This is a genomic window from Streptomyces sp. NPDC001606, from assembly GCF_053596835.1.
Genome location: NZ_JBSFHC010000014.1, coordinates 1 through 57,034 on the forward strand (window position 1 = coordinate 1; position 57,034 = coordinate 57,034).

Annotated in this window: 46 protein-coding genes and 1 pseudogene (1 of these 47 cut by a window edge); 18 read left to right on the top strand and 29 right to left on the bottom strand. The window is 72.5% G+C overall.

Features of this window, described 5'->3' with window-relative positions; all coding sequences use genetic code 11:
• The coding region (locus tag ACWCV9_RS24120; RefSeq protein ID WP_450789430.1) for a putative Ig domain-containing protein at positions 1-1,745 on the bottom strand (1,745 nt) is incomplete at its 3' end.
• Positions 1,746-2,099: 354 nt separating this feature from the next.
• Here ACWCV9_RS24120 and ACWCV9_RS24125 point away from each other — a divergent pair.
• Positions 2,100-3,047, top strand: a complete 948-nt coding sequence (locus ACWCV9_RS24125; RefSeq protein ID WP_450789431.1) for a hypothetical protein — start codon at positions 2,100-2,102, stop codon at positions 3,045-3,047.
• A 121-nt stretch (positions 3,048-3,168) separates the two neighbouring features.
• Here ACWCV9_RS24125 and ACWCV9_RS24130 read toward each other — a convergent pair whose 3' ends face one another.
• The 4 genes from ACWCV9_RS24130 to ACWCV9_RS24145 all read right to left on the bottom strand — a co-directional run bounded on the left by ACWCV9_RS24130 (position 3,169) and on the right by ACWCV9_RS24145 (position 7,877).
• Positions 3,169-4,683, bottom strand: a complete 1,515-nt coding sequence (locus ACWCV9_RS24130) for a glycoside hydrolase family 3 protein (protein WP_450789433.1) — start codon at positions 4,681-4,683, stop codon at positions 3,169-3,171.
• An 8-nt stretch (positions 4,684-4,691) separates the two neighbouring features.
• Positions 4,692-5,522, bottom strand: coding sequence for a carbohydrate ABC transporter permease (locus ACWCV9_RS24135; protein ID WP_450789435.1), 831 nt, complete (start codon positions 5,520-5,522; stop codon positions 4,692-4,694).
• Entirely contained in the window at positions 5,519-6,517 is a 999-nt protein-coding gene (locus ACWCV9_RS24140) for a carbohydrate ABC transporter permease (protein ID WP_450789437.1), read from the bottom strand. Before ACWCV9_RS24140 ends, ACWCV9_RS24135 begins: the two co-directional genes overlap by 4 nt.
• A gap of 79 nt (positions 6,518-6,596) precedes the next feature.
• Positions 6,597-7,877 carry an extracellular solute-binding protein gene (locus ACWCV9_RS24145; protein WP_450789439.1) on the bottom strand — a complete coding sequence of 427 codons (1,281 nt, stop codon included), beginning with the start codon at positions 7,875-7,877 and terminating at the stop codon, positions 6,597-6,599.
• 293 nt (positions 7,878-8,170) lie between these two features.
• Between ACWCV9_RS24145 and ACWCV9_RS24150 the strand changes: the two genes are divergently transcribed.
• On the top strand, positions 8,171-8,938 hold the full coding sequence (locus tag ACWCV9_RS24150; RefSeq protein ID WP_450789441.1) for a GntR family transcriptional regulator: 768 nt from the start codon (positions 8,171-8,173) through the stop codon (positions 8,936-8,938).
• Between the two features lie 11 nt (positions 8,939-8,949).
• Here ACWCV9_RS24150 and ACWCV9_RS24155 read toward each other — a convergent pair whose 3' ends face one another.
• Both ACWCV9_RS24155 and ACWCV9_RS24160 read right to left on the bottom strand, forming a co-directional pair.
• On the bottom strand, positions 8,950-11,241 hold the full coding sequence (locus ACWCV9_RS24155) for a Dyp-type peroxidase (RefSeq protein WP_450789443.1): 2,292 nt from the start codon (positions 11,239-11,241) through the stop codon (positions 8,950-8,952).
• 112 nt (positions 11,242-11,353) lie between these two features.
• Positions 11,354-13,249 (bottom strand): galactose oxidase-like domain-containing protein, encoded by a 1,896-nt coding sequence (locus ACWCV9_RS24160; protein WP_450789445.1) that lies wholly within the window; start codon positions 13,247-13,249, stop codon positions 11,354-11,356.
• A 233-nt stretch (positions 13,250-13,482) separates the two neighbouring features.
• Here ACWCV9_RS24160 and ACWCV9_RS24165 point away from each other — a divergent pair, with 233 nt between their 5' ends.
• Positions 13,483-13,893 (top strand): hypothetical protein, encoded by a 411-nt coding sequence (locus ACWCV9_RS24165; RefSeq protein ID WP_450789446.1) that lies wholly within the window; start codon positions 13,483-13,485, stop codon positions 13,891-13,893.
• A gap of 90 nt (positions 13,894-13,983) precedes the next feature.
• Here ACWCV9_RS24165 and ACWCV9_RS24170 read toward each other — a convergent pair whose 3' ends face one another.
• The 3 genes from ACWCV9_RS24170 to ACWCV9_RS24180 form a co-directional block, all read right to left on the bottom strand.
• Positions 13,984-14,409, bottom strand: a complete 426-nt coding sequence (locus tag ACWCV9_RS24170) for a DUF6299 family protein (protein WP_450789447.1) — start codon at positions 14,407-14,409, stop codon at positions 13,984-13,986.
• A 109-nt stretch (positions 14,410-14,518) separates the two neighbouring features.
• Positions 14,519-14,917 carry a RidA family protein gene (locus ACWCV9_RS24175; protein WP_450789449.1) on the bottom strand — a complete coding sequence of 133 codons (399 nt, stop codon included), beginning with the start codon at positions 14,915-14,917 and terminating at the stop codon, positions 14,519-14,521.
• Positions 14,914-16,044, bottom strand: a complete 1,131-nt coding sequence (locus ACWCV9_RS24180) for an acyl-CoA dehydrogenase family protein (protein ID WP_385840543.1) — start codon at positions 16,042-16,044, stop codon at positions 14,914-14,916. Before ACWCV9_RS24180 ends, ACWCV9_RS24175 begins: the two co-directional genes overlap by 4 nt.
• A 65-nt stretch (positions 16,045-16,109) precedes the next feature.
• Here ACWCV9_RS24180 and ACWCV9_RS24185 point away from each other — a divergent pair, with 65 nt between their 5' ends.
• Both ACWCV9_RS24185 and ACWCV9_RS24190 read left to right on the top strand, forming a co-directional pair.
• The gene (locus ACWCV9_RS24185; RefSeq protein WP_450789713.1) at positions 16,110-17,801 is read left to right on the top strand and encodes an AMP-binding protein; all 1,692 of its coding nucleotides are present in this window, start codon (positions 16,110-16,112) and stop codon (positions 17,799-17,801) included.
• Positions 17,802-17,816: 15 nt separating this feature from the next.
• On the top strand, positions 17,817-18,629 hold the full coding sequence (locus ACWCV9_RS24190; RefSeq protein ID WP_450789450.1) for a PaaX family transcriptional regulator: 813 nt from the start codon (positions 17,817-17,819) through the stop codon (positions 18,627-18,629).
• A 22-nt stretch (positions 18,630-18,651) separates the two neighbouring features.
• Here ACWCV9_RS24190 and ACWCV9_RS24195 read toward each other — a convergent pair.
• The 3 genes and pseudogenes from ACWCV9_RS24195 to ACWCV9_RS24205 all read right to left on the bottom strand — a co-directional run.
• A pseudogene (locus ACWCV9_RS24195) lies at positions 18,652-18,864 on the bottom strand (bifunctional salicylyl-CoA 5-hydroxylase/oxidoreductase); the annotation flags it as partial.
• A 16-nt stretch (positions 18,865-18,880) separates the two neighbouring features.
• Positions 18,881-21,151: a bifunctional salicylyl-CoA 5-hydroxylase/oxidoreductase gene (locus ACWCV9_RS24200; RefSeq protein WP_450789452.1), complete on the bottom strand. Its 2,271-nt coding sequence runs from the start codon at positions 21,149-21,151 to the stop codon at positions 18,881-18,883.
• Between the two features lie 6 nt (positions 21,152-21,157).
• Positions 21,158-21,985, bottom strand: coding sequence for an enoyl-CoA hydratase family protein (locus ACWCV9_RS24205; protein WP_450789454.1), 828 nt, complete (start codon positions 21,983-21,985; stop codon positions 21,158-21,160).
• A gap of 295 nt (positions 21,986-22,280) precedes the next feature.
• On the opposite strand from ACWCV9_RS24205, the gene ACWCV9_RS24210 reads away from it, so the two are divergent.
• Entirely contained in the window at positions 22,281-22,733 is a 453-nt protein-coding gene (locus ACWCV9_RS24210; RefSeq protein WP_450789456.1) for an ATP-binding protein, read from the top strand.
• Here the strand turns inward: ACWCV9_RS24210 and ACWCV9_RS24215 are convergent.
• The 3 genes from ACWCV9_RS24215 to ACWCV9_RS24225 form a co-directional block, all read right to left on the bottom strand.
• Positions 22,693-24,141, bottom strand: coding sequence for an amino acid permease (locus ACWCV9_RS24215; RefSeq protein ID WP_450789458.1), 1,449 nt, complete (start codon positions 24,139-24,141; stop codon positions 22,693-22,695). The genes ACWCV9_RS24210 and ACWCV9_RS24215 overlap by 41 nt on opposite strands.
• Before the next feature lie 103 nt (positions 24,142-24,244).
• Positions 24,245-25,252 carry an ornithine carbamoyltransferase gene (argF, locus tag ACWCV9_RS24220; RefSeq protein WP_450789459.1) on the bottom strand — a complete coding sequence of 336 codons (1,008 nt, stop codon included), beginning with the start codon at positions 25,250-25,252 and terminating at the stop codon, positions 24,245-24,247.
• A gap of 121 nt (positions 25,253-25,373) precedes the next feature.
• Positions 25,374-26,597 carry an arginine deiminase gene (locus tag ACWCV9_RS24225; protein ID WP_450789461.1) on the bottom strand — a complete coding sequence of 408 codons (1,224 nt, stop codon included), beginning with the start codon at positions 26,595-26,597 and terminating at the stop codon, positions 25,374-25,376.
• Positions 26,598-26,736: 139 nt separating this feature from the next.
• Here ACWCV9_RS24225 and ACWCV9_RS24230 point away from each other — a divergent pair, with 139 nt between their 5' ends.
• Entirely contained in the window at positions 26,737-27,846 is a 1,110-nt protein-coding gene (locus tag ACWCV9_RS24230) for an SPFH domain-containing protein (RefSeq protein WP_450789462.1), read from the top strand.
• On the top strand, positions 27,843-28,736 hold the full coding sequence (locus ACWCV9_RS24235) for a hypothetical protein (RefSeq protein WP_450789464.1): 894 nt from the start codon (positions 27,843-27,845) through the stop codon (positions 28,734-28,736). Before ACWCV9_RS24230 ends, ACWCV9_RS24235 begins: the two co-directional genes overlap by 4 nt.
• Positions 28,737-28,757: 21 nt before the next feature.
• On the opposite strand, the gene ACWCV9_RS24240 is transcribed toward ACWCV9_RS24235, so the two are convergent.
• The 4 genes from ACWCV9_RS24240 to ACWCV9_RS24255 form a co-directional block, all read right to left on the bottom strand.
• The gene (locus ACWCV9_RS24240) at positions 28,758-31,364 is read right to left on the bottom strand and encodes a polynucleotide kinase-phosphatase (protein ID WP_450789466.1); all 2,607 of its coding nucleotides are present in this window, start codon (positions 31,362-31,364) and stop codon (positions 28,758-28,760) included.
• Positions 31,361-32,824 (bottom strand): 3' terminal RNA ribose 2'-O-methyltransferase Hen1, encoded by a 1,464-nt coding sequence (locus tag ACWCV9_RS24245; protein WP_450789468.1) that lies wholly within the window; start codon positions 32,822-32,824, stop codon positions 31,361-31,363. Before ACWCV9_RS24245 ends, ACWCV9_RS24240 begins: the two co-directional genes overlap by 4 nt.
• Positions 32,825-32,878: 54 nt before the next feature.
• Positions 32,879-33,778, bottom strand: a complete 900-nt coding sequence (locus ACWCV9_RS24250) for a DUF4232 domain-containing protein (RefSeq protein ID WP_450789469.1) — start codon at positions 33,776-33,778, stop codon at positions 32,879-32,881.
• Between the two features lie 100 nt (positions 33,779-33,878).
• Positions 33,879-34,820 carry a hypothetical protein gene (locus ACWCV9_RS24255; protein WP_450789471.1) on the bottom strand — a complete coding sequence of 314 codons (942 nt, stop codon included), beginning with the start codon at positions 34,818-34,820 and terminating at the stop codon, positions 33,879-33,881.
• Positions 34,821-35,008: 188 nt separating this feature from the next.
• On the opposite strand from ACWCV9_RS24255, the gene ACWCV9_RS24260 reads away from it, so the two are divergent.
• Positions 35,009-35,977, top strand: a complete 969-nt coding sequence (locus tag ACWCV9_RS24260; protein WP_450789472.1) for a D-alanyl-D-alanine carboxypeptidase family protein — start codon at positions 35,009-35,011, stop codon at positions 35,975-35,977.
• Between the two features lie 60 nt (positions 35,978-36,037).
• On the opposite strand, the gene ACWCV9_RS24265 is transcribed toward ACWCV9_RS24260, so the two are convergent.
• Complete coding sequence (locus ACWCV9_RS24265; RefSeq protein ID WP_450789474.1) at positions 36,038-36,961, bottom strand: LLM class F420-dependent oxidoreductase; 924 nt, start codon at positions 36,959-36,961, stop codon at positions 36,038-36,040.
• A gap of 237 nt (positions 36,962-37,198) precedes the next feature.
• Here ACWCV9_RS24265 and ACWCV9_RS24270 point away from each other — a divergent pair, with 237 nt between their 5' ends.
• Positions 37,199-37,396, top strand: coding sequence for a hypothetical protein (locus ACWCV9_RS24270; RefSeq protein WP_450789475.1), 198 nt, complete (start codon positions 37,199-37,201; stop codon positions 37,394-37,396).
• 83 nt (positions 37,397-37,479) lie between these two features.
• On the opposite strand, the gene ACWCV9_RS24275 is transcribed toward ACWCV9_RS24270, so the two are convergent.
• From ACWCV9_RS24275 to ACWCV9_RS24290, 4 genes are all read right to left on the bottom strand, one after another.
• Positions 37,480-37,950 (bottom strand): DUF6099 family protein, encoded by a 471-nt coding sequence (locus tag ACWCV9_RS24275; protein WP_385840520.1) that lies wholly within the window; start codon positions 37,948-37,950, stop codon positions 37,480-37,482.
• Positions 37,951-38,151: 201 nt separating this feature from the next.
• Positions 38,152-38,484 carry a nucleotide pyrophosphohydrolase gene (locus ACWCV9_RS24280; RefSeq protein WP_450789478.1) on the bottom strand — a complete coding sequence of 111 codons (333 nt, stop codon included), beginning with the start codon at positions 38,482-38,484 and terminating at the stop codon, positions 38,152-38,154.
• Positions 38,468-39,658, bottom strand: a complete 1,191-nt coding sequence (locus tag ACWCV9_RS24285) for an AAA family ATPase (protein WP_450789479.1) — start codon at positions 39,656-39,658, stop codon at positions 38,468-38,470. The genes ACWCV9_RS24280 and ACWCV9_RS24285 overlap by 17 nt, the downstream gene beginning before the upstream one ends.
• Positions 39,659-39,791: 133 nt before the next feature.
• Positions 39,792-40,172, bottom strand: a complete 381-nt coding sequence (locus ACWCV9_RS24290; RefSeq protein ID WP_385840517.1) for a cell division protein SepF — start codon at positions 40,170-40,172, stop codon at positions 39,792-39,794.
• Positions 40,173-40,448: 276 nt separating this feature from the next.
• On the opposite strand from ACWCV9_RS24290, the gene ACWCV9_RS24295 reads away from it, so the two are divergent.
• Entirely contained in the window at positions 40,449-42,158 is a 1,710-nt protein-coding gene (locus ACWCV9_RS24295; RefSeq protein WP_450789481.1) for a hypothetical protein, read from the top strand.
• An 18-nt stretch (positions 42,159-42,176) separates the two neighbouring features.
• Here ACWCV9_RS24295 and ACWCV9_RS24300 read toward each other — a convergent pair whose 3' ends face one another.
• On the bottom strand, positions 42,177-42,692 hold the full coding sequence (locus ACWCV9_RS24300) for a YceI family protein (RefSeq protein WP_450789483.1): 516 nt from the start codon (positions 42,690-42,692) through the stop codon (positions 42,177-42,179).
• Positions 42,693-42,847: 155 nt separating this feature from the next.
• Between ACWCV9_RS24300 and ACWCV9_RS24305 the strand changes: the two genes are divergently transcribed.
• From ACWCV9_RS24305 to ACWCV9_RS24335, 7 genes are all read left to right on the top strand, one after another.
• Positions 42,848-43,345 (top strand): MarR family winged helix-turn-helix transcriptional regulator, encoded by a 498-nt coding sequence (locus ACWCV9_RS24305; protein WP_450789484.1) that lies wholly within the window; start codon positions 42,848-42,850, stop codon positions 43,343-43,345.
• Between the two features lie 75 nt (positions 43,346-43,420).
• Positions 43,421-44,938, top strand: coding sequence for a hypothetical protein (locus tag ACWCV9_RS24310; RefSeq protein ID WP_450789486.1), 1,518 nt, complete (start codon positions 43,421-43,423; stop codon positions 44,936-44,938).
• Between the two features lie 16 nt (positions 44,939-44,954).
• Positions 44,955-47,774, top strand: coding sequence for a hypothetical protein (locus tag ACWCV9_RS24315; RefSeq protein WP_450789488.1), 2,820 nt, complete (start codon positions 44,955-44,957; stop codon positions 47,772-47,774).
• A 23-nt stretch (positions 47,775-47,797) separates the two neighbouring features.
• Entirely contained in the window at positions 47,798-49,606 is a 1,809-nt protein-coding gene (locus tag ACWCV9_RS24320; protein WP_450789490.1) for a methylmalonyl-CoA mutase family protein, read from the top strand.
• A complete protein-coding gene (scpA, locus tag ACWCV9_RS24325; protein ID WP_450789492.1) occupies positions 49,606-51,768 on the top strand; it encodes a methylmalonyl-CoA mutase in 2,163 nt (720 codons plus the stop codon). The genes ACWCV9_RS24320 and scpA overlap by 1 nt, the downstream gene beginning before the upstream one ends.
• 7 nt (positions 51,769-51,775) lie before the next feature.
• Complete coding sequence (meaB, locus tag ACWCV9_RS24330) at positions 51,776-52,771, top strand: methylmalonyl Co-A mutase-associated GTPase MeaB (protein WP_450789494.1); 996 nt, start codon at positions 51,776-51,778, stop codon at positions 52,769-52,771.
• Between the two features lie 103 nt (positions 52,772-52,874).
• Entirely contained in the window at positions 52,875-53,705 is an 831-nt protein-coding gene (locus ACWCV9_RS24335) for an SDR family NAD(P)-dependent oxidoreductase (RefSeq protein ID WP_450789496.1), read from the top strand.
• A 14-nt stretch (positions 53,706-53,719) separates the two neighbouring features.
• Here ACWCV9_RS24335 and ACWCV9_RS24340 read toward each other — a convergent pair whose 3' ends face one another.
• From ACWCV9_RS24340 to ACWCV9_RS24350, 3 genes are all read right to left on the bottom strand, one after another.
• The gene (locus ACWCV9_RS24340; RefSeq protein WP_450789498.1) at positions 53,720-54,484 is read right to left on the bottom strand and encodes a class I SAM-dependent methyltransferase; all 765 of its coding nucleotides are present in this window, start codon (positions 54,482-54,484) and stop codon (positions 53,720-53,722) included.
• Positions 54,485-54,587: 103 nt separating this feature from the next.
• Positions 54,588-55,793 (bottom strand): aminotransferase class V-fold PLP-dependent enzyme, encoded by a 1,206-nt coding sequence (locus ACWCV9_RS24345; RefSeq protein WP_450789500.1) that lies wholly within the window; start codon positions 55,791-55,793, stop codon positions 54,588-54,590.
• Positions 55,794-55,798: 5 nt separating this feature from the next.
• Positions 55,799-57,034, bottom strand: the 3' portion of a protein-coding gene (locus tag ACWCV9_RS24350) for a pyridoxal-phosphate dependent enzyme (RefSeq protein ID WP_450789502.1). 84 nt of this gene lie beyond the right edge of the window; 1,236 of the gene's 1,320 nt are visible here — the last part of the coding sequence; the start codon falls outside the window, past its right edge — the gene reads right to left on this strand; the stop codon is at positions 55,799-55,801.

Consider the following 57,034-nt stretch of genomic DNA (forward strand, 5'->3'; position numbering starts at 1 on the left):
CAGGCCTTGTAGGAGCCGCCGTGGGCCGCCTCACCGGTGTCGTTGGTGATGACCCCGCTGGTGGCGGTCCAGCCGGTGCTGCCCGACTCGAAGCCCGGGTTGGCCAGCAGCTGGGTGGAGGTGCAGCCGCCGCCACCGCCGGAGCCGACGGTCCAGGTGAAGGAGGTCGAACCGGTCGCGCCGGTGGAGTCCTTCGCGGTGACCGTGACCTGGTAGGTGCCCGCGGTGGAGGCGGTGCCGGAGATCAGACCGGTGGAGCTGTTGATGGACAGCCCGGTCGGCAGGCCGGTGGCACTGTAGGTCAGGGCCGCGCCCGCGCTGTCGGTGGCCTTGATCTGGAGGCTGACCGAGCCGCCGGTCGTGGTGGACTGGCTGCCGGGGTTGGTGACCGTCACCGTGTTGCCGCCGGTGGAGCCGGAGGTGAAGGCGGCGGTGCCGTTCGGGGTGCCCCAGCCGGTCGGACCGTCATAGCCGGTGCCCGCGGTGCAGAAGTACGACGGGGAGCAGCTGCCGTTGTTGCCGCTGGTGACGTCGTACAGGTTGCCGGTGTGCTGGTACGGGTACTTCGCCGGGTAGTCGGTCGAGCCCGGGGTCCCCGCCAGGGCGTAGACGCCGGCGACGATCGGGGCGGAGGCGCTGGTGCCGCCGTAGACCGCCCAGCCGGAGCCACCGTAGGTGTCGTAGACCGCCACACCGGTGGCCGGGTCGGCGACCGCGGAGACGTCGGCCTCCATGCGCTTGGAGCAGCCGGTGTCGGTCTGCCAGCTCGGCTTGGCGTCGTAGGCGGAGCAGCCGGAGCCGGTGCCCTCGGTGGAGCTGGTCTTCCAGACGGACTCGCTCCAGCCACGGGAGTTGGACGAGGTGGTGAGGGCGGTGCCGCCCACGGCGGTCACGTACTGCGAGGTCGCCGGGTACTCGGCGCCGTAGGCAGAGTCACCAGAGGAGACGGTGATGGCCACGCCCGGGTGCTTGAAGTACTGGGTGTCCGACGTCGTCTGGGAGGCGTCCTCGGAGCCGCCCCAGCTGTTGGAGACGACCTTTGCGCCCAGCGCGACGGCCTCGTTCTCGGCGATGCCGAGGTCGGCGTCGGTGGCGGAGTTGGCCTCGACCAGGATGATGTTGCAGTTCGGGCAGACGGCGCTGACCATGTCGATGTCCAGCGCTTCCTCGCCGGCCCAGCCGCTGTCGTTGGTCGGCAGCGAGGTGGTGGAACCGGTCTGGCTGACCTGCTTGAAGCAGCCGTTGGCCTTGGTGCAGGCGGACAGGCCGTAGGTGGAACGGTAAGTGGCGAGGTCCGACTCGGCGTTCGGGTCGTTGTACGCGTCCACGATGGCGACCGTCATGCCCGAGCCGCCCGTGGTGGGCAGGTTGTAGGCGCTGTGCAGGTTGGCCGGGGAGAGGCCGGAGGGCGTGGCGGCCGCGACGGCGTTGGCCAGGCGCTGCTTGATGTCGGTGCGGCGCTGCGCGAAGCAGGACGCGTGACCCGGCTCGGCGGTGGCACACAGGTGCTGGGTGGGCACCTTCTGGCCGGCCCTGCCGGTCGAGTGGTAGGTCTGCCGCTCGGGTGCGGTCAACGCCTTGCTGTTCTGCGTGACCTTGGAGGTGTGCGGGTGGGCCGCGGTGGGCTGGGCGCCGGCGGTCGGCGCCGCGACGAGCCCGGCGACGGTGAGGGCGAGCGCGGGGAAGGAGACGGCGAGGAGCCTTCGCAGACTCCGTCTCCGCTTGCTCAGGCGTGACTCACGCATGGGGTGCTGCCTCCGGTTGACGTGGGGATTCGCACTGGATGGGCAGGCCCGTGACGCGCGTAGCGGCGGTGGAACCGCGCAGTCAAGAGCGTCGTACGCGACCCCGGATGGCGATGAACATGACATGGCGGGGCGCGAGAGGACCATAGTTCCGTGCCGCGCCAACCGGCAGTGCCGGAGGGATTTCTTTGCGGCTCCATAGGAGGGGGTTGGCTACTCCATTGGAGTGACTTCACCCTCCGCGGCACGGGTCGTGCGCGCAACTCGCCCTGCTTTCACGGCGATTCATCGTCGTATGACGCGAATCGGTCTGCTGCGGCACTAAGATCTGCGCACCGAGGACAGGGGGGCAGTGTGATCACCGAGGTAGTCGACACCGTCAGGCTCGTGGGCACGAACCGGCAACGGCACAAGCGTCTGCTCGCGTGCGAGGAGGAACTCGACCGGCGCGCCGCCGAGCAGAACGCCGCCCTGCTGGAGGCGCGGCAGGCGCTCCACGACGAGGCCCTCGCGCCGTTCCGGGCCCTCTATCGGCGTCTCCAACACGCCGATCCGGCCGAACTCGCCCCGGTCGAGGAGCCGGCCCTCGGCGACCCGGCGGGCAGCGCATCTTCCCAGCCGCGCGGGTTCACCGTGCCACCCGCCGTCCGGGTGCTGGCAGGCACCGCGATGCTGGTCGTCGTCCCGGTGGTCGTCGGTCACGCCGCCAAGGCAGGCCCCTATCGCGCGGTGCAGGCATTCGGCTCCGCCTCCACCGGCAAGGCGATCAGGTCACTGCGCGGGGCAGCGGCCCGCAACGCCACGGAAGCGTGGTTCGGCCTCGGATCCGTCGCCTCGGGCGGAGGTGGGAGGGAGGCCGGGAAAAGGGTGCTGGCCGGGATCCAGGCGACGTCGGCCGACCTCACGCGGGGAGCCATCGCGGCATGGCAGGTCCATACGCTCGGGGACAGCCAGCAGAAGAAGGCGCGAGACCTGGAGCGGCGCGAGGCGAGGACGCAGGAGCGGCAGGACGAGGCGCCCGCGCTGCTGGAGCGCAGCAAGGACATGCAGCGCCTCCTGGAGGAACTCAGGTCCGAGCTGGTGAGTCGGCTGCCGTCCGTCACCGCGCTGGTGGATGCGTGCGACGACTTCACCCGATACGACTCCCGGGGGCGTGCGGAGGTGGCGGCGATGGTCGCCCTCGACGGCCTCGCCGTCCGGGTCATGACGTGCCCGGTCACCGACGCGGACGGACGGCTGACCGAGGACTCGGAGCGGGCCGTCGCCGAGGCAGAGGCACTGCTCCGGGCGCAGCAGGCCTGAGCTGCGCGCCCGGACTGCCGTACCGCTTCAGGAGTCGAGCGTTCAGATCCCCCTGGGGAACGGGAATGCGGGGCCGCCCGCGCCGGTGTTCGGCCGGGACGCGGGCGGGTCGGGGTGCGGGTCAGCCCGCGAGGACGGCCTCCGCCGCCGCCACTCCGCAGACGCGGGCCGCGCCGTATGTCGCGATGTGCAGGGCGCCGCGGGGCGGGGCCTGGGGCAGGCCCATCTCGACCACGATGGTGTCGGGGCGGGCGGTGAGCAGGGTGTCGAGGGCGGCGCCCATCCAGGGGTGCCGGTGCTCGTCGCGGACCACGGCGACGATCCGGCGGCCGGCGGCCGCGGCGAGCGCGGCGCTGCCCGCGCCGTCGCCCGTGAAGGAGCCGGCGGTGGTGCCCGGCAGCAGCCGGCGCAGTTCGGCGGCCGGGCCCCACGGGGTCTCGTCGCCGACGGCGATGTTGGGCTCCGGGTCGAACCGGGCGACGTACACCGGTTCGGTCAGCGGGGCGGGGACGCCGGACCCGGCCCGGGTGACGGTCAGGGCGCGGCGGGCGGCGATGAGGCCGACCGCGGGGTCGGGGGCGGCCTCGGCGGCGGCGCCGCGCGCCCCGGCGGTCCAGCGCGCCAGGTCGCGGACCCGGGCGGCGGCGTCGGCCAGCCGTTCCTCGGGGAGTTCGCCGGAGCGTACGGCGGCCACGAGCGCGTCGCGCAGCTTCAGCACGGTGCCCTCGTCGCAGAGTCCGCCGCCGACGCAGATGGCGTCGGCGCCGGCGGCGAGGGCGAGGACGACGCCGTTCTCCAGCCCGTAGGTGCCGGAGATGGCGCGCATCTCCATGCCGTCGGTGACGATCAGGCCCTGGTAGCCGAGTTCGCCGCGCAGCAGCTCGGTGAGGATGCGGGCGGAGAGGGTGCCGGGCCGGTCCGGGTCGAGGGCCGGGACGAGGATGTGCGCGCTCATGATCGCCCGGGTGCCGGCCGCGATGGCCGCGCGGAACGGGGGCAGTTCGCGGGCGAGGAGGGTGTCGGCGTCGGCGTCGATGCGGGGCACGGCGTGGTGGGAGTCGACGTTGGTGTCGCCGTGGCCGGGGAAGTGCTTGGTGCAGGCGGCGACGCCGGTGGACTGGAGGCCCTCGACCCAGGCGGCGGTGTGCCGGGCGGCCAGGTCCGGGGAGGCGCCGAAGGAGCGTACGCCGATGACGGGGTTGTCGGGGTTGGCGTTGACGTCGGCGGAGGGCGCCCAGTCGAAGTTGACGCCGCAGGCGGCCAGGCGGCGGCCGAGTTCGCGGGAGACGGCGCGGGTGAGGGCGGGGTCGTCGACGGCGCCGAGGGCGTGGTTGCCGGGGAAGGCGGAGCCGGTGCGGACGTCGAGGCGGGTGACGTCGCCGCTCTCCTCGTCGATGGCGACCAGCAGGTCGTTCCGTTCGGCGCGCAACTGGGCGGTGAGCGCGGTGACTTGGGCCTCGCTGTGGACGTTGCGGCCGAACAGGGCGACGGAGGCGAGGCCCTCGCCGATGCGGCGGCGCACCCAGTCGGGCGCGGTGGTGCCGTCGAACCCGGGCTGGAGCACCGCGAGGGCGTCCCGGGCGAGGGTGTCGCCCGCGGCGGAGCCGCTGCCGGACGCGGTGGCGAGTGTGGTCATCGGCGGTGTCATCCCTTCACGGCGCCGTCGGTCAGACCGCTGACAGCCTTGCGTTGCAGGAAGATGAAGAGGATCAGGATGGGCAGCGCGAACAGGGACGAGGCGGCCATGGTGGCACCCCAGTCGTCGCCGAAGGCGGTCTGGAACTGGGACAGCCACAGCGGCAGGGTCTGCTTCTCGATGTCCTTGTTGAGGATCAGGACCAGCGGGAACTCGTTCCAGGCGGTGATGAAGCCGAACAGCGAGGTGGCCATCAGGCCGGGCGCGAGCAGCGGGAAGATCACCTTGGCGAAGGCCTGGACGCGGGTGCAGCCGTCGACCATCGCGGACTCCTCCAGCTCCTTGGGCACGGCGGCGACATAGCCGCGGAGCGTCAGGATGGTCAGCGGGAGCACCATCATCGTGTAGAAGACGGTGAGCGGGATCAGGCTGTCCAGCATGTCGTCGTCGCGGACGATCATGTAGATGGCGATGATCATGACTTCCCAGGGGGCCATCTGCGCCAGCATGAAGGTCACGATGAGCCCGCGCCGCCCCCGGAACCGCATGCGGGCCAGGGCGAAGGCCGCGAACAGGGCGATGACGAGCGAGAACAGCACCGAACAGAGCGTCACGGTGACGGAGTTGGCGACCAGGGTCCAGAAGTGGTCGGCGTGCACGGCCTTCTTGAAGTGGCCGAGGGTGACGTCGGTCGGGAACCACACCGGGTTCTCGGCGATGATGTCGCCGGTCGGTTTGAAGGCCGTGGCGAACATCCAGTACACGGGGAACACGAAGCCGGCGAAGAGGACGACGGCGGTCGCGTTGGGCCAGATCCGGCCGAAGAGCGAGCGCTTCACAGCTCGTCCTCCTCTTGCTTGAGCACCATACGCAGGTAGTACGAGGTGAGGACGAGCAGCACCAGGATGGTCAGGAAGGAGATCGCCGCGCCGACCCCGAAGTGCTGGTTGCCGACGCCCTCGACGTAGGCGTAGATCGGCAGGGTCTCGGTGAGGCGGTCCGGGCCGCCCTCGTTCATCGCGAAGAGCTGCGGGAACGCCTTGAAGATCCAGATGACCTCGAGGAAGGTCGTGGAGTACAGGAACGGCCTGAGGAAGGGCAGGGTCACGGAGGTGAAGCTCTGCCAGCCGCCGGCGCCGTCGAGGGCGGCCGCCTCGTACAGCTCCTTGGGGATGGTGGTGGTCGCCGCGTACAGGTTGATCGCGACGAACGGGACCGAGCCCCAGACGAGGAGCAGGGTGATCACGGAGAAGGTGGAGAACTGGGTGCCGAGCCAGTTGTAGTCGGCCATGGAGTGCCAGCCCAGCTTGTCCAGCACCCAGTTGACGACGCCGAAGCGCTGGGCGAACAGCCACTGGTAGACGGTGGTGGCCGCGATGACGGGCATCGCCCAGGCGAGGACCAGGGCCGCCATGAGGGTGAGGCGCATCCTCTTGCCGAGGCGGGTGAGGAGCAGCCCGATCAGGGTGCCGGCCAGCATGATCAGGGCGACGTTGACGGCGGTGAAGAGCACCGAGCGCTCGACGACCTTCCAGAAGTCCCCTCCGGTCAGGACCTCCGTGTAGTTGTCGACGCCGTTCCACTCGGTGAGGTGCTGGATGAGCTGCCGCGGGTTGAGGTTCTGGAACGACAGCATGCCGTTCTTGACCAGGGGCCAGCCGAGCAGCACCAGGGTGGCCAGCAGGGCGGGCAGCAGGAGGAGGTAGGGGGCGGTGGCACCGCGACGGGACAGGGGCCCGGTCGCGCGGTCCGCACCCCGCGGCGGCCCGGGTATCCGGGGCTTGCGGACAGCGGGCTCCCCGGCCGTGTCCGTGCCTTGGGTCTGCACTGACATGAGTTGCCATCTCTTCCGTGGCCGTACGAACGACACATCGGCACCGGGGGCGTGCACACGGCACGCCCCCGGCATGGGTCTAGTTCTTCTGGGCCAGGCGCTTGTCGATCTCGCCCTGGACGTCCTTGGCGGCGGCCGCCGGGGACTTACCGTTCAGGACGGCCGTCATGTACGACTTGATCGGGTTCGGGGTGTTCTCCACCGCGGCCCACTCGGGGATCAGCGGGGTGGTGCCGCCGACCGCGGCGCCGGGCGCGGCCGCCTCGGCGGCGCCGTTGCCCTTGAGGTTGCTCTCCAGGGACTGCTTGTTCGGGATGACGCCGTTGAGCTTGGCCAGTTCGCCCTCGTACTGGTCGGACAGGGCGATCTTCAGGAACTCCTTGGCCAGCGACTGCTTCTGGCTGTTCTGGGCGACGGCCAGGTTGGAGCCGCCGAGGAAGACGCCCTCGGGCTTGTCGGCGGTGGCGCCGGGGATGGTGAAGTAGCCGAGGTCCTTCTCGATGGCCTTGTTGGCCTGGATCGCGGTGCCGGCCTCCCAGCCCATGCCGATGAACGCGCCGGTCTTGCCCTTGGCGAAGATGGTCGCCTGCTGCGGGGTGGCCTCGTCCTTGTCCTTGGGGGCCTTGGAGTAGGAGGCGTACTTCTTGTACAGCTCCATGGCGGCGGAGACCTTGGGGTCGGCCAGGTTGGAGACGTATGTGTCGCCCTGCTTCTTCACCAGGTCACCGCCCTGGCCGATGATCAGGCCGTCCAGGAAGTACCAGTTCTGGCCGGGCAGGTAGAGCGGCTCGGCGTCGGTCTTCTTGCCGATGGTGTCGAGGTCCTTGAAGAACTCGTCCCGGGTCTTCGGGGTGTTCTTGATGCCGGCCTGCGCCCAGATCTTCTTGTTGTAGATGACCACGCGGTTGGCGAAGTACCAGGGGGCGCCGTACTGCTTGCCGTCGTAGACGGAGGACTGGGAGACCGAGGGCGACCAGTCGGCGCCGATCGCCTTCTTCACGTCGCCCAGGTCGGCGAGGCCGCCGGTGGCCGCGTAGGCGGGGGTCTGGGTGTTGCCGACCTCGAGGACGTCCGGCGGGTTGGACTCGGAGAGGGCGGTGGTGATCTTCTGCTGGATCCCGTCCCACTTCTGGATCTCGAACTTCAGCTTGGCGCCGGTCTTCTTCTCGAAGGCGGCCTGGACGTCCTTGGACCACTGCGGCGGCGCCGAGCCGTCCATGGTCCAGACCGTCAGGGTCTGCCCCTTCCAGCTGTCCGGTCCCGCGTCCTTGCCGCTGTCGCCGCTCTTGCCCCCGCCACACGCCGCAACGGAGACCATCATGCCCGCGATCACGATCGCGGCCGCAAGCTTGCGCTTCACGCCACCCTCCTCAGGGATGCCACTAACCCCCCACGCCCTCGGCGGTGACCTGCGTACGACGCTGTTGCACGTAGGGCTCGGGACCTGGCCACTAATGGTGTAGACCAGTACGGTGGAGCTTGGCCTAGACCTTTCGGGGTGTCAAGGGTCGTTCCGCAAGCCGGGGATGGCCGTTACGAGATAGACACCGGAAGGCGTCCATCCCCTTTTGCCGGGCTTCTCCCGTTGGACTAGACCAATACGCGGGAGATCGCTATAACGGGAGACCACCCACACAGCCGGGAAGGCAGGGCATGACCACCGACGTCAGCGGCGCCCAGCAGCTCAGCGGGTCGTCCGGCCGCACCGCGCGCGTGCCGAAGTACTACCGGATCAAACAGCAGGTGCTGGCCATGGCCGACGTACTGGAGCCCGGCTCGGCCATGCCGGCGGAGCGGCTGCTGGCGGTGCGCTTCAACACCTCCCGGACCACCGTGCGGCAGGCGCTCCAGGAGCTGGTCGGCGAGGGCCGGCTGGACCGGATCCAGGGCAAGGGCACCTTCGTCGCCCAGCCCAAGCTGTACCGCACGCTCCAGCTGACCTCGCACACCGAGGACATGCGCGCCCAGGGCCTCACCCCCGCCTCGCAGACGCTGGACATCGGCGAGATCCCGGCGGACCAGCGGCTGGCGGGCCTGCTCGGCATCGCGATCGGCGAGCGGGTGCTGCGCATCGAGCGGCTGCGGCTGGCCAGCGGCGCCCCCATGGCGATCGAGACGACGCATCTGTCCGTACGGCGCTTCCCCGGCCTGCGCGAGTCGCTGGCCGGCCGCCCCTCGCTGTACACGGCGCTCGCCGAGGTGTACGGCGTCCGGCTGGCGGAGGCCGACGAGACGATCGAGACCTCGCTGTCCACCCCGCGCGAGGCGCAGTTGCTCGGCACCGACGTGGGGCTGCCGATGCTGCTGCTGTCCCGGCACTCGCGGGACGCGGCGGGCTCCCCGGTGGAGTGGGTGCGCTCGGTGTACCGGGGTTCCCGGTACAAGTTCGTGGCCGCCCTGCGCCGGCCGGCGCAGGGCTGACCACCCACGTCTCAGCCCCGGCGGTGCCAGGGCGAGTTCGGCCGGGAGTCCCGGACGAGGTCGTCCTGGTGGCCGGAGCCGTCGGCGATGGAGATGGTGCGGTACTTTCCGCCGTCGTGCTGGACCCAGCACAGGGTCCTGCCGCCGGACCGCTCACGGCCGGGAACGAACCGGAACGCGTCCACCGCCGTGACGCCGTTCAGCGACCTCCAGCGGCCCAGGTCGCGGTCGCTGCGGTCGAGGCTGTCCGGGTGGCCCGGCGCCTCGGCGACCGAGACCAGCCGGTACCGCTGGCCCTGCGCGGTGGTGTGGAACAGCCAGTACTGTGACTTGCCACTGACGTGCTGCATGTCCGGGACGGGCAGCACCGCGTCGACCCGGGTGACGTCGCCGAGGGTGTTCCAGTTGCCGGCCAGGGGCCTGTCGCCGCCGCTGATGCGGCTGGTGTTGCGGCTGTTGTGGGCGATGTGGATGGACCGGTAGACCTGGCTGCCGTCCTTCCTCGTGTGGAAGAGCCAGTAGCGGCTCTCGCCGTTCAGGTCCTGCTCGTCCGGCACCGGCCAGATGGCGTCGACCCGCTCCACGCCCTGGAGCGCGGGCCAGGTGTCCAGGCCGACGGCGTCGCCGAGGCCGATGCCCAGGCCGTCGTCGGGGCCGGTGGTCAGCGGCTCCACCTCCGACTCGCCGATGCTGACGACGCGGACCGTGCGGCCGGAGAAGACCCAGTGCTGGCCGGGCACGCCGGGCCGCGGCAGGATCTCGTCGACGGGGCCGGGCTGCACCGCCGGCTGCCGCTGTCCGCCCGAGGTGGTCTGCTGGGCGGTGCTCTGACCGGTGCCGCCGGCCACCGCCGCGCCGTCCAGCCGACCCTCGCCGAGCTTGCGCAGGGTGGACAGCGAGGGGGTGAAGGCGTAGACCGAGCCCTCGGTGTTCACGAAGGGCTGGAAGTTCAGCGTGGTGGTCTTGCGCCCCAGTGCGTTGTCCGTCTCGAAGGTGACGTCACCGTCCCCGATCCTGCTCAGCTTGCCGGCGACCATCGGGTCCGGGCCGGGCATCGGGTCGCGGTTGGGCGGGAAGTCGGGGGTGTTGACCCAGTTGCGCTGCATGAACTCGAACTGCCGGACCAGGTCGGCCTGGTAGCAGACGAAGACCAGGCCGCGGGACTCGTCGGGGCCGCCCTGCGGGGAGGTGGGATCGAACGGGGCGCCGTAGGGGATGCCCCGGCGGATGATGCGCCGCGGGTCGAGCTGCTCCTCCTTGATCGGCACCTCGTCGATGAGCCCGTCGCGCGGATTGGTCTTGCGCAGATGGGAGAAGAGCGGGGTGATCACCCCGTCGGGGTCGTTCTTGTAGCTGATGACGTTGTCCGGCTCGATGTTCGGGTCTTCCCTCAGCTCCGGGTGGTTGGCGACCGAGGCACCGCACCGCCACCGCCCGACCAGGCGGGAGGCGAGCCACTCGCTCTTGGTGTCGGCCGGCACCGCCTTCGCGTCCTTCAGCCGCCGCAGCTCGGCGCCGACCTGCGCCCACCAGCCGGGCACGTCCTGGCCGAGCCGCCGTACCACCTGGAAGGAGCCGTTGCGCATCCACTCGGGTACGCCCTCCGGCAGCGGCCCGCCGCTCGCGCCGAGGACGAACAGGTCGGCGGGGATGAGCCGGGCGCCCTCCTCCGGGTGCTCGTCGAAGTCGGCCACGGACGGTTCGCTGACGCCGTCCTTGAAGCCGAAGTGCTCCCGGCCGCGGCGCGGGCGGGGCAGCGTGTTCCCGGGCTGGGCGTGGGAGATGCTGATCCCGGCCTGGGAGGCGGCGTCCAGCTGGCGGTTCAGCTCCTGGCTCAGGTCGCTCTCCCGGTCGGCGGCGACGGTGAGCACCGCGTGCGTGACCTGGTTGTGGTCGGCGCCGAACAGCCAGCGGTCGGGGGCGTTGTCGTCGACGTCGCCGAGGACGTCCGCGCGGAAGGCGGCGCCCTGGACATAGGCGCCGATGGTGCCGCGGCCCCTGTTCTCGGGCAGCAGGTCCTGCTTGCCGGTGAGGACCGTCAGCCCCGGGTAGGTGAGGCTGAGGCCCAGCCAGGTGGCGGTGAGGTTCGCGGGGTCGTCGCCCATGGAGTTCTGGCGGGCCGCGCTGAACCTGGCGTTGAAGGCGGCGACCTCCTGGGTGGTGGCCAGGTTCGGGACCAGGTTCGCCAGCCAGCTCCGGGCGGCGGCGGGATCGCCGAACCGGAGGAACAGCAGGGTCATGTGGTCCTTCTTGAAGCCGGCGAGGATGTCGCCCTGGATCTCGGTGCTGTCGCGTAGCGACACGAGGGTCTCCCTTGGGATGTGCGGGGACGGGACGGGGATGACCGGACGGGTCCCGGGCGGCCCGTGGGCGGGGCCGCCCGGAGACCCGGCGGCAGGGGACGGCCTTGGGGGGTCAGGCTCCGGGGCGCAGCTGCACCCACTTGGCGATGCTGGGCACGCCCCGGTCGTCGAGGAGGAAGAGCAGGTAGTACCCGGGCGGGGCGTCCTTGGCGGACTGCGGAGACCGCAGCCGCAGGGTGTTGCCGGCCCGCTTGGTGATCTCCAGCTCGATGCGGCGCTGGCTGGTGTCCACCGAGTGGGTGGAGGTGATGGGCGCCATCAGCACGGCCTTGTCGATCCGGTCCGGCGTGAAGGAGTCGACGTCGAAGGTGTCGTCGTAGCCCACCGCGCCGCGCGGCACATGGGCCAGGTCGGGCCGGGTGCCGCCCTGGTGCAGATAGGGCGGCTCGTAGATCTCGATGGTGCCGTTCTGCCCGGACTTGATGTCGGGGTTGTTGGCGATCTCCTGGAGCTCGTCGCCGGTGATCATGATGCGGCCGTCGGGCAGGATCACCGCGTTGGAGTGGTAGCCGCGCGGCAGCCGCTGCTGCGGGCCGAGCCGCCAGGAGCCGTCGGCGCCGCGGATCTCGGTGTCCCGCCACGTGTCGTCGGCGTTGGGGTTGTACTGGCCGTTGCCGTAGTCGCGGATGTCGAAGCCGCCGTTGACGGTGAAGAGCCGTCCGTCGGGGAAGATCAGGGTGTCGTCCTGGGTGCGGCCCATGTGGCGTGCACTCTGCTCGGTCCACTGGCCGCCGGAGAACTTGTACGTCTTGGGGTTGTTGCGGTCGCCGCCGAGGATCAGCACCGAGTCGGGGCCCTGGCCGGGGGTGGGGTTGGGCAGGGCCACCGCGGAGCCGTAGTTGCGCATGCCGCCGTCGGGGCGGCTGCGCAGCGGCTGGCTGGTCTCGTTCACCGGGTCGAAGGAGAACTGCTCGTCGTAGTTGCGCCCGAAGCCGTAGATCCTGCCGTCCCGCAGCGAGAACAGATGCGGGTAGTCCGTCGAGTAGTCGGCGTTGATCGGCCACTTGTCGAGCGAGCGGTGGTCCGGGGCATCGCTCTTGTCGTAGGACACCGTGGAGTTCTTGGCGGGGAAGCGCTCGATGGACTTGGACAGCTTGCCCCAGCCGAGGTCGCCGTGGCCGGAGGTGATGAACTGCCGGCCGTCGGCGCCGGTCACCACGGAGGGGTACCAGCGGCCCTCGGCCATGTCCTGCTGGCTGTGCCAGGTCTCGGTCCAGGGGTCGAAGACGAGCGCGAGATGGGCGCCGGTGCCGTGGTTGCCGCCGAGGTTGCCGCCGAAGATGCCGACCATGCCGTTGGGCAGATAGGCGTGGCCCGCGCAGAAGATCGGCGCGGGCCGGGGCTCGTCCAGACCGTCGTCCATGGTGACCACGGGCGGCGGTACGGCCTTGAAGGTGCCGGTGCCCTTGTCGTCGGTGGGCGGGGTCCAGACGTAGGCGCGGCCCGCATTGTCCCGGCCGATGACCTCGGTGGGCGCGGTCTCCTTGTTCGGGCTGTCCTCGACGGACTCGAAGGAGAAGAGCAGCACCTTGCCGGTGGGCAGCAGGGCGACGTGGTCGCCGAAGTCGGGGCTGGAGATGTACTGGGCGAACTTGCCCGACTGGCTGGCCGCGAAGGCCGCGTTGTGCGCGGCCTGCGAGTCGGTGTGCTCCTTCAGGCTGCGGTTGCGCAGCGGCTGGGGGTAGCCGCGGTCGACGGCGGCCAGGCCGATGCGGTCCCGGGCCAGCTGCTCGGCGCGGGCCCGGCCGAAGGCCCTCACCTCGTCCGGGCGCACCTCCTTGGCGAGCTGGGCGCGGCTGATGGGCACCCCGCCGGGGTAGGGGTCGAAGCCGCGGTTCCCGTGCGGTGTGGAGCCGAGTGCGGCGGGCGCGGTGACGGACAGGACGAGCGCGGCGCAGCCGGCCGCGAACGTCCATCTTCTGCTGCGGGGGATCCCTCTGCGGGACATGGGACTCCTCGGGGGAACACGGGGCGCCGGGCGGCACGGAGCAGCGAGGGGCGACCACGTAGAGTGACGGAATAGCCGCAGTTAATCACACACCGTAGCGAACAGCATTCATCATCTCGAAAGATTGACCGTTTTACCCCGATAGGCCGTAACGCTGCGTGTCCGGCGTGGCGGGCGTCGGAACACGCGGATCCAATGGTCGGGCCCTGTCCCTTCCTTCGAGGAGTCCCCGCATGACCGCACCACGCGCCTCACTCGCCGCCGCGGCGGCGCTCGCCCTGCTCGGCTGTGCCGCCGCCCCGGCCCTGGCCGCGGACCCGCCGCAGCCGCCGCGGGAGATCACCGGCCCGGTCCTGCGTGGCGGCGCCGACGGCACCCGGCACGAGCTGTTCTGCCCCGCCATGCAGCACGTCTACGGCGGCGGCTACTCGCTCAGCGCGTCCAAGCCGGACACCACGCTGTCCGACGAGCCCGCCGACGTGCTGGAGAACCGGCCGAACGACACCGCCACCGGCTGGATCGTCGCCGTGCACAAGACGACCTGGTGGCACCCGCGGCGCGCCGGCGCGAAGCACGAGGCGGGCCCGGCCGACCTGACGCTCCACATCACCTGCTCGGACGATGTGATGACCCACGGCGCCTGACGGCCGCGCCCCGCGCGCAGCTCCCCCGTGTTCACGCCGAGCGGCCACGCCCGGGCCGCTCGGCCGCAGTCCGTCCGGCGCCGGCGCGCCTCACGCCTGGGTGAGGGTGATGTCCTGGTCCTGGACCGCGTGGAAGGCCGGCAGCACCACGATGCCCGAGGGGCGCAGCTCCATCAGGGTGGCCTGGACATGGGCGGCGCCCGCCTTGAGCGCCTCGGAGGTGACCTTGCCGCTGTTCTCCCAGCGGTGCTCGGCGCCGTCGCACTGGGCGGTGCTGCCGCCGACGCCGTGCTTGACGCGCGAGTCGCCCTGGCTGACCGAGGAGCTGACGAACACCACGGAGGTGCCGGGCAGACAGCGGTAGCTGCCGGACAGGGTGACCGTGCCGTCGGCGGCGATCCGGCCGGTGGGGTCGACGGTGATCGTCTCGCCGGTGTCGGCGGCGGCCGGGCCGACGGCGGCGCACAGCAGGGCGGCCGCGCCGAGGGCCGAGGCGAGAGCGGGGCGAACGGACATGGGATACCTCCCGGTTCCAGGGGATCGAGTGCTCCACTGGTACCGGGCGTCCGGTCCGCCGGGCGTGACCGTCACCCCTTCGGTGGCGCGTCACGCGGCCGCGGCCGGCTCACGGCAGCACGGCGAACCCGTCCAGCTCCACGAACGCCTGCTCGTCCCACAGTCGTACGACCTGTACGACGGCCATCGCCGGGTAGTCGCGGCCGGCCAGCTCCCGCCAGCGGCGGCCCAGTTCCGGGGCGTGGGCGCGGTAGTCGGCCACGTCGGTGGCGTAGACGGTGACCCGGGCCAGGTCGGCGGGGGTGCCGCCGGCCGCGCGCAGGGCGGCCAGCAGATTGCCGAGCGCCCGCTCGAACTGCTCGGGCAGCGTGCCGCCGGTGATCTTGCCGTCCGCGTCGAGCGCGGTCTGCCCGGCCAGGAACACCACCCGGGTGCCGGTGGCGACGACGGCGTGCGAGAACCCCGTGGGCGGGGACAGCTCGGGCGGGTTGACGCGCTCGGCGCTCATCGGGCCTCCTCCTCGGCGCGGGCGTACAGCTCCTTGGCGATGATGCCGCGCTGGACCTCGCTGGCACCCTCGTAGATGCGCGGTGCGCGGACCTCCCGGTAGAGGTGCTCCAGGAGGTGGCCCCGGCGCAGGGCGCGGGCGCCGTGCAGCTGGACGGCGGCGTCGACCACGTACTGCGCGGTCTCGGTGGCGAGCAGCTTGGCCATCGCCGCGCGCCGCGGCACATCGGCCGCGCCCGCGTCGTACGCCGTCGCCGCCGCGTACACCAGCAGCCGGGCCGCCTCGGTGCGCAGCGCCATCTCGGCGACCTGGTGGGAGACGGCCTGAAGGTCCATCAGCCGGCCCTGGAACGCCTCCCGCCGCCGGGTGTGGTCGACGGTCGCGTCGAGCGCCGCCTGGGCCATGCCCACCGCGAAGGCGCCGACGCTGGGGCGGAAGAGGTTGAGGGTGCCCATGGCAACGGCGAAGCCGCGGTCGGGCGTGCCGAGCAGGTCGTCGGCGGTCACCGGTACGGCGTCGAAGTCGAGGGCGCCGATGGGGTGCGGCGAGAGCATCTCCAGCGCGCTGCCGGTGAGTCCGGGCCGGTCGGCGGGGACCAGGAAGGCGGTGACCCCGCGGGCCCCGGCGCCGGGCGTGGTGCGGGCGAAGACGGTGTACACGTCGGCCTCGGGGGCGTTGGAGATCCAGCACTTGGCGCCGGTGAGCCGCCAGCCGGTGCCGTCCGGCTCGGCCGTGAGGGCGAGCGCCGCCGCGTCCGAACCGGCCCCCGGCTCGCTCAGCGCGAAGGCGGCGACCGCGCTGCCGTCGGCGACCCGGGGCAGCCAGCGCTCGCGCTGGGCCTCGGTGCCGTGGGCGTGCACCGGGTGGGCGCCCAGGCCCTGGAGGGCGAGGGCGGTCTCGGCCTCGGTACAGGCCCGGGCCAGCGACTCGCGCATCAGACAGAGGTCGAGCGCGCCGGAGGTGAACAGCCGGGCGAGCAGCCCGAGCCGCCCCAGCTCGGCGAGGAGCGGCCGGTTGACGCGGCCCGGTTCGCCCTTGTCGGCGAGCGGGCGCAGGCGTTCAGCGGCGAGCGAGCGCAGCTCGGCGCACCAGGCGAGCTGTTCCGGGTCGAGCGAGAATGCGGGCACTGCCGGTCCTCCCTCCGGACGGGCCGTCCGTCACGACACCCCTCGACGTTATCGCGCACAGTTGACTGCCGTCACCAAGACGATACGCTCGAACGGCGAGCCCGCCAGAAAGCCCGTCCAGAGCCCGCGTACGGACGCTTGCCACGGCAAGGGGGCGAACCGCCATGCATCTCTCGGCCCATGTCGACACCTTCCCGCGCGACCATCTGCCCCCGCCGGACGAATGGCCCGAGCTGCGGTTCGACCTGCCCGAGCTGCACTACCCCGACCGGCTGAACTGCGCGGCGGAACTGCTCGACCACACCGACCCGGCCCGCCCGGTCTTCCACACCCCCGCCGGGCCGGTCTGGACCTACGGCGAGCTGCGCACCCGGGTCGACCGGATCGCGCATCTGCTCACCGGCGAGCTGGGGGTCGTGCCGGGCAACCGGGTGCTGCTGCGCGGCCCCACCACGCCCTGGCTCGCCGCCTGCTGGCTGGCGGTGCTGAAGGCGGGCGCGGTCGCGGTCACCGTGCTGGCCCAGCAGCGCCCGCACGAGCTGGCCACGATCTGCGAGATCGCCCGGGTGCGGCACGCGCTGTGCGACATCCGCTCGGTCGACGACCTGGCGAAGGCGGAGATCCCCGGGCTGCGCATCACGACGTACGGCGGTGACGCCCCCGACGACCTGCTCCGCCGCCCCGCGCCGGACACCCCCTACCCAGCGGTCGACACGGCGTCCGACGACGTCGCCCTGATCGCGTTCACCTCGGGCACCACGGGCCGCCCGAAAGGGTGCATGCACTTCCACCGGGACGTGCTGGCCATAGCGGACACCTTCGCCGCCCATGTGCTGCGCCCCCGGCCGGACGACGTCTTCACCGGCTCTCCCCCGCTGGGCTTCACCTTCGGCCTCGGCGGACTGGTGGTCTTCCCGATGCGGGCCGGCGCCAGCTCCCTGCTGCTGGAGCAGGCCGGACCCCGGCAGCTGCTGCCCGCGATCGCCGCACACCGGGTCACGGTCCTGTTCACCGCCCCGACCGCCTACCGCACGATGCTGGCCGAGCTGGACGGGTACGACGTCTCCTCGCTGCGTCGCTGTGTGTCGGCCGGGGAGAACCTGCCGGTGGGCACCTGGCGGGCCTGGCACGAGCGCACCGGTGTGCGGATCATCAACGGCATCGGCGCGACCGAGCTGCTGCACATCTTCGTCTCGGCCGCCGACGAACGGATCAGACCGGGCACCACCGGGGTGCCGGTGCCGGGCTGGCAGGCGCGGGTGCAGGACGCGCACGGCGCACCGGTGCCGGACGGCGAGCCCGGTCTGCTGGCCGTGCGCGGCCCGGTCGGCTGCCGCTATCTCGCCGACCCGCGCCAGCGGGAGTATGTGCGGGACGGCTGGAACATCACCGGCGACACCTATGTCCGCGAGCCGGACGGCTACTTGCGCTATGTGGCCCGCGCGGACGACATGATCATCTCGGCCGGGTACAACATCGCCGGTCCGGAGGTGGAGGACGCGCTGCTGCGCCATCCAGACGTGGTGGAGGCGGCGGTCGTGGGCCGGCCCGACGAGGCGCGCGGGCAGGTGGCGGTGGCGTACACGGTGCTGCGGGACGGCGCCCCGCGCGACCCGGAGGCCCTGCGCGCCTTCCTCGTCGCCGAGCTGGCCCCCTACAAGTGCCCGCGCGAGTTCGTGTTCCTGGCCGCGCTGCCCCGCACGGCCACCGGAAAGCTCCAGCGGTTCCGGTTGCGCAGCGAAGGCGACCGGCAGTGACACCGGCGACCTAAAATGATCAACGTGTCCGAGCAGCACGCCCCCCGGTCCCTCATCGTCACGCTCTACGGCGCCTACGGCCGCTTCATGCCCGGTCCGATGCCCGTGGCCGAGCTGATCCGGCTGCTGGCCGCGGTCGGGGTGGACGCGCCCTCCGTCCGGTCCTCGGTGTCCCGGCTCAAACGGCGCGGCCTGCTGCTGCCGGCCCGCACCGCGGCCGGCGCCGCCGGGTACGAGCTCTCCGCGGAGGCACGCCAGTTGCTGGAGGACGGCGACCGCCGCATCTACACCGAGGCCGCGCCCCGGGAGGAGGGCTGGGTGCTCGCGGTGTTCTCGGTGCCCGAGTCGGAGCGGCAGAAGCGGCATGTGCTGCGCTCCCGGCTGGCCGGTCTGGGCTTCGGTACGGCCGCCCCCGGGGTGTGGATCGCCCCGGCGCGGCTGTACGAGGAGGCGCGGCACACCCTGTGCAGGCTCCGGCTGGACCCGTACGTCGACTTCTTCCGCGGGGAGCACCTGGGCTTCGCGGCCACGGCCGAGGCGGTGGCCCGCTGGTGGGACCTGGCCGCGATCGCCAAGGAGCACGAGCGCTTCCTGGACGCGCACGCGCCCGTCCTGAGCGCCTGGGAGCGGCGCGCGGACACCCCGCCCGAGGAGGCCTACCGCGACTACCTGCTCGCCCTGGACTCCTGGCGCCACCTGCCGTACACCGACCCGGGCCTGCCCACCCGGCTGCTGCCCGCCGGCTGGCCGGGCGTCCGCTCCGCGGAGGTGTTCCACGGCCTGCACACCAGGCTGCGGGACGCGGGCGCCCGCTTCGCGGGCCTCTGACACGGCCCCCCGGAGGCCGACCTCAGCCGCCGAGGGTCAGCCGGGGCTTCGGGGCGTCCGTGCGGCCGGTCTGGGGGCGGCGGCTGCCCGCCCGGTAGGGCGCGGGCCACACCGCACCGGGGCCTTCGTACCCCTGCTCGGCGGCCGCGTGCAGGGTCCAGTGCGGGTCGTACAGATGCGGCCGGGCGAGCGCGCACAGGTCGGTGCGGCCGGCCAGGATCAGCGAATCCACATCGCCCCCGACACGGTGCTCAGCCGCCGAGGGTCAGCCGGGGCTTCGGGGCGTCCGTGCGGCCGGTCTGGGGGCGGCGGCTGCCCGCCCGGTAGGGCGCGGGCCACACCGCACCGGGGCCGTCGTACCCCTGCTCGGCGGCCGCGTGCAGGGTCCAGTGCGGGTCGTACAGATGCGGCCGGGCGAGCGCGCACAGGTCGGTGCGGCCGGCCAGGATCAGCGAGTTCACGTCGTCCCAGGAGGAGATCGCGCCGACCGCGATGACCGGCACCCGCACCTCGTGCCGGATGCGGTCGGCGAACGGCGTCTGGTACGACCGCCCGAACTCCGGTGCCTCCTCGGCCACCACCTGCCCGGTGGAGACGTCGATCGCGTCGGCGCCGTGCGCGGCGAAGGCGCGGGCGATCTCCACGGCGTCCTCGGCGGTCGTGCCGCCCTCGGCCCAGTCGGTGGCGGAGGTCCGGACCGTCATGGGCCGCTCGGCCGGCCACACCGCGCGGACGGCGTCGAAGACCTCCAGCGGGAACCTGAGCCGCTTCTCCAGTGAACCGCCGTAGGCGTCGGTGCGCCGGTTGGTGAGCGGGGAGAGGAAGCCGGAGAGCAGATAGCCGTGCGCGCAGTGCAGTTCCAGCAGGTCGAAGCCGGCCCGGGCGGCCCGCCGCGCCGCCGCGGTGAACTGCTCGCGGATGTCGGTGAGCTGGGCCCGGTGCAGCTCCCGCGGGGTCTGGCTGGCCGGCTTGTACGGCAGCGGGGAGGCGGCCACCAGCGGCCAGTTGCCCTCGGGCAGCGGTTCGTCGATGCCCTCCCACATCAGCCGGGTCGAGCCCTTGCGGCCGGAGTGCCCGAGCTGCACCCCGATCGCGGTGCCCGGCGCCCGGGTGTGCACGAAGTCGGTGATGCGCCGCCAGGCCTTCGCCTGCCGGCCGGTGTAGAGGCCGGCGCAGCCGGGGGTGATCCGGCCCTCCGGGCTCACGCACACCATCTCGGTCATCACCAGCCCGGCTCCGCCGAGCGCCCGCGCGCCGAGATGGACGAGATGGAAGTCGCCGGGGACGCCGTCGGTGGCCGAGTACATGTCCATCGGGGACACCACGACCCGGTTGCGCAGCGCCAGCCCGCGCAGCCGGAACGGGGTGAACATCGGCGGCGTACCGGGCGGGCAGCCGAACTCGCGCTCCACGGCGTCGGTGAACCGGCGGTCGCGCAGCCGGAGGTTGTCATGGGTGACCCGGCGGCTGCGGGTGAGCAGGTTGAAGGCGAACTGGCGGGGCGGCTGGCCGAGATGGAACCGAAGGTTCTCGAACCACTCCAGGCTGGCGCGGGCGGCCCGCTGGGTGGAGGCGACGACGGGCTTGCGCTCGGCCTCGTAGGCGGCCAGCGCGCCGGGCACGTCCGGCTGCTCCTGAAGGCACGCGGCGAGGGCCAGGGCGTCCTCGACGGCGAGCTTGGTGCCGGAGCCGATGGAGAAGTGCGCGGTGTGGGCGGCATCGCCGAGCAGCACCACATTGCCGTGCGACCAGTGCTCGTTGACCACCGTGCGGAAGGTCGTCCACGCCGACTTGTTGGAGTGCAGGGGGCGGCCGTCCAGTGCGTCGGCGAAGATCTTGGCGCAGCGCTCGATGGACTCCTGCGGGGTGACGGCGTCGAATCCGGCCGCCCGCCAGACCTCCTCGCGCATCTCCACGATCACGGTGGAGGCGCCGGGCGCGTACGGGTAGCCGTGCAGCTGCATCACGCCGTGCTCGGTCTCGGCGATCTCGAAGCGGAACGCGTCGAAGGCGAACTCGGCGGCGAGCCAGATGTACCGGCAGCGGTGTGACGTCACCCGGGGGCCGAAGGCGTGGGCATAGGCCTCGCGGGTGGCGCTGTGCACCCCGTCGGCGGCGATGACGAGGTCGTACTCCCGGGACAGGGTGTCCACGGGCGGGGCCTCGGTACGGAAGCGGAGCCGCACGCCGAGGGAGCGGCACCGCTCGTGGAGGATCTTCAGCAGGGTCCGTCTGCGGACGGCGGCGAACCCGTGCCCGCCGGAGCGCTGGAGGGTGCCGCGGTGGACGATGTCGATGTCGTCCCAGCGGACGAAGCGCTGCCGCAGCGCCTCGTAGACCACGGGGTCGGCGTGCTCGATGCCGCCGAGGGTCTCGTCGGAGAGGACCACGCCGAAGCCGAAGGTCTCATCGGGGGCGTTGCGCTCCCAGACGGTCACGTCCCGGTCGGGGTCGAGACGTTTCAGGAGGGCCGCCGCATAGAGGCCGCCGGGACCGCCGCCGATGATCGCCACGCGGAGCATGGGCGCTCACCTCCCCCGCCACTTCGGCGGCCGCTTCTCCGTGAAGGCCGCGTGGAACTCGGCGTAGTCCTCGCCGTTCATCAGCAGGGCCTGGGTCGCCGCGTCCAGTTCCACCGCGGCCGCCAGCGGCATGTCCAGTTCCGCGGTGAGCAGCGCCTTCGTCTGGGCGTGGGCCAGTGCGGGTCCGTCGGCCAGCCGGCGGGCCAGTGCCTGGGCCGCCGCGTCCACGCCGCCCTCCTCCACCAGCTCGCTGATGAGGCCGATCCGCTCCGCCTCCGGGGCCCGGACCGGTTCGCCGAGCATCAGCAGCCGGGTGGCGTGGCCGAGGCCGACGACGCGGGGCAGTAGATAGGCCGCGCCCATGTCGCCGCCGGACAGGCCGACGCGGGTGAAGAGGAAGGCGAAGCGGGCCGTGGGGTCCGCGACGCGGAAGTCGGCGGCCAGGGCGAGGACCGCTCCGGCGCCGGCCGCCACCCCGTGCACCGCGGCGATCACCGGGAACGGGCACTCGCGGATCGCCCGCACCACCTGGCCGGTCATCCGGTTGAAGTCGAGGAGCTGGGCGGTGTCCAGGGACAGGGTGGCGCCGATGATCTCGTCGACGTCGCCGCCGGAGCAGAAGCCGCGCCCCTCGCCGGCCAGGACCAGGGCGCGGACGGCCCGCTCCCGGGACAGCTCGGCGAGCAGATCGCGCAGGTCGGCGTAGGCGCCGAAGGTGAGGGCGTTGAGCTTTTCGGGGCGTGCGAGGGTGACGGTGGCGACCCCGTCGGCGAGCTGGACCCGCAGATGCTCCCAGTCGGCGGTGCGGACGGCGGAGCCGGTGAAGGGACTCATGGTGGGCGGCCTCCTAGGGCGGTGGTGCCGTAGGTTGCACTGTCCCATGAAGTTATCACTCGTTTTTGACTGTCGTCACGAGTGCGCGACACACCTCAGTCGATTGGCCGAGTCCGGTCACGTCCGTCACCGATCATCGACAGCGCCGTAACAGTGGGCCCGCGCGGGCGAGGCAGGCCACCGGCCTGGGTAGGCCGCCGGTACCGGGGCCGAGGGGTCCCGGCGAAGCCCGACGACGGTCTGTAGTGGCCGGGCCCGTACCATTCCTACAGTCGAAAGCAGGACAGCCTGCTCCATGAACGGACTCGCCTTGCACGAACGCCCCACCGAATCGGCCTCCTGGCGCATCGCGCTGCCGCACACCGCCGCCGCGGTGCCCGTGGCCCGCGCCCTGGTGCGTACGGCGCTCGCCGAGGTGGAGCACACCGCGGACAGCGACACGGCGGAACTGCTCACGGCCGAGCTGGTGGCCAACGCGGTGGAGCACACCGCGGGGCGCGGCCCGATAGAGCTGGTGGTGGAGCTGGCGCCGGGCGGCTGCCAGGTCGAGGTGCACGACCCGGACCCGGCACCCCCCGGGCATCTCATCCGCCCGGTCATCGAGATGCCGGACGTCTGGCAGGAGGGCGGGCGCGGGCTGCTGCTGATCCGCGCCCTCAGCTCCTCCTGCGGTCACCGCCCCACCCCGTCGGGCAAGGCGGTGTGGTTCACACTGCCTGCTGTTCCCGCACAGCGTCGTCGGCAGTGACCTCCGCGGCCGGGGCCTGGGCCAGGGTGGAGTGCCGGCGGCCGTACGCGGCGTAGAGCACCGCGCCCACCGCGAGGAACACCGCGAACTGGACCCAGGTCTGCCAGCCCGTCTCGTACATCAGGTAGAGGCAGAAGGCGACGCCGAGCAGCGGTACCACCGGGTACAGCGGCACCCGGAAGCTGCGGGTGAGGCCCGGTTCGCGGCGGCGCAGGGCGATCACCGCGATGTTGACGACGGCCATGATCGCGAGGGTGCCGATGGTGCACAGGTTCATCACGGCGTCCAGGGAGGCGAAGGCCGCGGGGAGCGCGAAGACGAGGGCGACGATCAGCGTGCCGGCCACCGGGGTGGAGGTCTTCGGGTTCACCTTCTCGAAGACGCGCGGGATCAGGCCGTCCCGGGACATCGACATCAGGATGCGGGTCTGGCCGTACATCACCGCGAGCACCACGGAGGCGATCGCGACGACCGCGCCGAAGGCGATGACCCCGCCGCCGATGGTGGATCCGGTGACCTCGTTGACGACGTAGGACAGGGCCGCGGGGCGGCCGGCCACCTGCTTGCCGCCGATGGCGCCGATCGCGGCGAGCGCGACCGCGCAGTACAGCAGGGTCACGATGCCCATGCAGACCATGATCGCGACCGGGATGTCCCGGCGCGGATTCTTGGCCTCCTCGCCGGCCGTGGTGATCGCGTCGAAGCCGATGTACGAGAAGAACGCGGCGGTGGTGCCCGCGCCGATGCCGCCGAGGCCGGCCGGGGAGAACGGGGTGAGGTTGCCGTGCTTGAAGGCGCTGTAGCCGATGACGCAGAAGGCGAGCAGGATCGCGAGCTTCACCGCGGCCATGGCGGCGGTGGCCCGGGCGCTCTCCCGCACCCCGCGCACCAGCAGCACCGAGGCCATGGCGATGACGATCACCGCGGGGAGGTTGATGACGCCGCCGTCACCGGGCCCCGCGGACAGCGCGGCCGGGAGCTGGAGGCCGGTGAGGCTGTGCAGCAGCTCGTTGACGTACTGGCTCCAGCCGACGGCGACCGCCGAGATGGAGATGCCGTACTCCAGCAGCAGGCACCAGCCGACCAGGAAGGCGGTGGACTCGCCGAGGCCGGCGTAGGCGAAGGAGTACGAGGAACCGGAGACCGGGATCGCACCGCCCAGCTCGGCGAAGGAGAAGGCGGTGAAGACGCAGGTGATCGCGGCCAGGACGAAGGAGACGACCACGGCCGGGCCGGCCTGCGCGACGGAGTCGGAGAGGCCGACGAAGATGCCGGTGCCGACGATGGCGCCGACACCGAAGCAGATGAGCTGGAAGAGGCCCATCGTGCGCTGGAGGCCGTGGCCCTCGCGGTCGGCGCCGGATTCGGCGACGAGCAGGTGCGGGGACTTGATGCGTGGAGCGGGCATACGGGTGGTGCTCGTTTCTGATGGTGCGGGCGACTGTCGTACAGCCGCGGCGGTGGCCCGGGGAAGGGGTGGCTCCCTGGGCCGCCGGTCAGGATAAGGCCCCTCAGGCGAGGGTGGCGACCAGCAGCGCCTTGATGGTGTGCAGGCGGTTCTCGGCCTCGTCGAAGACGACCGAGTGGGCGGACTCGAAGACCTCGTCGGTGACCTCCAGCGAGGTCAGACCGTGGTTCTCGTACACCTCGCGGCCGATGGCGGTGCCGAGGTCGTGGAAGGCCGGCAGGCAGTGCAGGAACTTCACGTCCGGGTTGCCGGTGGCGCGCAGGACGTCCATGGTCACGGCGTAGGGGGCGAGGGCGGTGATCCGCTCGGCCCAGACCTCCTTGGGCTCGCCCATGGAGACCCAGACGTCGGTGACGACGAAGTCGGCGCCCGCGACCCCCTCCGCGATCTCCTCGGTGAGGGTGATCCGGGCACCGCTGGAGGCGGCCAGCTCCTGGGCGCGGTCCACGATGTCCTGCGCCGGCCAGTAGGCCTTGGGCGCGACGATCCGCACGTCCATGCCGAGCAGCGCGCCCGTGATCAGGTAGGAGTTGCCCGTGTTGAAGCGGGCGTCGCCCAGGTAGGCGTAGCCGATCCGGTTCAGCGGCTTGGCGCTGTGCTCGACCATGGTGAGCACGTCGGCGAGCATCTGGGTGGGGTGCCAGTCGTCGGTGAGGCCGTTGTAGACGGGCACGCCGGCATGCGCGGCCAGTTCCTCGACCTTGGCCTGGCTGTCGCCCCGGTACTGGATGGCGTCGAACATCCGGCCGAGGACCCGGGCGGTGTCCTTGACCGACTCCTTGTGGCCGATCTGCGAGCCGGACGGGTCCAGGTAGGTGGTGTGGGCGCCCTGGTCGGCGGCGGCGACCTCGAACGCGCAGCGGGTGCGCGTCGAGGTCTTCTCGAAGATCATCGCGATGTTCCGGCCGCGCAGGTACTGGGTCTCGGTCCCGGCCTTCTTGGCGGCCTTCAGCTCGGCGGCCAGCTCGATCAGGCCGCGGAACTCCTCCTCGGTGAGGTCCAGCTCCTTGAGGAAGTGGCGGCCGGCGAGGGCGGTCGGGGCTGTCGCCATGGGGGCGCTCCAGGGATGCGGGTGGCACGGACTTTTGGAATTCTATACGACGGTCGACATTTCTATACAGTCGTGCCCTCGTTGCGCACCTCACGTCCGCCAGGTGGACGGCGCCCGCCGGTCAGACGGCGTCCCGCTGCACCGGGCAGCTCATACAGCGCGGCCCGCCCCGGCCCCGCCCCAGCTCGCTGCCCGGGATCTCGATCACCTCGATGCCCTGCTTGCGCAGATGCGTGTTGGTGGTGGAGTTGCGCTCGTAGGCGACGACCACCCCGGGCTCGACGGCGAGCACGTTGCAGCCGTCGTCCCACTGCTCGCGCTCGGCCGCGTGCACGTCCTGGGTGGCGGTGAGCACCCGGATCTCGCCGAGGCCGAGGGCGGCGGCGATGGCCCGGTGCATGTGCTCCGGCGGGTGGTCGGTGACCTTCAGCTCGCGTTCGCCGACGCCCGGCTCGATGGTGTACGAGCGGAGCATGCCGAGCCCGGCGTACTGCGTGAAGGTGTCGCCGTCGACCATGGTCATCACCGTGTCGAGGTGCATGAACGCCCGCCGCTTGGGCATGTCGAGCGCGACGATCGTATGCGCCGAGCCGGCCGCGAACAGCTTGTGCGCGAGCATCTCCACGGCCTGCGGGGTGGTGCGCTCGCTCATCCCGATGAGGACGGCGCCGTTGCCGATCACCAGCACGTCGCCGCCCTCGATGGTGGAGGGGAAGTCGGCCTGCCCCCGGGACCAGACGCGGAAGCCCTCGTCCCGGAAGAGCGGGTGATGGCGGTAGATCGCCTCGAAGTGCACGGTCTCGCGCTGCCGGGCGGGCCAGCGCATGGCGTTGATGGAGACGCCGTCGTAGATCCACGCCGAGGTGTCGCGGGTGAAGAGGTGGTTGGGCAGCGGGGGGAGCAGGAAGTCGTCCAGCTCCATGACGTGGAAGCGGACCGAGGCGGGCTCCTCGTACAGCTCCAGGAACTCCCGCTTGGTCATACCGCCCACCAGGACCTGGGCCAGCGCGGCCGGGGGGGTGCGGTCGAAGGCGGCGCGCAGATGGTCGGTGGCGAGGGGGCCGTACTCCTTCTCGTCGAAGACCCGGTCCAGGACGAGGGTGCGGGCCTCGGGGACCTGGAGGGTCTCGGCGAGCAGGTCACCGAAGAGGTGCACGGCGACCCCGCGGTCGCGCAGCACGTCGGCGAAGCCGTCGTGCTCGGCGCGAGCCCGGCGCACCCAGAGCACATCGTCGAAGAGGAGGGCGTCCTTGTTGCTGGGGGTGAGCCTTTTGAGCTCGAGATCGGGCCGGTGCAGGATGACGCGGCGCAGCCGCCCGGCCTCGGAGTCGACATGGAATGCCATGCCTCCATCCTGACCACCGGGGCCCGGATTCACCCGCAACCGAGCAGATTCCCCGAACACCAGTTTTCGTCTCCTTGACGACAAGTAGGCGCTCCGTTTATCGTCTCAGTGACGAAAATCGAGGAACCAGGGGGACCCCATGGCCGACATCACCCGCCGCTTCGGCTGGCGCCATCTGCGGGGCGCGCCGACCGCGCACATCCGGCACCACCGCTCCGGACGGCTGGTCCACGACGGGCCCGGGCTCAGCTTCTGGTTCCGCGCGCTGACCGCGGCCCTCTCCGAGATCCCGGTGGACGACCGCGAACTGGCGATGACCTTCCACGCCCGTACGGCCGACTTCCAGGACGTGACCGTGCAGGCCACGGTCACCTACCGCATCGCCGACCCGGCGCTCGCCGCCACCCGGCTCGACTTCTCCGTCGACCCCGACACCGGCGCCTGGCGCGGCGCCCCGCTGGAACAGCTCGGCACCCTGCTCACCGAGACGGCCCAGGAACACGCCCTGGACGTGCTGGCCGGCACCCCGCTGTCGGCGGCGCTGACCGGCGGGGTCGCCGCGGTGCGCGAGCGCCTCGCGGCCGGACTCGCGGCGGAGCCCCGGCTCCCGGCCACCGGTATCGAGGTGGTCGCCGTCCGCGTGGTCGCCGTACGCCCGGAGGCCGAGGTGGAACGCGCGCTGCGCACACCGGCCCGGGAGCAGATCCAGCAGGAGGCCGACCGGGCGACCTACGAGCGCCGGGCGGTGGCCGTGGAGCGGGAGCGCGCGATCGCCGAGAACGAACTCGCCAGCAAGATCGAACTCGCCCGGCGCGAGGAGCAGTTGGTCGAGCAGCGCGGCACCAACGCGCGGCGCGAGGCCGAGGAACTGGCGGCGGCGGACGCCGTGCGCGCGGACGCGGAGGCCGCCCGCACGGTACGGCTCGCGGAGGCGGAGGCGGTCCGCACCGAGCGGATGACGACGGCCGAGGCCGCCCGGATGGAGCGGATGGCCGCGGCGGAGGCGGACAAGGCGGTACGGCTCGCCCGCGCGGAGGCCGAGCAGGCCCGCGAGGTCGGCGAGGCCCGGGCGCAGGCACGGGCGGCCTGGCTGCGGGTGCACGCCGACGCCGAGGTGGCCACGCTGCACGCGCTCGCCGCGATGCGGGTGGCCGAGAACCTGCCGAACATCGACAGCGTGACCATCTCGCCGGACGTGCTGACCGGGCTCCTCGCGCGGCTCGGCGGCGCACCGGAGGCCGGGGCATGAGCCTCACGCCGCGCGCCGTGCTGGTCCACCGGACCACGGAGTACGAGGAGTTGGTGGCCCGGCACGGCACGCACGGCCAGGCCGCCTTCTTCCTCGCCTCCCGGGGCCGGGACATCGAGGAGGTCGCCGAGCGGCACCGGCGGGCCCACCGGGCGCTGGCCGAGGTGGTCGCGGCGGTGCCGCTGACCTGGCGGCAGGCGCGGGTGGAGCGGGCCGACCTGGACCGGTTCCTGTTCGCCCCGGAGGACGTGGTGGTGGTGGTCGGGCAGGACGGGCTGGTCGCGAACGTCGCCAAGTACCTGGCCGGCCAGCCGGTGATCGGCATCGACGCCGATCCCGGCCGCAACCCCGGAGTCCTGGTGCGCCACCGCCCGGCGGACGCCGCGCAGCTTCTGCCGGGGGTGTATCAGACCGGCGCCGACGAACTCACCATGGTGGAGGCCGTCGCCGACGACACCCAGCGGCTGGTGGCCCTCAACGAGATCTACCTGGGCGCCGCCGGTCATCAGACCGCCCGGTACCGCCTGGGCCTCGACGGCGACGGGGGTGTCGCCGAGGCCCAGGCCTCCTCCGGGGTGCTGGTCGGCACCGGGACCGGGGCGACGGGCTGGCTCCGCTCGGTGTGGCAGGAGCGCGGCAGCCGGCTCCCGCTGCCCTCCCCCACCGAGGACCGCCTGGTGTGGTTCGTCCGCGAGGCCTGGCCGTCCCCGGCCACCGGTACGACCCTGGTGGCGGGCGACCTCACGGCCTCGGCGGCGCTGACGCTCACCGTGGAGTCCGACCGCCTGATCGCCTTCGGCGACGGCATCGAATCCGACGCCCTCCACCTCACCTGGGGCCAGACGGTCCGCCTGGGCGTGTCCGCACACCGCCTGCGGCTGGCGGGGTAGCGCCGGCCGCGCGGCGGGCTCCTACAGGCGGGGGTCGACCGGTTCCGATTCCAGGGCCAGTACGCCGAACACCGCCTCGTGCACCCGCCACAGCGGCTCCCCGGCGGCGAGCCGGTCCAGGGCTTCCAGGCCGAGGGCGTACTCGCGCAGGGCGAGGGACCGCTTGTGGTTCAGGAACCGCTGCCGCAGCCGGTCGAGCTGCTCGGGCCGGGTGTACTCGGGGCCGTAGATGATCCGCAGGTACTCGCGGCCCCGGCACTTGATGCCGGGCTGCACCAGTCGGCCCTCCGGGCTGCGCACCAGCGCGCCGACCGGCTTGACGACCATGCCCTCGCCGCCGCGCCCGGTCATCTCCAGCCACCAGTCGACACCGGCACGGACCGAGTCGGGGTCGCCGGTGTCGACGTACAGCCGCCGGGTGGTCCGCAGCAGCCCGGTGCCGTCGTGCTCCACCATCCGGTCGATCAGGGCGAGTTGCTCGTCGTGCGGCAGCGCGGCGAGGCTGCGGCCCTGGGCGGCCAGGATCTGGAACGGGGCCAGCCGGACGCCGTCCAGGCCGTCGGTGGTCCAGCAGTAGCGGCGGTAGGCGGCGGTGAACGCCGCCGCGTCGGCGGCGCGTTCCCGCTGGCGGTCCAGCAGGCCGGTGACGTCGACGCCCCGGGCGGCGGCGGTCTCCAGCGCGGTCAGCGCGCTCGGGAACACCGCGCCGGAGGCGGCGCCCACGGCCGCGTACTGGCTGCGCAGCAGCCCCGCGGCCTTCAGCGACCAGGGCATCAGCTCGGCGTCCAGCAGCAGCCAGTCCGTGGCCAGTTCGTCCCACAGGCCCGCGGCCCCGATCGCCGAGCGAAGCCGGCCGAGGATCTCCTCGGTGACGTTCTCGTCGTCGAAGAACGGCCGCCCGGTACGGGTGTAGAGGGACCCGGTCGGGCCTCCCCCACTCTCGGCTTCGCTCGAGCGGGAGGTGCCCCCAGCGCCGAACCGCTCGCGCGCCGTCGCCGCGTCCCGGCACACCAGGGCCACGGCCCGCGAGCCCATGTGCTTCTCCTCGCACACGACCCGCTCGACCCCGTCCCGCGCGTAACTCGCGAACGCCTCGACCGGATGCTCCAGGAAGTGCCCATCAGCGGCTCCGCCGCGGGCATCCACCGTGGAGGTCGCCGTCGGCGCCATGGTCGGCGGCAGGTACGGCAGCAGGCGCGGGTCGACCGCGAAGCGGCTCATGACCTCCAGCGCCGCCGCCGCGTTCTCCTCGCGGAGCGCCACCAGCCCCGCGTGCCGGGTCTCCACCGCCCGGCGGCCGTGCACGTCCGCCAGGTCCAGCGGGCGGCCGTCCAGACCGCCCGGTGCCTCGGTGCGCAGCGGCCTCGCCGGCTCGTACCAGACCCGCTCGGCCGGTACGTCGACCAGCTCGCGCTCCGGCCAGCGCAGCGCGGTCAGTCTGCCGCCGAAGACGGCACCGGTGTCCAGGCAGATGGTGTTGTTCAGCCAGCTCGCCTGCGGGACGGGGGTGTGGCCGTAGACCACCGCCGCCCGGCCCCGGTACTCCTCCGCCCACGGGTAGCGCACCGGCAGCCCGAACTCGTCGGTCTCGCCGGTGGTGTCGCCGTACAGGGCGTGCGAGCGGACCCGGCCGGAGGTGCGGCCGTGGTACTTCTCGGGCAGCCCGGCGTGGCAGACGACCAGCTTGCCGCCGTCGAGGACGTAGTGGCTGACGAGTCCGTCGAGGAACTCCCGCACCTCCTGCCGGAACTCCTCGCTCTCCCCCTCCATCTGCGCGATGGTCTCGGCCAGTCCGTGGGTGTGCTGGACCTTGCGGCCCTTGAGGTAACGGCCGTACTTGTTCTCGTGGTTGCCGGGCACGCACAGGGCGTTGCCCGACTTCACCATCGACATCACCCGGCGCAGCACCCCGGGGCTGTCCGGGCCGCGGTCGACGAGGTCGCCGACGAAGACGGCGGTACGGCCCTCGGGGTGGACTCCGTCGACGTAGCCCAGCTTGCCGAGCAGGGACTCCAGTTCGGCGGAGCAGCCGTGGATGTCGCCGACGATGTCGAAGGGGCCGGTGAGGTGCGTCAGGTCGTTCAACCGCTTCTCGGTGACGACGGTGGCCTGCTCGGCCTCCGCCGGGCCGCGCAGCACATGCACCTTGCGGAAGCCCTCGCGCTCCAGATGGCGGAGCGAGCGGCGCAGTTCGCGGATGTGCCGCTGGATGACCCGGCGTGGCATGTCCGCGCGGTCGGCGCGGGCCGCGTTGCGCTCGGCGCACACCTCTTCCGGCATGTCCAGCACGATGGCGATGGGCAGGACGTCGTACGTCCGGGCGAGTTCGATCAGCTGGCGCCGGCTGTCCTGCTGCACGCTGGTGGCGTCCACCACGGTCCGGCGGCCGGCCGCCAGCCGCTTGCCGGCGATGTAGTGCAGGACGTCGAAGGCGTCCCGGGTCGCGCTCTGGTCGTTCTCGTCGTCACAGACCAGTCCGCGGCAGAAGTCCGAGGAGATGACCTCGGTGGGCTTGAAGTGCCGGCGGGCGAAGGTCGACTTGCCGGAGCCGGAGGCGCCGACGAGGACGACGAGGGAGAGGTCGGTGACGGGAAGGACCCGCCGCTTGCTGTCGGTCGCCTCGGTCATGCTGCCTTCGCCTCCTTCACGGCGTCGAGGGTGAACACTGCCATCTGGGTGGGCGGTCCCACCTCGGGGTCGTCGGGGCCGACGGGACGGAACTCCACGGCGTAGCCGTGCCGTTCGGCAACGGCGGCCGCCCAGGCGCGGAACTCCTCGCGGGTCCACTCGAAGCGGTGGTCGCCGTGGCGCACATGTCCGGCCGGGAGGGTCTCCCAGCGGACGTTGTACTCGACGTTCGGGGTGGTCACGAGGACCGTGCGCGGGCGGGCGTGCCCGAACACCGAGTACTCCAGCGCGGGCAGCCGGGGCAGGTCGAGGTGTTCGACGACCTCGCTGAGCACGGCGGCGTCGTAGCCCTTGAGCCGGTTGTCCGTGTAGGCGAGCGAGCCCTGGACGAGCCGGACCCGCGAGGCCTGCCGCTCGCCCATGCGGTCCAGCCCGAGCCGCCGCCCCGCGATGGCCAGCGCACGCATCGACACGTCGACGCCGACGATCTCGGTGAACCGCGCGTCCTTCAGCAGCGCCTGCACCAACTGGCCCTGGCCGCAGCCGAGATCGAGCACCCGGGCGGCACCGCAGGCGCCCAGCGCCTCGATGATCGCGTCCCGGCGCTGCACGGCGAGCGGGGTCGGCCGCTCCTCCGTCTCGGTCTCCTCGCCGACCGCGTTGTCGATGTCCTCGACCTCGCTGTCGTCGGCCTCCGCGAGCCGCACCAGCTCCAGCCGCTCCATCGCCTGCCGGGCCAGCGACCAGCGGCGGGACAGATAGCGGCCGACGATCAGCTTCTGCTCCGGGTGCCCGGGCAGCCAGCCCTCGCCGGCCCGCAGCAGCTTGTCCACCTCGTCGGCGGAGACCCAGTAGTGCTTGGCGTCGTCGAGCACCGGCAGCAGGACGTACAGATGGCGCAGCGCCTCGGCGAGGGTCAGCGTCCCGGCCTGAAGGGCCAGGCGGACGTAGCGCGAGTCGCCCCATTGCGGGAACTCGCTGTCCAGGGCGACCGGTTCGGCGGTCACCGCCCAGCCGAGCGGCTCGAACAGCCGGCGGACCAGTTCCGGTCCGCCGCGGGCGGGCAGCGCGGGAATCTCGATGCGCAGCGGCAGCGGGGTGACGGCCCGCTCGGGGCGGGCGGTGCAGACCCCACGCATCGCGCTGGAGAAGACACCGCTCAGCGCGACCGCGAGCAGCGAGGACGCGGCGTAGGGCCGGTCGTTGACGTACTGCGCGAGCGCCGCGTCGGGGGCGCCGCCGCGGCCCTTGCCCTTGCCCCGCCGGACCAGCGCGACCGGATCGATCTCCAGGAGCAGCGCGGCCGTGCAGCGCGTGTCGTCCGCCTCGGGGTAGAAGACGTGCGCGGTGCCATGGGAGGTGGAGAACCGCTGCGCCTTGTCAGGGTGCTTGTGCAGCAGGAATCCGAGGTCGGTGGCCGGGCGGGCGGAGTCGCCGTGCGTGGAGATCGTCAGGAACACGCCATCGAGTCTGTCGCTCCCCCTCCGCGGCGACCACTGGTTTTCCGCACCCCGCTAGCCGGCGTCCTCCTTCTTCCAGGGGCCGATGCCGAGCCGGCCGGTGGTACCGAGGTCCAGTTCGGGGGTCACCGTCACGGGCGCGGCGCCGGGCCTGGCCCACACCCGTACATAGGGCGCGTTGACGGGGTCGCCGGCCTCGGTGGTGTTGCGCCAGACGAGGACGGCGTAGGCGCGCTCGCCGGGGGCGAGGGTGAGGGGTCGCGGGGTGCCGTCGGCGCCGGTGCTGGTGGCGACGCTTTCGCCGGGGACGACCCGGACGCCGGTGACGGGTGCGTGGTCGGCGCCGAGGACGCGGAGCGCGGGGCGGCCGTCGAGGGCGTACGGGCGTGTGCCGCAGTTCTCCAGGTGCAGGCCGACGACGCGCAGCCCCATGGCGGCGTCGCCCTGGTCGGGGTAGAGGCGTGTCCCGGAGGCCGGGCAGGGGCCGCCCTGGGAGGGCGCTTCGGCGGTGGGGACGCTGCGCACCTGCTCGACCGACACGCCGGTCACGGCGGAGGCGTCCGCGGGCAGTTCGCCGAGTACGACGCTGCCGCGGGCGGTACGGCCCGGTCCGACGGCCGGCACGGTCTGCCGCGCGATGCCGGTGCCGTCGCCGGGCGCGGGCCGGAAGCGGAAGGTGACGGTGTAGGTCATCGCCGTCCGCTCGGGGTTGGTGACCGTGAAGTCGGCGAAGAAGCGGCCGCTCCGGCAGCCGTGGCCGCCGCCGGACACGCCGGTGATCGTCACCCCGTCCCGGGTCAGGGTGGCGGCGGGCAGCGGCTGCGGGGTGCCGGTGGCGGAAGGGCAGCGGGGTTGGGCGCCGGTCCCGCCCGGGCCGGCCGTCTTCGAGCCGCAGCCCGTCAGCGCGAGCAGGGTCACCGCCGCGGCGGCACGGAGGAGCGGGGTTCGGCGCATCCGGTGATCGTCGGCCGGGGCGGACCGGCCGGCGTAGGGCGGAGGCCACAGTTCCTGTCACAGCCCTGTCACAGGGCGGCTCGGGTGGCGTCCGGGGTGCTCAGGACTCCTGGTCGATGACCGTCCGGGCCTTGTCGAGGGCGCGGGCGTCCGCGGCGAGCACCCGGTCGAGGTCGGCCTTGTGCCTGCCGATGGCGGCCTTCTGGGCGCGGATGTCGATGGTGTGCACGGTGCGGATGTAGTCGGTGTCGAGCTTGCAGCGGGCGTCGGCGGTCGCGGTCTTCGTCTCCTTCTCCGAAGGCCCGTCGGTCCGGTGCCAAGCGAAGTCGTCGGTGGCCTGGTCGGGATCGGAGTAGTGGAAGCCCTTCTTCTTCATACAGGCCGACCAGGCGCGGTCGGCCTTCTTCCAGGCCGGGTCCTTCCGCGCCTCTTTGTGGGACTCGTACCAGAGTTCCATGGCCAGCGCGAAGGAGCCGGTGAGCTTCAGCTTGCCGACCTTCGTCGCCTTGGGCGGCGCGCCGTACAGCGTGCGGGTCGCCCGGCCCAGGCAGCCGCCCTCGGGGATGGCGTGACCGTGGGCGAGGTGGCTGTCGCCGGAGCCGAAGGCGCCGGTGAGCGCGAGGTACTGGTCGTCGGGCCACTCCTGCGGCTGGCTGTCCTTCTCCGGGTCGCGGAGGTGGTAGCCGCGCTGGGCCGCCAGATCGGGGTCGTCGACGCCGTACGGGCTGTCGTCACCGACCGAGCTGCTGAGCGGGGCGTTTCCCTTGCGGACCGGGTAGGTCGACTCGACGGTGCTGGTGTCGAGCGCCGAGAAGCCGGCGTACCCGAGACCGATCATGCACCGCTTGGCCAGCAGCCACTGCGCCTTGACGATGGCCTTCCCGTCGTCCGAGGCCGGGTCCGGCAGATAGCTGTGCAGCGGGAACGCCGCCATGGTGTTGAGTCGCCGGGCCTGCTCGGCATGGTCGTCGTCATGACCGGTGAACTGGCATGCCGTCAGGGCCAGCAGGCCGGTGAGGGCGAGGGGGAGCACTTTGCGCACCCGGTCATACGATCAGCTCGCGATCACCGGCGCTGTGATGGAGCCCACAGTTCCGTCACAGGTTCCACGGATACGGCACACCGTGCGGCGCTCGCACCGGCCGCTGTGATCTCCGCCATGGCCGCCGGAACCCGGACCTGATGGAGTGAGCGCCTGTCAACTGACCACTGACGCAAGGGGAACGAACCATGACGACCAGTCGAGGGATGCGCGTGGGCGGCAGAGCCGTCGCCACGGCGGCGGCCGGTGCCGTCCTCGCCACGGGGATCCTCGCGGCCGCACCGGCCCAGGCGGCGCCCGCGGCACGGCCGCACACGTCTGCGACCGCGCCGTCGCGCGTGTCCGCCGCGGCGCCGCAGGTGTCGGCGCAGGGCGCGTACGCGATGAACGCGGCCACCGGCAAGGTGCTGTTCACCAAGGCCGCCACCGCACCGCTGCGCACCGGCTCCACGACGAAGATCATGACGGCGCTCGTGGTGCTGTCGCAGCCCAAGCTGAACCTCGACCGGAAGGTGAAGATCAAGAAGGAGTACACGGACTACGTGATCGACCCGGTCACCCATGTCCAGCGCTACTCCAGCGCGCGTCTGGTCCTCGGTGACTCGATGAAGGTGCGCGACCTGCTGTACGGGCTGATGCTGCCGTCGGGGTGCGACGCTGCCTACGCGCTGGCGGACACCTACGGCACCGGCTCGACGACGGCCGCCCGCACCAAGTCCTTCATCGCCAAGATGAACGCCAAGGCCCGTGAACTGGGCCTGACCAACACCTACTTCGACTCCTTCGACGGGGTGTCGAACGGCAACAACCACGCCTCGCCGCGCGACCTGGCGAAGCTGGCCGCGACCGCGCTGAAGAACGCGACGTTCAAGAAGGTCGTCGGCACCAAGAAGTACGCCGACATGACGTCGTACCGGCCCGGTGGCGGCACCACCGCCATGGCCCCCTGGAAGAACACGAACACCCTGCTCGACACCTACAAGGGCGCCATCGGCGTGAAGACCGGCTCCGGTACGGAGGCCGGGTTCTGCCTGGTGTTCGCGGCCACCCGGGGCGGCAAGACCGTCGTGGGCACGATCCTCGCGGACACCTCGGTGGACCAGCGGTTCAAGGACGCGACGAAGATCCTCGACTACGGCTTCGCCCAGCGCGGCTGAATGCCCCGTCCCCCTGGCCCGGGCCAAGCCGGCCCGGGCCAGAGGGCTGCCGCGGGGGCGTTACGACAGCTGCGACTGGACCTGGGCGGAGATCAGCTCCAGGTGGTCCAGGTCGTCGAGGTCCAGGATCTGGAGGTAGATCCTCCGGGAGCCGATCTCGGCGTACCGGCCGATCTTGTCGACCACCTCGGCCGGGGAACCGGCGAGTCCGTTGACCTTCAGCTCCTCCACCTCACGGCCGATGGCGGCGGCACGCCGGGCCACCTCCTGGTCGTCCCGGCCGACGCAGACCACGAGGGCGTTGGAGTACGTCAGCTCGTCCGCGGCCCGCCCGGCCTCCTGGGCGGCGGCGCGCACCCGGCCGAACTGCCGCTCGCTGTCCTCGACCGAGGCGAACGGCATGTTGAACTCGTCCGCGTACCGGCCGGCCAGCCGCGGCGTGCGGGTCGCGCCGTGACCGCCGATGAGCACCGGGATCCGCCGCTGGGCCGGCTTGGGCAGCGCGGGCGATTCGGTGAGGTCGTAGTACCTCCCGTGGAAGTCGAAGGTCTTGCCCACCTCGGTGGCCCACAGCCCGGTGACGATCGCCAGCTGCTCCTCCAGCCGCCCGAACTTCTCCTTCGGGAACGGGATGCCGTACGCCTTGTGCTCCTCCTCGAACCAGCCCGCGCCGAGGCCCAGCTCGACCCGGCCGCCGGACATCTGGTCCACCTGGGCGACCTGGATGGCGAGCACACCGGGCAGCCGGAAGGTGCCCGCGGTCATCAGGGTGCCGAGGCGGATGCGCCGGGTCTCGCGGGCGAGTCCGGCGAGCGTGATCCAGGCGTCCGTGGGGCCGGGCAGTCCGTCGGAGCTGCCCATGCGGAGGTAGTGGTCGCTGCGGAAGAAGGCGTCGAAGCCGAGGTCCTCGGTGGCCTTGGCCACGGTGAGCAAGGTGTCGTAGGTGGCCCCCTGCTGGGGCTCGGTGAAGATTCGAAGGTCCATACATCCATCCTGCACGCCCCGGGCGCCGTCAACCTCGCCGGTGCCTCGTGGCACGGCGGTCCCCGGTCGGGTGAAATTCGCCGCCCCGCGCGCGGGCCGGGTGCCGGGCCGGTGACCGGCCCCGGTGATGATCGTTGGGCCGTCGGAGCCGGACCGTCCGGCACCCGCGCCGGACGGTGGCCGCCGTCGCGCGTCAACACGCCGGCCCTGCCGGGGCCGGGGGCCGAGGAGGCCGTCATGTCCGAAGAGTCGGTTCCGCCGCAGGGTGGCCCGGCCGGTCAGCCGAGTGGCTCCGCCGGCCGGCCCAAGGGGCTGCTGGAGCAGATGGAGGAGCTGATGGCCGCGCTGAACGCGGATCTGTCGGCCCTGGCGGATCTTCAGACGGGGGGACCGCGGCGGACCCCGGCCGGCGAGGCGGAGCTGGGCACCACCTGACCCCGCGGCCGCCGCCGCCGGCGGCACCGCACCGGACACGCCGTCGACGCCCTTGCCGCATCCCGTGCCCTCGCTTGCTTCTCTCAGCCGTACTCCCGCTCGGGTAACGCCTCCTCGCGCGCGGCCAGCTTGCGCAGCATCTCCAGGACGCGGTCACGGGACTCGTCGGCCGCGTCGATGGCCTCCATGCACTGCCAGTACGTGGTCTCGTCGGCCGCGGTGCTGGCCAGGCCGACCAGGGTGATGCCGACCTCGGCGAGCAGCCCGCCCAGGCACAGCAGGGTCTCGCGGGCGTCGGTCAACCCGGTCAGCTGGGCGGCGCGCAGATCGCCGGGGTCGAGTTCGGGCGGGTCCAGGACGCCGCAGCCCCGGCCCGCCAGCTCGGTCAGGCCGAGCGCCTCGCCGCGCAGCTCAGGCGGACCGGAGACGGCGAGCCGGCTGCCGATCGCCTGGGCCAGGGCCTGTGCCTGCCATACCTCCGCCATCAGCTCCGGCGCGTCGGTGCCGCCCGTCAGGGCGCGCCGGCTCGTGAGGATCAGACCTATCGCTTCCACGCCGTACCCCCGTCCGTCCACCGCGCTGCCTCGCACGGCCGAGTGAACTCTTCTGTTCACTACCCAGAGTGAGGGTCTGTGGGGCGAAAAGCCAGAGGAAGACGGAAATCTGTGGACAACAATTCGGAATCGCCCCAGGAGTCAACTCCGGAGAGTGATACCGGAGTTGGAGGGTCCGGTCTCGTCCGCTCCCGGTCCGCTTCATGGTTCGCCGCGGGGGAAGCGCTGTTCGTTGCGGTCGATCTTGGCGTCGAGGGCGGTGAGCGGGTCGATGCCGAGCACCTGGCAGAACTGGAGGAGGTAGGCGAGGACATCGGCGACCTCGTCCCGGACGCGGTGCGCGGTGTCGGGGTCCTCCATCACCCGGGCCGACTCCTCCGGGGTCAGCCACTGGAAGATCTCGACCAGTTCGGAGGCCTCCACGCTGAGCGCGGCGGCGAGGTTCTTGGGGGTGTGGTAGGGCTGCCAGTTCCGGGCGGCGGCGAACTCGGCCAGCCGGCGCTGGAGTCGGGCCAGGTCAGGGTGTTCCGTCACGGTTCAGGTGTACCACCGTGACGCCGGGGGTCCCGGTGGCCCACGAGGCGTCGCTCACCGCGGCGAGACAGCGGATGTGTCCGCGCTCGCCCATCCTGGCCGCCGTCGTCAGCAGTTCCCGGCGCTGTACGGGGTCGAGGGCGCGGTCGAAGCCGTCGGTGACGACCGTGAGGGTGCGCAGCGCGTCGGGCACCTCGCCGGGCGCGTCCAGGTCGAGGACGCCGGGGCCGGTGAGCAGGATCAGGGTGAGCGCCAGATAGCGCAGTTCGCCGTCGCCGAGGCGGGCCAGCTCGGTGCGGAAACCGTCGCCCCGGTCGAGCACCGCCCGGACCGTGCCGTCGGCGAGCGGCTCGGCCACCAGGTCGGTCACCGGGCCGGCGCAGCCCGCGCGCAGCGCCTCGACCAGCTGGCCGTGGCGCCGTCCGCACTCCGCGCGGGTGCGCCACAGCACGTCGGCGAGGTTGTCGCAGCCGGGCAGGAGCCGGCCGGAGCCGGTGGGGACGGGGGTGCGCATGCAGTCGGGGCGGGGGTCGCAGGAGAAGACCGAGCGCAGGGCGACGACCATCTGCTCGGCCGCGGCCAGCACATGCCGCTGCCCCTCCGTCTTGCCGGCCACGCGCAGCGGCAGCAGGGCGGTGCCGAGACGGTCGTCGGGGAGCGGCGCGCGGGTCACCGGGGCGGAGCCGGCGGTGTGCCAGGCGGCCTGGACGGTACGGCGTCCCGGGTCGCGCAGGGCGGTCTCCAGCAGGACGGTGCCGCCCGCGCTCAGCCGCTCCCCCACGATCCGCAGCTCCGGTTCGGCCTGTACGGCGAGGTCCAGCCGGACCGGTCCCTGGGCGCCGTCGGCGGTACAGCCGATACGGAAGCCGCGCCGGCCCTCGGCGTCGGGGCGGGCCCGCTCGGGCACACAGGCGACCGGGTCCGCGAAGACCGCCCGGAGCGGGGCGCCGGAGCCGAGCCGCGCGAGCGCCTCGCAGGCCGCGAGCGCGGTGGACTTGCCCGCCCCGCTGGGTCCCGCGAACACGGTGACCGGCCCCAGCGGAAACCCGGCCCGGCGATGCCCGGCGAAGGCCGACAGCCGCAACTCGGTGATTCTGGCGCGGACATCGACGGTGCGACGGGACTGCGCGGGAACGGTCCCGGCGGACACGGAAGGCACAGAGGGCACGGCCATGTCCGGACCGTAAGTCTCCCCCCACCCGCCGAACCGTTTTCCCACCGTCACGTTCCACCGATCGAGGGAAGCGGCGGCTCCCACGACGACCAAGCGCTCCACTCCGACGGGAGTGGAGCGCCGTCCGTGCCGGTCAGCCGCCGGAGGCTTCCATCAGGCCGCTGACTTCCGTGCCGGGCGGGGTGAGGAGGAAGACGTTGCGGTCGACGCGGTGCATCCCGCTGCCCAGGCCGAAGACGACGCCGGTGCTGAAGTCGAGGACGCGCTTGGCGACCTCGCTCTCCGCGCCGGACAGGTCGAGCAGCACCGGCGCGCCGGCCATCACGGTCTCGGCGACCTCCCGGGCGTCCGCGAAGACGTTGACCCGCAGCACCACGAAGCGGCGCCGCGTCTCCGTCTCGGCGTCGGGCAGCGAGCGGTGGTTCACCGCGGACGGCCAGGCGTCCCGGCCCCGCAGCGGCACGACCTGGGCGAGCCCTTCCCACTGTTCATCGGTGACGTCGTAACGGTTCACCGGCTCCCCCCGACCTGACTCGCACTCAATGCCTGCACCAGCCAATTCTTACGCCAAGTCACCCGTTCGGCCCAACAACGACACGGTGTGCGACCGCTCCGGCACGGCTGCACCGCACCGACCTGCGCCACTTATCCGAATACGCCCGCTTCTTGCCGCCCTCATACCGTTCTCTTCACCTGTGGACACGTGTCGTTCAGACGCCGTCGATAGCGTCCGCGCGTGCACTTGGCAGAAACACCACAGGTGACACCCGGCCGGCGGACACAGTCGGCGGTGTCCGCCGTCCCGGGGGTCCGCACCCAGAGCCCCGACGCCCCCGCGCAGTGGCACCGCGTCCTGACCCTCCTCGCCGACGTCAGCCTCTTCATCGGCACCCGCACGGTGTGGACCCAGGCCGCCTCGCACCGGGTGGTCCTCGCGGGCGTCATCTCCCTGTGCTACGCCGCCATCCTGGTGACCGGCGTGCTCACGCTGACGGTCCGCCGGACGCGCTCCCTGGCCCGCCTGGACCTCGTGGTGCTGGTGACCGCGATCGTGCTCACCCTGTGCACCTGGGCGCTCAACCACGCGGGCGGCGACGAGGCCGTCCTCACCACCCAGGCCGCCAGGGAACTGGCCGGCGGACACCAGGTGTACGACCAGCCGTGGCCCTGGCTGTTCCACGGCAAGGGCGTCGCCCTGACCCCGACGACGACGGGCGGTTACGACTTCACCTACGGCTATCCCCCGCTGGCCCCGCTGCTCACCGCGCCCTTCCTGTGGCTGGGCCACGGCGGCGCGCCGGCGACCCTCGCGGTGACGGTCGTGCTGATCGCGGGCGCGGTCCTGCTGTGGCGGCTGCTGCCGGTGCCGTGGCGCTCGGCGGCGACGATGCTCTGCCTGGGGTTCGGCTTCCTGCCGATGTACGCCCGCCAGGGCTATCCGGCGATCGTCGGCATGGTGCTGCTGATGCCGGTGGTGGTGTGCTGGCCACGGCTCGGGGCGCGCGGCCGGCTCGGCGCGTACGGCGTCGTACGGGCCGTATGCCTGGGGGCCGCCTGCGCGGCCCAGCAACTGCCGTGGTTCGTCACGCCGTTCCTGCTGGCCGGGATCTACGCGGTGCGCCGGGGCGAGCTGGGCGGGCGGGCCGCCGCGCGGGTGGTGCTGCGGTTCGCGGGGATCGCGGTCCTCGCCTGGCTGGTGATCAACGCGTACTTCGTGGTCAGTGAGCCGGGTCCGTGGATCAGGGGCATCGCGCTGCCGCTGACGCAGGGGGCGCTGGTGCACGGTCAGGGCCTGGTGGGCATCTCGCTGTACTTCACGCACGGCAGCGACCGGCTCGACTGGTACGGCCACGCGAGCGTGCTGCTCGCCGCGGCCCTGCTGGCGCTGTTCGTGCTGTTCGTCCGGCGGCTCGGCCCGGCCGCGACCGTGCTGCCCTGGTGCGCGTTCTTTCTGGCGACCCGCTCCCAGGACGGCTATTACCTGCTGATGACGCCGCTGTGGCTGGCGGCGGCGGTCACCGTGCCGCTGTCGGAGTTCACGCGCGCGTGGCAGCCGCGGCCCCGCTGGGCGGCCGGGCCGCGACGCCGGCCGGCCCTGGCCGCGGCGGTCGTGCTGCTGGTCGCGCCCGCGCTGGTGAGCGCGACGCTCGGGGCCACGGGCAGGCCGCCGCTGCGGATGGACATCACCGGGGTCCGGCACGCCTCCGCGCGCACGCTGTCGGCGCTGACCGTACGGGTCACCAACACGGGCGACGACGCGCTCACGCCGTACTACATGCTCACCGTCGGCCAGGGCATGAACCGGTTCTGGTCCCTGGCGCACGGGCCGGCCACGATCCCCGCCCACACCACGGCGACCGTCGAGCTGCGGGCGCCGTCCGGGAGTTTCCCGGTCCCCGCGAAGCGGAGCGCACACCTGCGCCTGCGCGCGTTCACGGCGACCCCGCAGACGCTGTCCAGCCGGGATGTGCGCCGGGCCGAGCTGGGCGACGCGGGCTGACCCAGGGCCGCCTCAGCTTCAGTCGGCGGTGCGGGTGAAGCGGAGGGCGGCGGTGACGGTGGTCGGCCCGGACATCATGCCCAGCGGGTTCTTGCCGACGCCGAACCGCTCGCGGTCCACGGTAAACTCGGCCTCCAGGGTGAGCGCGCCGGCGCTCGCGTCGGACAGGCGCGCGGTGAACGACACGGGGTTGGCGACGCCCCGCACGGTCAGCCGGCCGGAGACGCGGACGCGGTCGCCGTCCTGGCGTTCGGCGCTGTCGACGGCGAGGGTGATCTCCGGGTGGTGGCCGGCGTCGAAGAAGTCGGCCGAGCGCAGGTGCTCGTCCCGCTTGGCGCTCTTGGTGTCCAGCGAGGCCACCTCCAGGGTCAGGGTGCCGGTGGCGGAGCCGTCGGGCCGCACCACGCCGCTGCCGGCGACCGTGGCGAAGGTGCCCTGCACGGTGGCCAGACCCCAGTAGGTCTTGTGCCGCAGGCCCACGGTGGACGCGGTGGGGTCGAGTTGCCAGGTGCCTGTTTCCACGGCGACCGTCACGGTCGTCCTCCTCGATCGGTTGGCCACTTGGGGACGGCCCCACGCTAGCCGCTCATCCAAATTTGAACAACCCGATCATCCAGATTTGAACAATCGGCTCGCCCAACCATGAACTCTCACTCATCCAAAATTGGACAAGGCGGTAGACTCGGCGTATGCCCGCCTCCGACACCGACGCCCCCGACCAGCAGCCCGCCTGCCCCGCCGCCGGAACGGGCCAGGGACTGCTCCCGGATGAGCTGCGGGCCTGGATGGTCGTCCTGGCCGCGACGGGCGCGGTGGAGCAGCGACTGCGCTCGGCCGTACGGGAGACCCTGGACGTCTCCCACGACGAGTTCCTGATCCTGTGCCTGCTGGCCGAACACCCCCGCGAGGGGCTGCGCATGACCCAGGTGGCCGACTTCCTCGGCCGCCCCAAGACCCGGCTCACCTACCAGGTCGCCTGCCTCCAGCACGCCGGGCTGGTCAGCCGCGGCTCGGTCCGCGGCGACAAGCGGGGCGTGGTGATCGCCCTCACCGACAAGGCGCGCGAGCTGCTGCGCGAGACCTCCGTCCTGCTCGCCCGCTCCGTCCGGGAGGCCCTCGCCGACTCGATGGGCCCCGAACAGCGCGCGGCCATGTGCGCCTTGGTGCCGGGCTTCGAGGAGGCGTAGGGCCCCTCCTCCCCCGCGGCCCGCGATTGTCAGTGGGGCTCGGCATGATGGAGGCCGGAGCGGGAGGGGGACGCGGTGGAGGACATGACGGCGGCCGAACTCCAGGGCACCTTCGAGCTGTCGAGCGGGGCCTGGGAGCGGATCAGCGCAGCACCGGGGATGATCGAGCCGATCGACCCGCAGTACACGGACGGGGTCACCAAGTGGCCGGCGCACGGCTTCGCCCGCTGGCTGGCCCGCCGGCACCCGGAGCTGTCCGGGGCCGTTCCCGCCCTGCTGCGTCCCGCCCCCGACACCAAGCCCGACTACCTCGGCGGCCGGTACGCGGCCTCCGACGAGGTGGGACACGACCGGGAGCACTTCGCGGGGCTGTGGCAAACCGGCGCGGGGGTGGTGGCGGTCGTCTATCCGCGCGGCCATGTCCGCACCCCGCGCGACCTCCTCGAGTTCCACGCCGACGCCGTCACCGTCGTGGTCGTACAGACGCAGTACGACCTGTACGGCCCCGCCCTGGAGGCGGTCGACCGCGACCGCCCCGAGCTGCCGTACGAACCCCGGTGGTCGGAGATCGCGGCCCACATCGGCACACAGGTGCCGTGGTGGCCGGTCGAGTTGCGCAGGCCGGAGCATCTCCTCGCCTGGCGGCCGGGCGACCGGCCCACGCCCGTCGACGTGGTCACCTCGCCCTCCTGGGAGCCGCTCTACGAGCTGGCGCGGGCGGAGCCGGAGGGCTCGGCGGTGCGCGGAGCCTGCTTCACCATCGGCCACGAGATCAGGACCCGGTCCGCCGAGTCGGCCGAGCACGAGGTGACGGGCATCCTCGAGAAGCGGGCCAGGCACCCCAGGACGGCCGCCGAGCGCGCCGCGATGGTCCTCCCGGCCGTCCCCTCGGCCGAGGACCCCGGGCGGTCCGAGACGGTCCCGGCCGACGTGGTCGCGCGGGGCCTCGCGGAGCTGTGCGCCCGCACCGACGACGAGGCGGTGGAGTGCCTGGAGCAGATCAGCATGTGGAGCGGCGAGCACTTCCCCTTCGGCGGGGTCTTCAGCATCGTCCGCTCGCGCGTCACCCGCGAGGCCGCCGAGTGGATCAACCGGCTGCGCCGGGTCAGCCCCACCGCGATCCACCGCCTCTGGACACGCGACGGCGCCACCCCGGTGGGCGCGTTCGTGGATCCCGTCACCGGCAGTCCGGTGGTGGCCTTCAAGGGGCGCTTCAGCTCCCGGGACAGACGTGAGATCAGCTACCTCGGCAGCGCACCCAAACGGCTGCCCGCGGGATCCGTCCTGAAGGAGGTCGTGCTGGACGACCCGATCTGGGTCCGCACCACGGACGGCGTCCTGTATCCCGCGCCGAGCATGGACGCGCCCGGACTCTCCTGGGGCTACCGCGGATCGGGCCCCCGCACCCTCGCCACCTGCGTGGGCCGGCTGCTGGACGACGGGTCGGCCCACGCGGTCACCTACGGCACGGACCGCGACGACGAGCCGGGCCTGACCGCGTACTTCACGCGCGGGCACAAGCCGGGCACCCGCATCCCGCGCAGACGGCTCGAAGCCGCACGCGCCTCGGCCACGCCGGACCCCACCCTCTGAAAGGTCATCCCCAACCATGCCGGGACGCCACCCGACCCTGCCGTGGGACAGCGCCTTCCCCTTCGCCTACGGCCAGGAGGCCGCGGCCTACGAGGCCGTGGTCGACCTCTGTCTGCGCGAACCCGCCATAGCGCGGCGCCTGGGCAAGCGGCCGCAGGCCACCGCGGAGAACGTGCGCGCGAACATGCTGACGGAGGCGAACGTGCGCCGGGCCGTCCGGCCCTGCCTGGAGCACCAGCAGCGGTTCCGCGCCGCACTGCGGCGCTACGAGGACGCCCGGGACCGGCGGGACTATCTGCACGACCCGCCGGCCCCCGAGACCTTCGTCCTCCTCGGCCTGACGGCCTGCCTCCTGCTGGCGCTCCTCCTGGCCCCCTGGACCATGGTCGCGGGTGCCGCGGCAGTGCTGGCCGCGGCCGGATACGCCGTCCGGCGCGATCCGCGGTGGCGCATGCGGGTGCGGCACAACGCCGGAGAAGCCCTGCTGAGCGCCGTCGTCCCGGTGTACGAGAGGCTGGCCGACTCCCGGGGACAGACATGGCGGCGCGAGTTGCAGGCCAAGGGCGTCGGTCCGTTGATGGCCCGGGTGGTCGAGGCGCTCCTCGGCGAGGACAGCGACTCCCTGCTGCTGCCCGACGGCTACGAGGGGCTGCGCTCCCCGCGCAACCGGCAGTACGTCATCGAGAACGAGGCCGCCCGACGGCTCACCCGCAAGGTGGCCCAGCGCGAGGGCGGCACCATCGCCGTGAGCGGGCCGCGCGGCGCGGGCAAGTCGACGCTGCTGGAGAACTGCGCGGAGGAGGCCGACTTCGCGGTCGTGGTCCAGGCACCGGCGACCTACTCCCCGTACGAGTTCCTGGTCTCGCTGTACATCGAGGTCTGCGAGCAGTACCTGCGGGACGGCGACTACGACGTGCCCGAGTTCGCCCGGCTGTCGACCGTCGGCCGGGTCGCCCGCCGACTCGCCCCGCCGCTGCGGCGTCTGACGCGGTATCTCGGCTTCGCCCTGCCGGCGGCCGCGCTGGTGGCCCTCGGCCTGGCGGCCGCCGTCCGGTCCGTACGGGTGCGCTACACGGACACCGTCCGGCATCACGCACAGGATCTGTGGGCCCATCTCTGCCATGCCGTGCGGGAGGTCTGGCAGGGGCACCAGGTCCTGGCGGCCCTGGCGGTCGTCGGGGCCGGCGTGCTGATCTGGCGCTCGCGCCGATGGCGGGGCTGGGGCGGGCTGCTCACGTCACTGCGCGCCACGGGCGCCGACCTGACCGGCCGGCTCCTCGTCGGCGCGGCGCCCGTCTCCCTCTTGTTCGACGGCGACATCCTGCGGCACGTCGAGGAGGCGGGGGCAGTCCCCTCGTGGACCGTGACCGCCCTCATGTTTGTCGCGATGCTCCTGGCCGTCGGATTCGCCTTCGACCCCTTGTGGACCATCGGCCCGTTCACCTTCGAGGGCCGCCCGTTCCTCGTCGCCCTCTTCGTCCTCGATCTGGTCCCGTTCTACTGGACCCCGGCGGGGCACGCCCTGGTGACCGACCCCGGCAACCCGCTGCGCGTGGGCTGTCTGCTGCTCGGTCTGCTGCTGCTCAGGGCCGGCCGACTGACACTGCGCCGGCCGGAACCGCCGCTCGTCACCCGGTGCCGCAACGAGCTGTACCGGCTCCAGACGGTGCAGTCCTCCTCGCTCGCCCTGACCAGCGGTCCGCCCGCCCTGGTGTCCTCCCACACCTCCTCGCTGTCCACGGTGCCGCCCGCGCTGCCCGCGCTGGTGTCCGACTTCCGGGAGCTGCTCACCGACATCGCGCGGGAGCGGTACGCCCGCAAGGGCCGTGTCGTCATCGCCGTGGACGAGATCGACCGGCTCGGCTCGGACACCCAGGCCCTGGCGTTCCTCGGCGAGATCAAGGCGATCCTGGGCGTCCCCCATGTGCACTACCTGATCTCGGTGGCCGAGGACGTCGGCGCCTCCTTCGTCCGCCGTGGGCTGCCGCACCGCGGGGTGACGGACAGTTCCCTGGACGACATCGTCCATGTGCCGCCCTGCACGCTCGCCGAGTCGAAGAACATCCTCGAACGCCGCGCGGCAGGGCTGTCGGAGCCGTACAGCCTGCTGGCGCACGCGCTGTCGGGCGGGATCCCCCGCGACCTCATCCGCTACGGCCTGCGGATCATGGAGATCGAGGAGAAGACGCGGTTCTTCGAGCTGACCGACATCTCGCGGCAGATGATCCTGGAGGAGCTGGCGGAGACGCTGGCCGGGTTCCGCACGCTGCTCGGCAAGCAGCAGTGGACCCGTGAGACCAGTGAGGTGCTGCTGACCTTCCGTTCCCTGATGGACCATTTCCGGCAGCTGTGTCCGTGTCCGTCCACCGAACTCCACCAGGCGCTGCGGCACGTGGCGTTCTACGACCTCGAGGAGCGGCTGGGCAGCGCCGCCCAGGACGTTCCGGAGGAGGTCCGCCGGCTGGTCGACGAGGCGTCGGCCTACGTGCTCTTCTCGCTCACGCTGCTGGACGTGTTCGGCACCCCCGACTTCGCCCGCCGCAGGGCCCGGGCGGCCCGCCACGCCGACGGCGACCCGGATCTGCTGGCGCAGGCCAGACACGAGCTGGAGATCTCGCCCTACAGCGCGCGCTCCCTGATCACGGCGATCAGGGCGGCCTGGGGGGTGCCGCACCACTCGGGGCGGACCGTCTCCGCGCTGCCCCGGCCCAGACGGTCGCCCTGTGCGCTGCACCCGGTCGGCGGCGCCGCGCCCGGTGGGCCCGACACGGAGGAGAGGGGCGGGTCACAGAGGCAGAGGGAGCAACGTCACAACCCGGAGCCCCCTGCGAGCTGAGCACTTGCCCTAGCATCCGACCCATGACGGTCCTGCCTGACGACGGGCTCTCCCTGGCCGCCGAGTTCCCTGACGCGACGCACGAGCAGTGGCAACGCCTGGTCGAGGGTGTGCTGCGCAAGTCGGGCAAGGAAGTCTCGGGTACGGCCGCTGAGGACGCCCTGTCCACGACGCTGGAGGACGGGCTGCGCACCCGGCCCCTCTACACCGCGCGCGATGCCGCGCCCGACCCCGGTCTGCCGGGCTTCGCCCCCTTCGTGCGGGGCGGCCGCCCCGAGGGCAGCACGGCCGGCGGCTGGGACGTACGGCAGCGGCACAACGTACTCGCGGACGGCGCCGTCCTGGCCGACCTGGAGAACGGCGGCACCTCGCTGTGGCTGGTGCTCGGCGAGGGCGGCATCCCGGTCGACGGGCTGGAGCGGGCGCTGGAGGGGGTCTATCTCGACCTGGCGCCCGTCGTACTGGACGCCGGCCGGGACACCGAGGCCGCCGCGGCGGCGCTGCTGGCTCTGTACGAGAAGCGGGGCGTCGGCGCCAAGGACGCGCGCGGCAACCTGGGCGGTGACCCGCTCGGCTACGAGGCCCGTACCGGCACCGCGCTGGACTTCGCGCCGTACGCCACCCTGGCCGCGCGCTGCGCCGAGACGTATCCGGGCGTGCGCGCGCTCACGGTGGACGCGCTGCCGTACCACGAGGCGGGCGGCTCGGCCGCGCAGGAGCTGGGCGCCTCGCTCGCCACCGGTGTGGCCTATCTGCGCGAGCTGACCGAGGCGGGGCTGAGCGTCGAACAGGCCGCCGGACAGCTGGAGTTCCGGTACGCGGCCACCGCCGACCAGTTCCTGACCGTCGCCAAGCTGCGCGCGGCGCGCCGGCTGTGGGCCCGGGTCGCCGAGGTGTGCGGGGCGCCGGAGGCCGGCGCGCAGGTGCAGCACGCGGTGACCTCGCCGGTGATGATGACCCGCCGCGACCCCTGGGTGAACATGCTCCGCACGACGGTCGCGACGCTGGCCGCCGGGGTCGGCGGAGCCGACGCGGTCACCGTGCTGCCGTTCGACCACGCGCTCGGTCTGCCGGACGCGTTCGCCCGCCGGATCGCCCGCAACACCTCCACGATCCTCATCGAGGAGTCCCACCTGGCCCGGGTCATCGACCCGGCGGGCGGCTCCTGGTACGTGGAGCGGCTGACCGCCGACCTCGCCGAGGCCGCCTGGCGGTTCTTCCGGTCGATCGAGCGCGACGGCGGCCAGGCGGCCGTGCTGCGCTCCGGCCGGCTGCGCACCGACCTCGCGACGACCTGGGCGGAGCGCTCCAAGCGGCTCGCCAAGCGACGCGAACCCATCACCGGCGTCAGCGAGTTCCCGCTGCTGGCCGAGAAGCCGGTGGAGCGCGAACCGGCGCCCGAGCCGCCGTCCGGCGGACTGCCGCGGGTGCGCCGCGACGAGGCGTACGAGGAGCTGCGCGCCCGTTCCGACGCCCATTTCGCGGCCACCGGAGCGCGCCCGCGCGTCTTCCTCGCCACCCTGGGCTCGGCCGCCGAGTACACCGCGCGCGCCACCTTCGCCGCCAACCTCTTCCAGGCGGGCGGCATCGAACCGGTCACCGAGGGCCGCTTCGAGGACAGCGGCGCCACCGAGGCCGTGCTGTGCTCCAGCGACGCCGTCTACGCCGAACAGGCCGCGCAGGCCGCCGAGTCGCTGCGGGCGACCGGGGCCCGGCATGTGTTCCTGGCCGGCCGGCCGGGTGATCACGCCGGCATCGACTCGTACGTCTTCGCGGGCTGCGACGCCGTCGACGTGCTGTCCGCGACCCTCGACCGCATGGGAGTGTCCTGATGGGAATCCCCGACTTCTCCGGCATCGAGCTGGGGGCCCCGGTCGCCGACGGCAGTGCCGAGCAGTGGCGTGCGGCGGCCGGCGGCGCAGAGCAGCTGTGGGAGACCCCGGAGGGCATCGGGGTCAAGCCGCTGTACACCGGCAGTGACCTGGAGGGCCTGGACTTCCTGGGCACCTACCCGGGCATCGCGCCGTATCTGCGCGGCCCGTACCCGACGATGTACGTCAACCAGCCCTGGACCATCCGCCAGTACGCGGGCTTCTCCACCGCCGAGGAGTCCAACGCGTTCTACCGGCGCAACCTGGCGGCCGGCCAGAAGGGCCTGTCGGTCGCGTTCGACCTGCCCACGCACCGCGGTTACGACAGTGACCACCCGCGGGTGACCGGTGACGTCGGCATGGCGGGCGTGGCCATCGACTCCATCTACGACATGCGGCAGCTGTTCGACGGCATCCCGCTGGACAAGATGACCGTGTCGATGACGATGAACGGTGCCGTACTGCCGGTGCTGGCGCTGTACATCGTGGCGGCGGAGGAGCAGGGCGTACCGCCCGAGAAGCTGGCCGGGACCATCCAGAACGACATCCTCAAGGAGTTCATGGTCCGCAACACCTACATCTATCCGCCGAAGCCGTCGATGCGGATCATCTCCGACATCTTCGCGTACACCTCGCAGCGGATGCCCCGGTACAACTCCATCTCCATCTCCGGCTACCACATCCAGGAGGCGGGTGCGACGGCCGACCTGGAGCTGGCGTACACGCTCGCGGACGGGGTGGAATACATCCGGGCGGGCCGGGAAGCGGGCCTGGACGTCGACGCGTTCGCGCCGCGCCTGTCCTTCTTCTGGGCGATCGGCATGAACTTCTTCATGGAGATCGCCAAGCTGCGGGCGGCGCGCCTGCTGTGGGCCAAGCTGGTCTCCCAGTTCGAGCCGAAGAACACCAAGTCGCTGTCGCTGCGCACCCATTCGCAGACCTCGGGCTGGTCGCTGACCGCGCAGGACGTGTTCAACAACGTCACGCGTACGGCCGTGGAGGCGATGGCGGCGACCCAGGGCCACACCCAGTCGCTGCACACCAACGCGCTGGACGAGGCCCTCGCCCTGCCGACGGACTTCTCGGCGCGCATCGCCCGCAACACCCAGCTGCTCATCCAGCAGGAGTCGGGCACCACTCGGGTCATCGACCCGTGGGGCGGCAGCGCCTATGTGGAGCGGCTGACGTACGACCTCGCCCGCAAGGCCTGGGCGCACATCCAGGAGGTCGAGCAGGCGGGCGGCATGGCGCAGGCCATCGACGCCGGCATCCCGAAGCTGCGCGTGGAGGAGGCGGCGGCCCGCACCCAGGCCCGCATCGACTCCGGCCGCCAGCCGGTGATCGGGGTGAACAAGTACCGGGTCGACAGCGACGAGCAGATCGAGGTGCTCAAGGTCGACAACTCCTCCGTGCGCGCCCAGCAGATCGAGAAGCTGCGGCGGCTGCGCGCGGAGCGGGACGAGCAGGCCTGCCGGGACGCGCTGGACGCGCTGACCCGGGCCGCCGACGGCACCGAGAACCTGCTGGAGCTGGCGGTGCGCGCGGCCCGCGCGAAGGCGACCGTCGGCGAGATCTCGGACGCCCTGGAAAAGGTGTACGGGCGGCACGCGAGCCAGATCCGTACGATCTCCGGCGTGTACCGCAACGAAGCAGGCCAGTCCCCGTCCGTGGACCGCACCCGGGCCCTGGTGGAGAGGTTCGAGGAGGCGGAGGGCCGCCGGCCGCGCATCCTGGTCGCCAAGATGGGCCAGGACGGCCATGACCGCGGCCAGAAGGTGATCGCGACCGCCTTCGCCGACCTCGGCTTCGACGTCGACGTCGGCCCGCTGTTCCAGACGCCGGAGGAGGTCGCCCGGCAGGCGGTGGAGGCCGACGTGCACGTGGTCGGGGTGTCCTCGCTGGCCGCCGGTCACCTCACCCTCGTCCCGGCGCTGCGCGAGCGGCTGAAGGAGGAGGGCCGGGAGGACATCATGATCGTGGTCGGCGGTGTCATCCCGCCGCAGGACGTGCCGACGCTGCGGGAGATGGGCGCGGCGGAGGTGTTCCTGCCCGGCACGGTGATCCCGGACGCGGCCCACGACCTGGTCCGGCGGCTGGCGGCCGACCTCGGCCACGAGCTGTAACCCCGGCATGGCAGCGATCGATCTCGACACCTATGTGAAGGGTGTGCTCGACGGGAAGCGGGCCCTGGTGGCCCGCGCCATCACGCTCGTCGAGTCCACCCGCCCACAACACCGGGCGCTGGCGCAGGAGTTGCTCACCGAGCTGCTCCCGCACAGCGGCCGGGCACGGCGGATCGGGGTGAGCGGGGTGCCGGGCGTCGGCAAGTCGACGTTCATCGACGCGTTCGGCACCATGCTGACCTCGCTGGGCCACCGGGTCGCCGTCCTCGCGGTGGACCCGTCCTCCACCCGCACCGGCGGCTCGATCCTGGGCGACAAGACCCGGATGGAGCGGCTGGCGGTCGACCCGGACGCCTTCGTACGGCCCTCCCCCAGCGCGGGCACGCTGGGCGGGGTCGCGAAGGCCACCCGGGAGTCGATGGTGGTGATGGAGGCGGCGGGCTACGACGTGATCCTGGTGGAGACCGTCGGCGTCGGCCAGTCGGAGACCACGGTCGCCGAGATGGTGGACTCCTTCCTGCTGCTCACCCTGGCCCGCACCGGCGACCAGCTCCAGGGCATCAAGAAGGGCGTCCTGGAACTGGCCGACGTGATCGCCGTCAACAAGGCGGACGGCCCGCACGAGCGGGACGCGCGGGCGGCCGCCCGGGAACTGGCGGGCGCGCTGCGGCTGATGCACGGCAGGGACGCCTTCTGGACCCCGCCGGTGCTGCACTGCAGCGCCCGGGAGTCCACCGGCCTGGACACGGTCTGGGAGCGCCTCGAACAGCACCGCACCCTGCTGGACTCCACCGGCCGGCTGGCCGCCAAGCGGCGGGACCAGCAGGTCGGCTGGGCCTGGGCGATGGTGCACGACGAACTCCTCGGCCGACTGCACACCGACCCGGCGGTCCGCGCGGCCGTACCGGACCTGGAACAACAGGTCCGGGAGGGCCGGCTGACGCCGACCCGGGCCGCGGAGCACATCCTGGCGGCGTTCGAGGGCCGTACGACGGAATCCTGATCCGCCACCGCGTAGCCGAACCCTGGCCGGAACTCGCCGGGCCTCCGACGGCCGGTCCTAGAGTCGGATGTCCTGGTGATCTCTGTGAGGGGGCCTGAGTACTGTGGCGGACAAGCGGGTTGTCGTCGTGACCGGCGGGGGCACGGGTATCGGGGAGGCCACGGCCCGGCTGCTGTGCGAGCAGGGGCACCATGTGGTCGTGTCCGGCCGGCGGGCCGAGCCGCTGCGCCGACTTGCCGCGGAGACCGGGGCGTTGGCGTATCCGTCGGACGTCGGGGAGGCCGAGGCGGCCGAGGGGCTCGTCCGGGCGGCGCTGGACGCGCACGGGCGGCTCGACGGGGTGGTGCTGAACGCGGGCATCGGCCGGGGTGGCGCGGTGGGGGATCTCACGCTCGCCGACTGGGACGAGGTGATGCGCACCAACGTCACCGGTCCGCTGTTGCTGCTGCGCGCCGCGATCCCGTATCTGCTGGAGTCCCGGGGTGCGGTGGCCGCCGTCGCCTCGGTGTCCGCGCTGCGCAACGGCACGAGCAACGCGCCGTACGCCACCTCGAAGGCGGCCCTGCTCCAGCTCTGCCGTTCCGTGGCCGTCGACTACGGGCGGCGGGGGGTGCGGGCCAACGTCGTGTGCCCGGGCTGGGTGCGGACCGAGATGGCCGACCGCCGGATGGCGCGCTTCGCCGTGGAGGCGGACCTGCCGGGCGGTGACGTGGCGGCCGCCTACGCGGAGGCGACCCGGCTACTGCCGGCGGGGCGGCCGGGCGAGCCGCGCGAGGTGGCGGAGGCGATCTGCTGGCTGTTGTCCCCGGCGGCCTCGTACGTCAACGGAGCGGTCCTCACCGTCGACGGCGGCGCGACAGCCGTGGACCCGGGCACCCTGGCGTTCGACTTCGGCATCACCCCGCGGGGCGGCGAGGACACCTCCGCCCGCTGACGGACCGCGCGGCGTCAGCGGAGCGCGACGACGACGCAGCTGTCGCCGTACTGCCAGACCGTGCCGGCCCGGGTGAATCCCGCCTGCCGCAGCAGGCGGAGATGGTCGGCGAGGGACAGCCGGACGGTGTCGCCGGCACTGCCGGCCGGCTGCCGCTCGCGGCGTTCGGCGAGGAGGTCGGCAAGTTCGGGCTCCGCCTCGGCTGCGGCCCACCAGGCGGCCCAGTCCTCCTGGTCGAAGGCCTGCCGCCGCTCGGCCCGGCGGCGGGCCACGGACTCCGCCAGCTCGGCGAGCACGGCGTCGTCCGGCGGCAGGTGGTCGCCGTTGACGAGGACACCGCCCGGCCGCAGCAGCGCGGCGATTTCCCGGTAGACGCGGGCCAGCGTGCCGGGGCTCAGATAGTGCAGGGCGGTGGAGGAGACGACCGCGTCCGGGGGGCGGTCCAGGGCCAGCGCGTCGGTCCAGCCGGGCGCGCCGATCACGGTGTCGACATAGCGGGCCGCGTCGGCGTGGTGGGTGCGGGCCAGCTCCAGCAGCAGGGGGTCCCGGTCCACCGCCACGATGTCCGCGTCGGGCAGTCTGCGGGCCAGCCGCGCGGCCAGCGAGCCGGGGCCGCAGCCGAGGTCGGCCACCAGGGGCCGGCCCGGGCGGCCGGCGGTGCTGTGCTCGACCACGTCGGCGATCACCGTGAAGCGGTCCTCGCGGTCGACGGCGTACCGCTGCTGCTGGAGTTCCCAGCGTTCCACCCAGGTCTCGGCCGTCGCCAGACTCAGTCCCATCCCGTCGTGCCACCTCGCCGTCTCGCGCCGCGGGTCCGTGTCTCGCACCCTACAGCTGGAAACGGTTTCCATTACATTTTAGTGGTGCTTCGGGGGACCTATGTCACCCGAGAGTGGAAAGGACCGTCAGCAGCCGGTCGATCTCCTCGACGGTGTTGTACACATGCAGGCTCACCCGGACCGACTCGGTCTTCTCCCCCTCGCCGCCCTGGCAGTGGTGGTCGCTGCGGACCATGAAGCCGTGGCTGAACAGGATGAACCCCAGGTCGCCGGAGCCGATCTCGCGGTGCCGGAAGGTGACGATGCCCCGGCGCTGCTGCACGGTCGATCCGGCGGCGAGGCTGGTCCGGCAGCCGAGGATCTCGTAGCCGGGCAGGTGGCGCAGCCCGTCGGTGAGCCGGGCGGCCAGGGCGACCGTCCACCGTTCGATGCGTTCGGTACCCGCGCTGCGCAGCCAGTCCAGCGCGGCGGCCAGCGAGAGGATCCCGACGGTGTTGGGGCTGCCGGACCAGCCGCCCGGCACGAACGCGGGGCCGCGGGCCTGCCTGGCCCAGACCGCCCCCGAGCCGGGCAGCGCCAGGGCCTTGTGCCCGGAGAAGGCGACGAAGTCGACGTCCAGCCGCACCAGGGACACCGGCAGGTGACCGACGCTCTGGGAGGCGTCCAGGCAGATGACCGCGTCCGGGCCGACCGCCTCCCGGATGCGGTGGACGTTCATGTCTCCGCCGTAGACGTGGTGGACATGGGTGGCGGCGACGAACCGGGTGCGCGGGCCGGCGAGCCGGGCGAGGGCCCGGTGGTCGTAGTCCCCGGACGCCTGCTGGTACGGCATCGGCAGCACACTGATGTGTGTGCCCTCGCGGGCCAGCTGCCGCTGGGTCTCCAGCCAGGGCTCGATGTTGGCCCGGTGGTCGGCGAGGGGTACGACGATCTCGTCGCCGTCGGTGAGGAGTCCGGGCAGCCAGTCGCGGGCGATGGTGCGCAGCCCCTCGGTGGTGCCGCTGGTGAAGTGCACCGCCGACCGCTCCGGTTCCGGGTCGCCCAGGAACTGCCGGACGGTGTCCCGGGTCTGTTCGACCAGGGAGGTGGTGCGGTTGGCCCAGGGGTAGGTGCCCCGGCCGGCGTTGGCGTTGGCCGTGGTGAGGTAGGTCTGGACGGCGTCGAGCACCGCCCGGGGCTTCTGGGAGGTGGCCGCGCTGTCGAGGTACACCAGGTCCGGGTGCCCGGTGATGATGGGGAACTGGTCCCGCAGCTCGCGCTGCCACTCCCGCAGCTCGTCGGGGACAGCACCGCTGCTCAGCGTGGTCATCTCGGTCACTCCCGCACCAGCGGGGCGCCGGCGTCCCGCCAGGCGATGATGCCGCCGGCCAGGCTGCGCACATCGGGGTGGCCCAGCCTGGTCAGCAGCGCGGCGTACCGGGCCGACTTCTCGCCGACCGGACAGGCCAGCAGCACCGGACGGGTACGGCTGAACGGCAGCCCGCCGCGCAGGAGTTCCTCGAAGAGTTCGTCCACGATGTTGACCGAGCCGTCGATGTGCAGGGCGGCGAAGGCGTAGGGGCTGCGCAGGTCGACCACGAGCGGGTCGTCGGTGGCGATCCACTGCCGGGCCTCGGCGACCCCGACGGCGGGTGCCGCCCGCACCTCGGCGTCGGTGAGGTCGGCCGGGGAGTCGGCGCGGCGCGGGCGCCCGAACAGGTCGGGGCGGCGCTGCCGTACGTAACTCAGATAGCTCTCGACGCGGTCGCAGACGATGAAGACGGCGGTCTGCCGGTCCGTCGCCTCGCCGTCGACGGCCTTGAGCCTGCGGACGGCGCCGAAGTAGGCGGCGCCCCCGGTGGGCCCGGCGAGGATGCCGCAGCGGCGGTTCAGGGTGAGCATTCCCTCGATCGCGTCGTCGGAGTTCACCGACTCGATCGCGTCATAGGTGCCGGGGTCGAAGAGGCCCACCTGGTGTGCCTCGTCGATGGTGCGGATGCCGGGGATGAAGTCGGACTTGGCGGCGACCAGCCCGAGGACCCGTACGGCCGGGTCCTGTTCGCGCAGCGCCCGGGCGACACCGGTGGAGGAGCCCGCCGTACCGACGCAGGCGATGAACCAGTCCGGGGCGCGGCCGTCCAGGTCCTTGACGATCTCCGGTCCGGTGCCGGTGAGATGGGCCTCGGTGTTGCGCGGGTTGAAGTACTGGTCCGTGTGCAGAGAGGCGCTGCCGGGCTCGGACAGGGTCCGGTGGAAGAGGGTCAGCGGGTCGTCGGTGGCCGTCGGGTCCAGACACTCGCTCTGGCCCGGCAGCTCCTCGATCTCCGCGCCGAGCAGCAGGAGCAGCTCCTTGATCTCCGGGATGCGCATCCGGTTGGTGACGCTCTTGAAGGTCAGCCCGTGCATGCCGGCGAGTACGGCCAGGGCCTTGGCGGTGTTGCCGCTGGACAGCTCGACCAGCTGGCTGCCCTGCGCGGCCGCGTCGGCCAGGAGCGGGCCGGCCATGCTCCAGGCGGCGCGGTCCTTGACCGAGCCGAACGGGTTGAGCAGCTCCAGCTTGGCGTACAGATC

What these genes read in the sequence shown, in the direction of transcription:
- ACWCV9_RS24150 (WP_450789441.1), top strand. Translation starts at nt 8,171, where the DNA reads ATGACCACCGACGTCAGCGGCGCCCAGCAGCTCAGCGGGTCGTCCGGC.
- ACWCV9_RS24205 (WP_450789454.1), bottom strand. Translation starts at nt 21,985, where the DNA reads ATGAGTCCCTTCACCGGCTCCGCCGTCCGCACCGCCGACTGGGAGCAT.
- ACWCV9_RS24225 (WP_450789461.1), bottom strand. Translation starts at nt 26,597, where the DNA reads ATGGCATTCCATGTCGACTCCGAGGCCGGGCGGCTGCGCCGCGTCATC.
- ACWCV9_RS24260 (WP_450789472.1), top strand. Translation starts at nt 35,009, where the DNA reads ATGACGACCAGTCGAGGGATGCGCGTGGGCGGCAGAGCCGTCGCCACG.
- ACWCV9_RS24190 (WP_450789450.1), top strand. Translation starts at nt 17,817, where the DNA reads ATGATCAACGTGTCCGAGCAGCACGCCCCCCGGTCCCTCATCGTCACG.
- ACWCV9_RS24265 (WP_450789474.1), bottom strand. Translation starts at nt 36,961, where the DNA reads ATGGACCTTCGAATCTTCACCGAGCCCCAGCAGGGGGCCACCTACGAC.
- ACWCV9_RS24320 (WP_450789490.1), top strand. Translation starts at nt 47,798, where the DNA reads ATGACGGTCCTGCCTGACGACGGGCTCTCCCTGGCCGCCGAGTTCCCT.
- meaB (WP_450789494.1), top strand. Translation starts at nt 51,776, where the DNA reads ATGGCAGCGATCGATCTCGACACCTATGTGAAGGGTGTGCTCGACGGG.
- ACWCV9_RS24210 (WP_450789456.1), top strand. Translation starts at nt 22,281, where the DNA reads ATGAACGGACTCGCCTTGCACGAACGCCCCACCGAATCGGCCTCCTGG.
- ACWCV9_RS24130 (WP_450789433.1), bottom strand. Translation starts at nt 4,683, where the DNA reads ATGACCACACTCGCCACCGCGTCCGGCAGCGGCTCCGCCGCGGGCGAC.
- ACWCV9_RS24240 (WP_450789466.1), bottom strand. Translation starts at nt 31,364, where the DNA reads ATGACCGAGGCGACCGACAGCAAGCGGCGGGTCCTTCCCGTCACCGAC.
- scpA (WP_450789492.1), top strand. Translation starts at nt 49,606, where the DNA reads ATGGGAATCCCCGACTTCTCCGGCATCGAGCTGGGGGCCCCGGTCGCC.
- ACWCV9_RS24315 (WP_450789488.1), top strand. Translation starts at nt 44,955, where the DNA reads ATGCCGGGACGCCACCCGACCCTGCCGTGGGACAGCGCCTTCCCCTTC.
- ACWCV9_RS24345 (WP_450789500.1), bottom strand. Translation starts at nt 55,793, where the DNA reads ATGACCACGCTGAGCAGCGGTGCTGTCCCCGACGAGCTGCGGGAGTGG.
- ACWCV9_RS24165 (WP_450789446.1), top strand. Translation starts at nt 13,483, where the DNA reads ATGACCGCACCACGCGCCTCACTCGCCGCCGCGGCGGCGCTCGCCCTG.
- ACWCV9_RS24235 (WP_450789464.1), top strand. Translation starts at nt 27,843, where the DNA reads ATGAGCCTCACGCCGCGCGCCGTGCTGGTCCACCGGACCACGGAGTAC.
- ACWCV9_RS24340 (WP_450789498.1), bottom strand. Translation starts at nt 54,484, where the DNA reads ATGGGACTGAGTCTGGCGACGGCCGAGACCTGGGTGGAACGCTGGGAA.
- ACWCV9_RS24250 (WP_450789469.1), bottom strand. Translation starts at nt 33,778, where the DNA reads ATGCGCCGAACCCCGCTCCTCCGTGCCGCCGCGGCGGTGACCCTGCTC.
- ACWCV9_RS24215 (WP_450789458.1), bottom strand. Translation starts at nt 24,141, where the DNA reads ATGCCCGCTCCACGCATCAAGTCCCCGCACCTGCTCGTCGCCGAATCC.
- argF (WP_450789459.1), bottom strand. Translation starts at nt 25,252, where the DNA reads ATGGCGACAGCCCCGACCGCCCTCGCCGGCCGCCACTTCCTCAAGGAG.
- ACWCV9_RS24285 (WP_450789479.1), bottom strand. Translation starts at nt 39,658, where the DNA reads ATGGCCGTGCCCTCTGTGCCTTCCGTGTCCGCCGGGACCGTTCCCGCG.
- ACWCV9_RS24175 (WP_450789449.1), bottom strand. Translation starts at nt 14,917, where the DNA reads ATGAGCGCCGAGCGCGTCAACCCGCCCGAGCTGTCCCCGCCCACGGGG.
- ACWCV9_RS24200 (WP_450789452.1), bottom strand. Translation starts at nt 21,151, where the DNA reads ATGCTCCGCGTGGCGATCATCGGCGGCGGTCCCGGCGGCCTCTATGCG.
- ACWCV9_RS24160 (WP_450789445.1), bottom strand. Translation starts at nt 13,249, where the DNA reads ATGTCCCGCAGAGGGATCCCCCGCAGCAGAAGATGGACGTTCGCGGCC.
- ACWCV9_RS24270 (WP_450789475.1), top strand. Translation starts at nt 37,199, where the DNA reads ATGTCCGAAGAGTCGGTTCCGCCGCAGGGTGGCCCGGCCGGTCAGCCG.
- ACWCV9_RS24305 (WP_450789484.1), top strand. Translation starts at nt 42,848, where the DNA reads ATGCCCGCCTCCGACACCGACGCCCCCGACCAGCAGCCCGCCTGCCCC.
- ACWCV9_RS24140 (WP_450789437.1), bottom strand. Translation starts at nt 6,517, where the DNA reads ATGTCAGTGCAGACCCAAGGCACGGACACGGCCGGGGAGCCCGCTGTC.
- ACWCV9_RS24230 (WP_450789462.1), top strand. Translation starts at nt 26,737, where the DNA reads ATGGCCGACATCACCCGCCGCTTCGGCTGGCGCCATCTGCGGGGCGCG.
- ACWCV9_RS24170 (WP_450789447.1), bottom strand. Translation starts at nt 14,409, where the DNA reads ATGTCCGTTCGCCCCGCTCTCGCCTCGGCCCTCGGCGCGGCCGCCCTG.